The following is a 56,724-nucleotide window of genomic DNA, read 5'->3' as shown; positions in this document are numbered from 1 at the left end:
GCGGCATCTTGGGCGCAAGGCATCGCATTCGGCGGGGTGGCCTTTGCCGGACTCGCGGCTGCGGCATGGCAGGCCTGGCGCAGCCGGACGACAGCATGGACGATACTGCTGGCCTTCCAGCTCGTGGCGGTGCTGATCCTGCTGGTGCAGCTGCGCGGCGCCTATGTCGCGGCGATGCTGGGGGCGCCGGCGCTGGCCGCGATGGTCTCCGCAGCGCGGGGCCGTGGGCCGCTGTTGCTGGGCGCTACCTGGCTGGGGTCTGCCGGAATCGTCTACGGCATGGCGGGCGAGGCGCCGGCCGAGCGGGCAGTGCCTGCCGCCACCGATTGCACCGCGCCCGCCGCACTGGCGCGGGTTGCCGCCCTTCCGCCCGGCCTCGTTGTCGCGCCGATCGATTTCAGCGCGGATCTGCTGCCTGTCAGCCGCCACCGCGTTCTTGCCGGACCATATCACCGCAACACCCAAGGAAATCGCGCGATGCTCGACCTTTTCCAAAGTCCGCCCGTCCAGGCCGAAGCGGTCGCCCGCCGCTGGGGCGTCGACTATGTCGCGCTCTGCCCGGATGGGCTTGGCGAGCTCGGCGCGGCGGGGAGCGACCTGAATCGCCTGGCCGGGGCGCTGCGTGCCGGCCAAGTGCCCGGCTGGCTCGCCCCGGTTTCCAAGCCGGGCGAAGTGCCCAACGTCTATCGGCTTGTCGGACGCGGATCCGCGCATTGAGCGAGCGGCGTTGGTGGGAGACGCGGTGGTTCGCGCTGGCCGCCGTGCTGCTCGGCGCGCTGCCGTTGCTCTGGCCGGCCGTGCCGCCGCTGGTCGACCTGCCGGGCCATCTCGGCCGCTATCATGTCGCCGCAAGCCTCGCGACCTCGCCCGAGCTTCAGCGGCATTGGACCTATCAGTGGCGATGGATCGGCAATCTCGGCGTCGATCTGGCGGTGCTGCCGCTGGTGCCGTTGCTCGGTGTCGAGCTCGCGACCAAGCTGGTGGTGCTGGCGATCCCTGCGCTGACCATCGCCGGCCTTATCCTCGTATCGCGCGAAGGGGGCGGGGGGCGGCTCGCACCGGCGGCGCCCTTTGCCTTTCCCCTGGCCTATGGGTTTCCCTTCCAGTTCGGCTTCGTGAACTTCGCCCTGTCGGCCGCGCTGGCGCTGCTCGCGCTGGCACTGTGGATGCGATTGGCACGCGATGGCCGGCTGCGACTGCGCGCGCTGCTGTTCGTACCCATCGCGCTGTTGCTGTGGACTGCCCATTGCTTCGGCTGGGCGATGTTCGGCCTGTTCGCCTTCGGGAGCGAGCTGGCGACATTGCGTGCCGCCGGCGTGATCTGGACGCGCGCCATCCTCCGTGCAGGGCTGCGCTGCCTGCTCCTCACCGGCCCGGTGATCCCGATGCTGGCGGGCGGTGCTTCCGGGGACGGACATCTCAACGCCAGCTGGGAATGGCGCGCGAAGATCGGCTGGCTCGCCTCTCTCCTGCGCGAGCAATGGCCCACCTATGATTTCCTCGCCGTGCTGGTGCTGGCGCTGCTTTGCTGGGCGGGGTTGCGCAGCGCGTTGCTCCGGGTCGACCGGCCGCTGGCCTGGGCGGCGGCGGTCGGCGCGCTGGCCTGGCTGCTGCTCCCCTATCGGCTGCTGGGCGGGGCCTATGTCGACATGCGGATGGCCCCCTATGTCGTCGCGCTGCTGATCGTGGCGATCCGCCCGCGGGCGGCGCGGCACGGGGCAGCGCTCGCCACCGCGGCCACCGCCTTCTTCCTGCTGCGGGTCACGACCACCACCTGGGTGTTCGTTGGCGCCGCCGCCGCGCAGGAACAGGCTGCCGCGGTGGAGACGGCGCTGCCGCGCGGCGCCGCCGTGCTGGTTGCGGTGCGCACATCCTGTATCGAGTGGAGCGCGCAGCGGCTCGCCCATGTCGCCGGGTTCGCGCTTGCCCGCCGCGACGTCTTCGACAACAGCGAGTGGACGCTGGCCGGCCAGCAGCTCCTGCGGGATCGCCACCCGCACGCGGGCGTCTATCGGGCGGACCCGTCGCAATTGATCTATGATCCCAGCTGCGCCCTGTCCCCCGCCGGCCTGCCGAGGATGCTGCGCGATTTCGATCGTGGGACGTTCGACCATGTCTGGATCCTGGGCTTCCGCCCCACGCACCTGCCGGCCGATCTGATCGAAGTCGCCCGCTCCGGCCCGTCGATCCTGTACCGGGTGCGGCGACCCGCCGACAAGCGCTTGCCGTAGAGGCCGCCCGCGCACTAAAGCGGCGCGATGGATAATGGGGTTCGGCTGCACTGGTGGCAGACACGCTGGTTCGTGCTCTTCGCGACGCTGGTGGCGATGGTGCCGCTGCTATGGCCGGATATTCCGCCCTTGGTCGATCTGCCCGGCCATATGGGCCGCTATCGCGTGCAGTTCACCTACGACGCGGTGCCGTGGCTGCGCCAATGGTATGACTTTCGCTGGCAGCTGATGGGCAATCTGGGGGTCGATCTGGCGATCATCCCCATGTCGAAGCTCTTCGGCCTCGAACTGGGCGTGAAGCTGATCGTGATCAGCATCCCGGCGATGACCGTCGCTGGCTTCCTGATGATCGCGCGCGAGGTGCATGGTCGGATTCCTGCGACCGCGCTGTTCGCGCTGCCGCTCGCCTATGCCTTCCCCTTCCATTTCGGCTTCGTCAATTTCGCCTTCTCGATGGGACTGGCGATGCTGGCGTTCGGCTGGTGGTTGCGCCTCGGCCGGCTCGGCAGGTTCCGCTTCCGGTCGATCGTGTTCGTGCCGATCTCGGTGCTGATCTGGATCGCGCACACCTTTGGCTGGGGCGTGCTGGGCGTGCTCGCCTTCTCGGCTGAGCTGATCCGCCAGCACGACCAGCGCCGCAATCCCGATCTGCCCTGGTACAAGGATCTGATTGGCGGCTGGCTGGCACCCTGCTTCTTTGCGGGCATGCAGTGCCTGGTGCTGGCGCTGCCGGCGGTGCTGATGGTGATCTGGCGCGGCGGCGAGCATGTCTCCGGCCAGACCTTCGACTGGTTCAACTGGCGGGCCAAGACCTTGTGGGTGACGCAGGTGTTCCGCGATCGCTGGCAGCTGTTCGATCTCGCCAGCGTCGGCGTCATCTTCCTGCTGATGCTGAAGGCGGTGCGCGACCCGAACATCCAATATTCGCGCAATCTCGGCCTGTCGGCGCTGTTCCTGCTGCTGGTCTACATCTTCCTGCCACGCGTCGTGTTTGGCTCCGCCTATGCGGACATGCGGCTGGTGCCGTTCCTGATCGCCATCGCGATCCTGGCCATCCGGCCCAAGCCTGGCCTTTCGATGCGCGGCGCGAACACCGTGGCGGCCCTGGGCCTCGCCTTCTTCCTCGCCCGCATCGGCGCGACCACCGCCAGCTTCTACCTTTACGACCAGACCTATGATCGCGAGCTCAAGGCGCTCGATCACCTGCCGGTCGGCGCGCGACTCGTCAGCTTCGTGGGCGAGACCTGCTATAACGAATGGGCGATGACCCGGCTCCAGCACGTGCCCGGCCTCGCGCTTGAGCGGCGGCTGGCCTATACGAACGATCAATGGTCGATGGCCGGCGGGCAGCTGCTCACCGTCCGCTACCGTGCGGCCAAGCGCTTCGCCCATGATCCGTCCGAGCTGGTGACCAACGTCCAGTGCCCGCGCGAATGGTGGCGCCCGATCGCGCGCAGCCTGGCGCTGTTTCCGCGCGATGCGTTCGACTATGTCTGGCTGATCCGCCCGCCGAGGTTCGACCCGCGCTACGAGCAGGGGCTGATCCCGATCTGGCGCGACGGGCCGAGCGTCCTGTACCGCGTAGATCACAGCGTGCCGGGGCCGGGCCTCAATCCCGGCGACCTGCCGATCCCGCGTCCCGAGGCGGTATTGATCCGTGAGGCCGAGGCGGCGGGTGAGCTGCCCGGCAATGGCACCGCGCCGCCTTCCTGATACAGGGACGGCGGCCGGGGCTCAGGCCGCGGCCAGTTCCTCTGCGGCGGCATCGGCGAGGCTGGTGCCGTCCAGAATACGCGCCGTCTCGTCGCGCACCCGCGCCATTGCGCGGCGGATCGCGCAGGCCGCCTCGTCCTTGCAGTCGTTGCACGGCCGATAGGCAGTGCGGCTGACGCAGGGGACCAGCGCCAGCGGCCCTTCGATCACGCGGATGATTTCCCCGAGGGAGATCAGGTACGCCGGCCGCGCGAGGCGATAGCCACCCATCTTGCCGCGCGTCGACAGCAGGAACCCGGCTTCGCGCAGATCGGCGAGGATCAGTTCCAGGAATTTGCGGGGCACGTTCGCCTCCGCCGCGATCCGGTTCATCGGGACAGGGGCGCCAGCGATCGGCTGTTCGGCGAGGAAAAGCATTGCGCGGAGCGCGTAGCGGGAACGCTGCGTCAACATGATGCACTCTCCATGCCAACCGATTGGGGCAGTGTGAAGGCGCTTAATCCTTGCAACCTGACCTTTTCATTAAGCGCGAATGCCCTATATAGGGTTCTGCCGGGTTCGCCCGGCTATGGCGATAAACAATGGCGTATAATAGATGCAGCGGACCCGGGGGCAGTACCCGGCGGCTCCACCATAACCGGTGGTGTATCTGGACACCGTTTCTGACGGGGCCGAACCAGGATCGACGTGTATTGAAAAGCGCTGTCTTCGCTCGGAATGGGACCACCGCAACGGCCCATTACACAAGTGCCAACGATAACGAAGCACTCGCTATTGCGGCGTAACCTCACGGCTTAACGGCCTAAGGTTATTCTAAAATGCGCGGTTGGGCCACACCGGGCAACAGAAGTGGACTCCAGCGGCCGCCAGGGGGGCCGGGCAACAGAACCCCCTGGACCGTCTCCGGATCGGATACGGCGCCACGTCAGCCACATCAGATGCCGTGCTTCCGGTCAGAGGCTGGCGAGCCAGGGCGTGACGGCGGCGAAATGCGCCTCCCAGCTTGGCATCACAAAGCCCTGTACCCGGGCGAGCTGGTCTTTCCGGATCTCGCCTTCCTGTAGATGATGCGCGATGGCGGCGAGCCACGTCGCCCCGTCCAGCGGATCGCAATAGATCGGCATGTCGCCGGCCAGCTCCCGGAACACCGGCAAGTCGCTCGCGACGACCGGCGTGCCGACGCCGAGCGCCTCGACGACCGGCAGGCCATAGCCTTCGGCGAAACTCGGCATCAGCAGTGCCCGCGCGCCGCGCAGATAGCCGGCCAGCGCCGTGTCACCACAATCCTCGATCACGTCGACATGCCCCTGCAGCAGCGGCAGCCGATCGAGCATGGCCAGCGCCGTCTGCGCTTCCCAGCCCCGCTGCCCGATGATGACCAGCTTGGGGCAGGCCACGGGATTGTGGCTGATCAGTCTGCGCCAGAGCTGGAGCAGCAGGACATGGTTCTTGCGCCCCTCGATCGTGCCGAGCGTGACGAAATAGGGCCGGTCGAGCGCGATCGGCGGCGCATCCGCGGGCAGTGGGTGCCCGCCGAGCAACGCCGGCAGCATCGGCGGGCAGGGCTTGCCTTCGGCTTTCGCAAAGGCGGCGAATTCGTCGAGCGTCGCTTGCGAATTGCCGATGATGCCGGCGGCGCTGGCGAGCGCGTTGGCCATGCGGCGATGGTGGCGGATATCCTCGCCAACCCGGCAGAATTCGGGATGGGTGAGGGGGATCAGGTCGTGGATCAGATAGACGGGCCGCACCCGCGCCTTTTCGGTCCAGGCGACGAGGCCGGTGGCATCCAGCCCCGTATGGCCGACATTGAGATAGAGTCGGTCCTCTCCCAGTTGCCCCCCACGCTGTGCCACCAGCGCGCGCATCGCCAGCCGCGGCGCGCGCGTACGAAATTGCGGGCCGCCCTCGCGGATCAGCCGGAAGATGGCGTCGGACAGGGCCGGCGTCAGGATCTGGCGGAGGTTTCCACGCTGGATCACCGCCTGCGCGCGGCTTGCGAACCGATCGACATAGGCAAGGCAGACCCGGTCGATGCCGGTGGGAAGTCGTCCCGTCCAGGTGCGCCAGATCAGGCGGCTGATGTCGATGAGAAGGTCGCGCTGCATCGCTGTAGGATTCAGTTCGCCGAAGTCGATCGGAACGGGCAGGGCAGAGGATGGTGCACGATCCACGCCGCTTGCGCCCGCCCACCGCACAAATCAAGCCGTTGCTGCGCCAGCGTGCAGCGGTTAGGAGGCGGGCGGTGTACGCTGCCGCATGGGCGGTGCGATCTGGATCTTGCGATGGCGCGACGAATATTGATGCCGCTGTTCCTGCTTTCGCTGGCGGGCAATGTCTTGGCGGCGCTGCTCGATCTCAGCTGGTGGTCGCTGCCGGCGTTGCTGGCGGGCTGGTATGCCGCCGATCTCGCCTCCGGGTTGGTCCATATGTACATGGATTATCGCCCGACGCCGGCAGGCAAGGGCCTGGACCAGCTGTATTTTTATGCCGGTTCACGCGAATCGGACCATTACAAGGCACTGTGGCGCGAGCGCATGGCAAAGGTGGGTCCGCTCGACCGTCTGGTTTATGACTTCAAGAATCACCACCCGCGCCCGGACGCACTCGGCCGCCGCGATCTGTGGCGCCTGATCGGCAGCACGGTCATCCTTGCGGCGCTACCGATATCGGTGCTGCTCAACGTGCTGGCTTTTACCGGGCTGGTGCCGGGCTGGGTCGCAGCCGGGGGTATCGCGCTGATCGTCGGTGGGGCGTTCGCGCAATATTTCCACGGCTCGCTGCACCGAGCGCACAATCCGTGGATCGTGCGGGCGATGCGCCGCTGCGGCCTTCTGATGACCCCCGCCGCGCACCAGCTGCACCATGACACGCTGCAGCGGGATTTTTCGACCAATTGCGGCTGGTCCAACCCCTTGGTCAATCGGCTGTTCGTCGCCGGGCGGCGGCGGGGCTGGTTCGACGATGCCGGGCTGGAGCCTGCCGCCTGATCAGATGAACAGCGCGGTCTCGCTGCTGACCCGCGCCAGTTCTTCCGGCACGTCGCCCAGCAGTCGCTCGACGCTGTTGGCGACGAGCGTCTCGGTCGCCGACTCGCTGGCGAGCCCGCCACGGATCAGGCAGTGGTCGTGCAGCACGCGCCGGAAGGCATCGTACAGCTCCATGTCGGGCGCCTGCGGGGCTTCCCAGAAGCGGTCGAGATGGCCCTGATGGGTTACGCCGGGCACGTCATAGATGGCGTCGCCCAGCACGATCACCGGCTTGCCGGCCGACAGCGCGAGCGTGCCCGACGTGCTGTTGACACAGACCATGCCCTGCGCCTCGCGCGCCAGGCGGCTGAGGTCGCCGCCTTCGATATGGTGCACGCGATCCGCGATCCCCAGCGCCTTCGCCCGCTTATGCAGGAAGCTGCGCCAGTTGTGGAAGCCGCAGTCGAGCGGATGCTCCTTCACCAGAAGATGCGCATCGGCCGGCGCGCAATGGGCGAAGCTGTCCAGCACATAGTCGGCCGCCGTCATCATCGATCCGAACGGCGAATGCTCGCGGATCTGGTAGTCGCCGGTCAGCTGCAGCGGGAACAGGAAATAGGGGCGGTTCGCGACCGCGGTGAGCGTCGCCTGCGCCTGCGCGGCGCGACGGCGGCTGAGCGCGAACTTGCGGATCCAGCCCAGCCCCTCGACGATGATGATCCCCTTGCGATGCGAGCGATAGAAGGGAAAGCGGAAGCGGCCGGTGACGACACGATGATAATACCAGTATGAATCGCGTGCGCGGCGGCCGAAGCTGGCGGTGATCGGCGGCAGGTCTTGGAGTGGTGGCAGCGTGCGTGCGCGCGCGCGAATCGACGCCGGATCGCGATCAAGCGTCGAATGGCCGTTCACGCCGCCCGGCTCCAGTGTCATCCAGTCCGGGCGGATATAGCCTTCTTCATAGACGTGGATCGCCACGCCGCGCAGCTTGGCGAGCCGGTGTGCCGCGAGGTGCATCGGCCGGCAGTCGCCATAGAGCACCAGATCGGTAACGTCATGCTCGCGCACGAATCGATCGAAGAAGATCGGCCACGAATCGATCCGGCCACGATAGTCGACCGCGCCCTCTGGCCAGTCATAGCGGTCGCCGCCGTTCAGGTTGATGCGATGTACCGCGCAGCCGCGCTGCTCGAGCTGACGGCTCAACTGCCAGAAAAACGGGCCCGGGGGTCCCTGCAGGAAAAGAAAAGATCGCCGTAAAGGTCGCACATGTTTCATCGGCCGGTCCCCAAACGGGCGAGGCTGCGTCTAGCCTGACCTTGCAGAATACGCAATCGTTCCAGCAAAGATGGCGTGGTGGCCTGATCCGCGATCATGCGGTCGACCAGGACCTCGACCGGACAAGGCAGTCGGGTGACAGGATCAAGGTACCGTGGATACAGGATAAGTACTGCGGCGACGAGTTCGGCGAGCGTGCGGCGTGCGGTGCGCCGTGTCGGAACCGGGCCAAGATCCCGCGTCAGCCCCCAGCCAGCATAAAAAGGAACGCCGTGGGCGATGACTTGCTTGCCGCGCAGCAGCGCCTCGAATCCCGCGAGCGAGGTGAGCACGTGCAGCGCATCCACCATGTCGAGCAGTGCCGAGATAGGCGCATCACGCTCGATCCGATCGGCATGACGCAGCGCCACGACGTCCTCGATCGCGCCCTTGCGGTGTCCCGCCTCCACGTCCGGGTGCGGCTTGTAAAGGATATAGGCATCCGGCTCTGCGGCCCGTGCGGCGACCAGCAGGTCGAGGTTGGTGCGCCCGGCGCCGCCGCAGAGCACCGAGCGGTCGTCCTCTACCTGGCCGGTGACCAATACATGGCGACGTCCGCCCGCCGGGCGGGCCAGTGCGGCTGCACCGCGACCATATTTGCTGAGACCCGCCGCGACGATCCGCGCGACCAGTGTTTCGGCGCGCTGGATCAGAGCATCGGGAAACTGGCCCCGTTCCAGCATCGTTTCCAGGTCGCTCGGCCCGCTGGGATCGAAATGCACGCCGGTGCGGTCGACGGCGATCGAGAGCGGCGGCACGCAATTGGCGCCCAGCCCGGTGGAGCGAAGGAAGCCGTCCTCGATCTCGCCGATGGGCGCGCCGGATCCGTCGATCTCGCGCAGCATCGCCGGCGGCACGCGCGATCGCCACAACAGGGTCGTGCCGCCATACGCGTTCGATCCGCGATAGCGCGGGCCATTGCCACCACCCCAGAGCAGCGCCTCGACGGTCTCGCGTTTCCAGCCGGCGACGCCCAGGACGCGGGTCACGTCGCGATTCGCGTCGATCAGTGTGCGCCATTCGGCCAGTGTGGAAAGCAGGGCGTCGACGGTCGTCGCTTCGCCGGTGAACGGATCGCGATAGGCGCGGCCCGCCAGCAATTCGGTGTGGACGATCTTCACGAGCGCGGCCATATCGCTGCCGTCGCCCAGCCCGGCGAACCGGCCCTTCCCGAACAGATTCAGCCTGCGGCCCGATAGCGCCGCTATCAGCGCGAGTTCGTCGTCGGCATCGGCGAAGACCGTCGTGCTGCGGCCGATGAGCCACCATGGGTCTGCCGCCCCCGCCAAGGCGAGGCCGTGGCCGCCGCTGCCGGTCGCGATGCCCCGTTGCCGCGCGTAATCGGGTGCTGCCGCCAACATGTCGCGAAGCTGCGCGGCGGAACGCGCGGCGAAGAGCAGGTCGCGCACCCCGTCGAAGGTGGGTTGCGCCTGCCAGAATCCGCCGCCGACCCGCAGCGACCGCAGCCGCACGACCAGCGCCTCGGCATCGCCTGCCGCCGTCTCGCTTGCCGGTGCCGAAAGCGGCGCACGTCGCGCACGGGGGAAGGGCGGCATGCGGAGGAAGGCGGGGGCGGCGCCCGCCATCACGCGATCCCGCGGGCGGCCAGCGTCGCTTCGATGCTTTCGAGATCCGTCGGGTTGTTCAATTCGATCGGGTCCCAGCCCGGTGGATCGAGCGTGACCACGTCGATCGGAATGCCGTAATGCAGGAAACGCAGCTGCTCCAGACCCTCGACCTGCTCATAGGGCGAGGGGGGCAACGCGCGATAGCGTTGCAGCGCCGCCGGCCGATAGGCGTAGAGGCCAAGATGCAGCAGCACGTGTATGGCCCCATGCTGCGGCACCGTCGGCAGGAACGGCAGCACGCGCTTGGAGAAATAGAGGGCGCGGCTCGCGGCATCGGTGATCACCGTGGTGCCGCCGCTGCGGCCCGCGGCCTGGTCCTGCAGCAGATGCGCATAGACGGTCGGCGAGCAGTGCATCGCGACCGTCGCGACGTCGCAATCCGGATGCGTTTCCATCCAGTCGGCCAGCGCGGTCACGAAGGCGGGCGGCGTCAACAGCGCGTCGCCCTGGAAGTTGATCACATAGTCGGGCGCGATTCCCAGCGCCTCGATCGCGGCGGCGACGCGTTCCGTGCCGTTGACGCAGCTTTCCGGGGTCATCACCGGGGCCTCGCCCAGCGCCTGCACCGCGTCGGCGATACGGCGATCATCGGTGGCGACGTGCAGCGGCAGGTCGCGCCGTGCCGCCTGTGCCGCGGCGATAGTCCGTGCGATCAGCGGCTGCGCGACGCCGGTCGCGCCCACCACCGGCGCCAACGGCTTGCCGGGATAGCGCGACGACGCATAGCGCGCCGGAATCACGATCACGCCGCCGCGCATTGCGTTCTGCTCCATGGTGCCGCGCTCAGGCGCCGAGACGCAGATCGTGGATATGCAGCAGCCCCCAGGGGCGGCGCGATCCGGATCTTTCCATCACGAACAGCACGGTGATCTTGTTCTCCTGCATCCGCGCCACGGCCTCGTCGACGGTCGCGTCCTTGGTGATCGTCACCGGGTCGCGCGTCATCAGTTCGCCCGCGACGGCCAGCAGCATGTGATCGAACGCGCGGCGAAGGTCGCCGTCGGTGATCACGCCGATCAGGTCACCATGCATGTCGACCACGCCGGCGACGCCCTTGCCGCACGAGGTCATCTCCAGCACCACATCGCGCGCGCAGGTCTCGGCGCGGACCAGCGGCAGCGGCTCGGTGCGGCGGACCAGCGCCTCCAGCGTCTGCAGGCCCCAGCCGATCCGGCCGCCCGGGTGCCAATGGGCAAGATCGGTGCGCGACGTGCCGCGCTTGCGCATCGCCGCCACGGCCAGCGCGTCGCCAAGTGCCAGCATCATCGTGGTCGAGGTGGTGGGCGCCACGCCCTCGGGGCAGGCTTCGCCGCAATCCGGCAAAACAAGGGTGATCGAGGCGTTGCGCGCCAGCATCGACTTGGCACCGGCCGTCATCGCGATCACCGGGATGGCGAGCCGCTGTGCGTGCGTCAGCACCGCGACGACTTCGGGCGTCTCGCCCGAATTGGAAAGGATCAAAAGCACGTCGCCGCTGCGCATCATACCCAGATCGCCGTGCGACGCCTCCCCAGGGTGCAGATAATAGGCGGCACAGCCGGTGGCCGAGAGCGTCGCCGCGATCTTGCGCGCGATATGGCCGGACTTGCCCATGCCTGCCAGGATGATGCGCCCCCGCGCGCCGACCAGCAGGTCTACGGCTGCGGAGAAGTCCGTGTCCAGCACGCCGGCGAGCATCGTCAATGCCGCGGCCTCCGCGCGGATCACTTCCGCGCCATGGTCGATGGTGTTTCGTACGCTAACGACTGTCATATCTACCCCTGGATCCCCGATCGTCCCGAATGCGCACAACATCCCGGCCGCCGGTTCCAATCATGCCCCCAAATTTGTCTCGCACTGGTAAAGCGCCGATGCAAGACCAGTGCCGACGATCAATCGTCGAGAACCAGCTTGGTACCGCTGGGTTGCCACGGCTGTCCCGCCCATTTCTGGAAACGGTCGCGGATGCGCCACATCAGGTCTATCCGCCGTTCGGCGATGCCCGGCACGCTCAGCATATCCCCACCCGTCCAGGGAATGAACGGGTTCCGCCGGCTGAACGACCAGAGCTCCAGGCGGCGGCTCGGTCGGGTGGCACCGACGCGGGCATGGAAACCACAGGTGTCGGCGACGACCAGCGTGTTGGCCGGCACAGGAAAATGCTTGGCCTGGGGCAGTCCCAGGGCGTCGAGTTCCTGCGGCGCGATGCGGAGCGATCCGCGCGCGGAGAGAAAGTCGGTGCTGATGCCGGCGCCGAGGCTGCGGTCCCGCTCCCACGCCAGCCGCGCGGGCGTGAGCCGGTGCGAGCCGGGGACATAGGAAAAGGGACCGTCCTCCTCCTCGACGTCGTTGAGGAAGAACCAGGTCTTCAGCGTCGGGTGGAAGGTGTCCGCATGGAGTTCGGTCTGCGGATCGGGGTCAGGCACGCCGCTGTCGGTCAGGATCGTCTGGATATAGTGGAGCGGCTCGCTGCGGAAGCTGCCGACATAGCGGCACAGCGCGCGAAACCGCTGGTCCTGCAGCAAGGCGCGGGCTTCCGGTACCGCCTGAAGGAAATCCGGGCCGATCGCGACCCGGCGCGTGATGGTGTTGCCCTGACGCATCTCGCGGGTCGCGAACCGATGCGCGAGCACCGAATCCCGCAATGCTGCGAACACCGCAGGCGGCAGGAAGTCACGGACGATGACGAAGCCGTCGCGATCGAACGCCTCGCGGTCCGCAGCGGAAAGCCCGGCGGCCAGCCTTGCGCGCCGCGCCCAGGCGAGCCTGTGCGCCAGCTGGACGCGGCCGCGGTGAAGACCCAGTTCGTTGAGGCGTCGCGACCCTATCAGGGGATTGTCGCGGAACGACTTTGCGCCGGTAGCAAGTTGGGCAACCCACCAGGGGGCTGCCAGGATCGATGGCATGCGAGGTCTCACTCGGTACGCGATGGTCTGCGACCCATCCTGTTGCTGCAGCGCAATCTATCCGGCCCGTTCAGCCGAAAAGGTCAAACAGGTCAAGCTTAAGATCTGCGCGCGAGCGCAAATTCGCCACGAAAAAGCGCTTCGTCCGTAACTTAGGCCGCGAGCGCCGCGGCCCGTTCGGTTTCCGTGATCCAGCCGCCGCCCAGTACGCGCTCCCCCGCGTAGAGCACCGCCGCCTGACCCGGCGCCACACCATATTCGGGGGTCTCGAAGATGACGCGGTTGCCTTCCCGCCGTGCCGGCACCGGCTTGGCCAGGCTGCGCACCTTCGCAGTCATCGGTCCATCATAGTCGCCCGCGAGCCAGTTGATGCCTTCCAGTCGCGCTGCGCCGACCGCCAATGCACGCCGCGGGCCGACCACCACGCGCTTCGTCTCGGGCTCGAGTCGCAGGACGTAATAGGGTTCGGGCGCGCCGCCGATCTCCAGCCCCCGGCGCTGGCCGACGGTGAAATGGATAAGGCCGCGATGCTCGCCCAGTTTGGCGCCATGCTCGTCGACGATGTCGCCGCCCGTCTCGGCCTGCGGACGCAGCTTTTTCACCAGTGTCGCATAGTCGCCGTCGGGGACGAAGCAGATGTCCTGGCTGTCGGGCTTGCCGGCGACGCCCAGGCCCAACTCGGCGGCCAATGCCCGCACCTCGGGCTTGGGCAGCCCGCCCAGAGGAAAGCGCAGATAGTCGAGCTGCGCCGCGGTGGTCGCGAACAGGAAATAGCTTTGGTCGCGCGCCGGATCGGCGGCGCGGTGCAGTTCGGCACCATGTGCGCCCACCACCCGGCGGACATAATGGCCGGTGGCGAGGCAGTCGGCGCCCAGATCGCGGGCGAGCGCGAAGAGATCGGTGAATTTCGGCCCCATGTTGCACTTCACGCAGGGGATCGGCGTGCGGCCGGCCAGATATTCGTCGGCGAAGTCGTCGATCACCTGCGTCTGAAAGCTGCTGGCGTGGTCGAACACATAGTGGGCGATGCCCAGCCGATCGCATACCGCGCGCGCGTCGCGGATGTCGCGGCCGGCACAGCAGCTGCCCGCACGGCCCACCGCTTCACCATGGTCGTACAGCTGCAGGGTGATGCCGATTGTTTCCGCACCGCTACGGGCTGCGAGGGCTGCGACCACGGAAGAGTCGACGCCGCCGGACATGGCGACGACGATGCGCCGCCCCGAAAGCGGCTCGGAAAGCTGGAAATCGCCGGGAATCATGGCGTGCAGATAGGGCAGGCCCGCTCCGGATGCCACCCGGGAGCGCCGGAAACCTACCGGACATGGAAGTTAAGCCTCCGTTTTCGTCCCCTTTACGGCCCTTTCAGCACTGCGGGCCTATACTGTCCGCTCGAAGGACGACTGGAAACGCATTGGTGGACTTAAGTTTTGCCCGTTCGGACCGCGACTTGGCCGCCGCCATGCTCCCCACGGGGCTGGCAGTGCTGATGGCGATGGTGACGAGCCGGCAGGCGGCCAGCCCCACCGCGCGCATCCAGACCCGGCTTTCGATGCCACTCCCCGTGGCAGCGCTGCTCGCGCCGGCCGATGGCTGCTTCCATCGCGCCGCCGCAACCGCGCTTCACCGGTGGGGAGAGGCGTGAAGCGCGCGTTTACCTTGCCATTTTAGCCGATGTTCAAGGCAGGCGGGTAAAAGTCGTTTCACGGTTGCGTAACAGGGGCGACCAGGCCCCGAAGAGGTTGTAGATGATTGAGAACCAGAAGATCCGTCCTGCGAAGGTGATCGGTCCGCTCGGCGAGCCGCTGACCCTCGACACCCTGCCGCCGCCGAACACGACCCGATGGGTGGTCCGGCGAAAGGCCGAGGTTGTCGCGGCCGTCAACGGCGGGCTTCTGACCGTGGACGAGGTGTGCGATCGCTACGGCCTCACCATGGAGGAATTCGCCGGCTGGCAGCGCGCGATCGATCGCTCGGGCATGCCGGGACTGCGTGTTACGCGCATTCAGCATTATCGTTCGTTGTACGAGCGGCAGCAGAAGCTCTGATTCTTCGTTGCGGCCCTAATCGAAAGTTCCCTTGACAACGCAAAATATCGTGACGGAACCAAACTGAGTGCTTGCGGATTTTCCTTTGCGTGGCCCGGGTCGCCGGGCAAGTAAAGGAGGGACGAATGGTAGGCTTTATCGTTTGGCTCGTCATCGGCGGCGTCGTCGGTTGGCTCGCGAGCATCATCATGCGCACGGATGCCCAGCAGGGTATCTTTCTGAACATCGTCGTCGGCATCGTTGGCGCTTTCGTCGGAGGGCTGCTCTTCGGCGGCAACATCAATAGCGGCGTGATCACCCCGATGACCTTCCTGGTCTCGCTGGTGGGTGCGGTCATCCTGCTTGCGATCGTCAACCTGGTTCGTCGCGGCGCGGTGCGTTAAGCGCCCCGCACGACCGGAAATCAAAAAGGGCCGTCCTTCGGGACGGCCCTTTTTTCTTGGCGTCCTGCCATGCTCGGCAGGCCCGCGCGCCGTGCGCGGGCCTGTGTTGCTCATTTCAGCAGGAAGCGTACGGAAACGCTGGCGGTGATCTTCTGCTCGCCCGGAATGATTGCCGTATCCGCCTCGGCCATCATCGCCTTTCCGCGCATCAGCATCGGCATCGGCTGGACCATCTGCGGCGTGCCGGCTTCCGAGATCAGCAGGATCCGATCGACCTTGAGACCCGCCGCCTGCGCGTAGAGTGCGGCCCGCGCCTTGGCCTTGGCGATGGCGTCGCGCCGGGCCTCGTCCAGCGCGCCCGCTTCGTCGGCAAGCGTAAGGTTGGGGCCGGCGATATTGTTCGCGCCTTGTGCGACCAGCGCATCGAGGATCGTGCCGCTCTTGGCAACGTCCCGGAAGCGGACCGTCAGCTGGTTGGAGGCCTGATAGCCGGTGATGACCGGCGGCTTGTTCTCCTGATAGCGATATTGCGGCGACAGATTCACGGCGCTGGTCTGCAGGTCGCGCTCGGCGACGCCGGCCTTGCGCAGTGCCGCCAGCACCGCGCTCATGCGTGCGGCGTTCTGCTGCATCGCTTCGCCCGCGGTCGCGGCGTTGGTTACGACCCCTGCCTGGATCAGCGCGAGATCGGGAACGTGCGTGCTCGTGCCCTCGGCGACGATGTCGAGCACGGTGCCGTCGGCGGGGATCGGCTGGGCTACCGGCTGCACCTGGGCAAAGGCCTGGGGCGCAGCGGCGAGCATGAGCATCGCGGCAAGCGGCAGAGTGCGGATCATGGGACGTTCCTCCTGTGGTTTGTCGTCGGTATGCACCGGCTTGTCGACGCCTGCATACGAACGCAGGCTGAACGGCGCGGCTCCAACAAACGATTGGTGTTACTTGCAAGCACCCGCACAAGCCGGACTTTTTCTTTGCGGTCACTTGCGCAGATGCATGCAACCGGGCATTCCGCCGCGCGTTGCTACACCGGCCTTGTGGCGGGTGATATATTCCTATAATACAGTGCGACCCGGGACAGGCACGCGTCCCGAACGAGGTGGGCGCATGAATTACGAGGCAGGGATGTTGGATCGGCAGGAACGGCTCGGTTTCGAGGGGGAACCGGCGCGTCGCGGGCGCAAGTGGCTGTGGATCGGCCTCGGCGCCTTTCTGCTGGTCGTGATCGCCGGCTTTCTGATGATGGGCCGCCATTCGGGCGCGCCCGTCCCGGCAGCCAAGGGGGGCAAGGACCAGGCCCAGCTGCTCACCGTCACCGTCTCCGCCCCCGGTCAGCAGACGGTTTCGACGATCGTCACCGGCAATGGCAGCCTGGCAGCCAAGCGTGAGATGCCGGTGGGCGTCGCGGGCGAGGGCGGCATCGTTACCCGCGTGCTGGTCGATGCCGGCAGCTGGGTGCAGAAGGGCCAGGTGCTCGCCGTGGTCGACCGTTCGGTCCAGGCGCAGACCGCCGAGTCGCTCGCCGCGCAGATCCGCGTCGCCGAAGCCGATGCCAAGCTCGCCCAGTCGAATCTGGATCGCGCCGAGAAGCTGGTCGGAAACGGATTCATTTCCCGCGCGGATATCGATCAGAAGACCGCGGCACGGGATCAGGCGCTCGCCCGCGTCCGCGTCGCCAAGGCGCAGCTGGCGGAAACCCAGGCGCGCAACCGCCGGCTCGACATCCGCGCGCCGGAGGCCGGTCTCGTGCTCGCGCGCCAGATCGAGCCGGGGCAGATCGTCAGCTCGGGCTCGGGCACGCTGTTCCGCATGGCGATGGACGGCCAGCTCGAGCTGCGCACGCAGCTTTCCGAAGCCGACATCCAGAAGCTCCACGTCGGCGCGCCCGCCGAAGTGACGCCTGTCGGCACCCAGACCAGCTTCCAGGGCCAGGTCTGGCAGGTCTCGCCGGTGATCGACCCGACGAGCCGCCTCGGCATCGCACGCATCGCGCTGCCCTATAACCCTGCGCTGCGCCCCGGCGGCTTCGCCAGCGCGCGGATCGTCGCCGGTGCGGTCACCTCCGTGATCCTGCCGCAGTCGGCGGTGCAGAGCGACCAGCTGGGCACCTATGTCTACATCCTCAACGACAAGAACGAGGCGGTGCGCCGCGAAGTGAAGACCGGCGACGTATCGGACCAGGGCGTGCGCATCATCGGCGGCCTCACCGGCAACGAGCGCGTGGTGATGACGGCCGGCGCATTCCTGAATCCGGGCCAGAAGGTCATACCCCAGCTCCAGAAGAAGTAAGGGATCGGCGCGATGAGCTTTCGCAACATCTCGGCCTGGGCCATCCGCAACCCGGTCCCGCCGATCGTCCTCTTCCTGTTCCTCACCATCGCCGGGCTGGTCAGCTTCAGCCGGATGGACGTGAACAACAGCCCGGACATCGATTTCCCGATCGTCTGGATCTCGATCAGCCAGCCCGGCGCCGCGCCGAGCGAGCTGGAGACGCAGATCACCCAGAAGGTCGAGTCCGCGGTCCGCAGCCTGCAGGGCATCGACGAGATCAACTCTACGGTTTCCGAAGGCAACACCCAGACGGTGGTGCAGCTGGCGATCGGCACGCCGATCGACCGGGCGGTGGAGGACGTGCGCAGCGCGATCCAGCAGATCCGCGGCAACCTGCCCGATGGAATCCTGGAGCCGCAGGTCGGCCGGGTCGACAGCGCCAGCAACAACGATGTCGCCAGCTTCACCGCCACCGCGACCGACATGACCGTCGAGCAGCTGTCCTGGTACATCGACAACAGCGTCTCGAAGGAGCTGCTGTCGATCTCCGGCATGGCGGCGGTGCAGCGCAACGGCGGCGTCAACCGCGAAGTCAGCGTCGTGCTCGACCCGACCAAGCTCGCCAGCTTCGGCCTCACCGCGAGCCAGGTGAACCAGCAGCTGCGCCAGGTGAACCTGAACGCCGCGGGCGGCCGCGCGCAGATTTCCGGCTTCGAACAGTCGCTCCGCGTCGTCGGCAACGCCAAGGATGCCTATTCGCTGGGCCAGACCCAGATCGCGACCGGCACCGGCCGCACCGTGCGCCTTGCCGATATCGCGACGGTGAAGGACGGCTATGCCGAGCTCCGCAACTTCGCGCGCTATGACGGGCATCCGGTGATCTCGTTCGACATCCAGCGCGCCAAGGGCGCCTCGGACGTCACCATCTACGACGAAGCGCAGAAGAAGCTGCAGGCGCTCGAAAAGGCCAACCCCAAGGTCCATTTCGAGCTGCTCGACAACTACAGCAAATATGCCAAGGAGCAGTTCAACACCGCGATGGAGGCGATGATCGAAGGCGCGGTGCTCGCCGTCATCGTCGTGTTCCTCTTCCTGCGCGACTGGCGCGCGACGGTGATCTCGGCGCTGGCGATCCCGCTTTCGGCGATCCCCAGCTTCTGGTTCATGGACATGATGGGCTTCACGCTCAACCAGATGACGCTGCTCGCACTCAGCCTGGTGGCGGGCGTGCTGGTCGACGATGCGATCGTGGAGATCGAGAACATCGTCCGCCACATGCGGATGGGCAAGTCTGCCTATCAGGCCTCGATCGACGCGGCGGACGAAATCGGCATCGCCGTGCTCGCCACCACCATGTCGATCGTCGCGGTGTTCCTGCCAGTAGGCCTGATGCCGGGCATCTCCGGCCAGTTCTTCAAGAATTTCGGCCTCACCGTGGTCGCCGCGGTGCTGATGTCGCTAGCCGTCGCCCGCATGCTCACGCCGATGATCGCGGCCTATTTCCTCAAGGCGCACGGCCATGTCGAACATGGCGGCGGCCCGGTAATGCGCGGCTATGTCCGGCTGCTCGAATGGACGCTGATGCATCGGTGGGTGGCGATCCTCGCTTATGTGCTGTCGCTCGGCGCCACGATCGGTCTGCTCGTCGGCATGCCCCAGACCTTCCAGCCGGCGCAGGACGAGGATACGGTGACCGCGACGGTGGAGATGGTGCCGGGCACCACGCTGGAGCAGACCGATCGCGTCGTCCAGCAGGTGGCGGGCATCCTGCGCGCCGAGCCGGCGGTGCAGCATACCTATGCCCGCACCCAGGTGGGCAATGGCCGTGTGACCGCCACGCTCGCCGAGAAGCACTCGCCCGCCCGTACCGAGACCAGCACCGAATTCGAGAAGCGGGTGGCGCCCAAGCTGCTCGCCATCCCCGATGCGCGGGTGAACTTCCGCTCGCAGTTCGGCTGGGGCTCGTCGGGCCGTGACCTGACAATCACGCTGGGCGGCGAGGATCCCGAGCTGCTCAACAAGACCGCGCTCACCCTGATGAAGCAGATGGAGGGCCTCAAGTCCGTCGTTGCGCCGCGCATCTCGGGCGATCTGCAGCGGCCGGAGATCGTCATCTCGCCGCGGCTCGACCTGGCTGCCGATCTGGGCGTGACCACGGCGGCGCTGTCCAACGCGATCCGCGTCGCGACGCTGGGCGACATCGAGCAGAACAGCGCCAAATTCTCGCTGTCCGATCGCCAGATCCCGATCCGCGTCGCGCTGGATCAGGATTCGCGTACCAAGCTCGATACGCTGCGCAACATGCGCGTGCAGACCCAGACCGGCGGTTCGGTGCCGCTGTCGGCGGTGGCGGACATCCGCTTCGCCGCGGGGCCGACCAAGGTCGAGCGCCTCAACCTCCAGCGCCGCCTGGTAGTGGGTGCCGACCTCGCGATGAACCCGTCGACGGGCAAGCCCTATGTCTCGGGTGATGTGATGAAGGAGATTCACAATCTCCCCGTCATGAAGCAGCTGCCGGTGGGCGTGGCGGAGATGACGGTGGGCCAGGCCAAGTGGCAGGGCGAGATGATCCAGAACTTCATCGTCGCGCTGGCCTCGGGCATCTTCCTGGTCTTCGCGGTGATGGTGCTGCTGTACCGCCGTTTCGTGTCGCCGATCGTCAACATGGGCTCGCTGCTCAACGCGCCGCTGGGTGGACTGATCATGCTGGCGATCCTGGGCATGCCGGTAAGCTTGCCCGTCTATATCGGCATGCTGATGCTGTTCGGCATCGTCGCCAAGAACTCGATCCTGCTCGTCGATTTCGCGCTGGAGGAGATGGAGAAGGGCGTTTCCAAGATGGAGGCGATCGTCGATGCGGGCCGCAAGCGTGCCCAGCCGATCGTGATGACCACCATCGCGATGGTGGCGGGCATGGTGCCGACCGCGCTGTCGCTCAACGGCGACTCGTCCTTCCGCGCGCCGATGGGCGTGGTGGTGATCGGCGGCCTCATCGTCTCGACCTTGCTGACGCTGGTGATCGTGCCTGCGCTGTTCAGCCTGGCGGTGGGGCTCGAAGGCTGGCTCGGCCCGCGGCTTTCGCGGCGGCTGCTTACCTATCGTCCGGGCGACGACGGCAGCCGCGTGCTGGGGCCGGTCGGTGCGCCGGGCGCGATCGATCACAAGCCCGGCGACGACGGCGTCCAGCCGGCGGAGTGAGAGTCAACTGCTCCCCCAACCCCTCCCGCTTGCGGTGGGGGTTGGGGGAGGGCGCGAGAGGGTAGCGGGCGGCGCGGCGCAAAAGATGGTCCTCGGCCGCAGCTTCTTCTTCGACGCTCGCCCTTGCTGCCGGCCCGCACCCTTTTCCTGCCCACCCCAGAGGAGTTAACCCTCTGGCAACGCTGCCCCGGCGTCCCCACATCCTCTCCATGACTGCATATTCCCTGCTCGATCTGGTGCCCGTCGTCCAAGGCGGCACCGTGGGCCAGGCGCTCGCCAACGCCGCCGACCTTGCCGCCCATGCCGAGGCGCTCGGCTTCCAGCGCTACTGGATGGCCGAGCATCACGGCATGGAAGGCATCGCCAGCGCCGCCACCGCCGTGGTGATCGCGCATGTCGGCCAGGCGACCAGCAGGATCCGCATCGGTGCGGGCGGGATCATGCTGCCCAACCACTCGCCGCTGCAGGTGGCGGAGGCGTTCGGCACGCTCGACGCGCTGTTCCCGGGCCGCATCGACCTGGGCCTTGGCCGCGCGCCGGGATCCGACCAGCGCGTGTCCGCCGCGATCCGCCGCAACCTCACGAGCGACGGCAACGACTTCCCGCAGGACGTGATGGAACTGCAGAGCTATTTCGCCGATGACGGCCGCACCGGCATCCGCGCGACGCCGGGGGCGGGAGCGGACGTCAAGCTGTGGATCCTGGGGTCGAGCACCTTCGGCGCCCAGCTCGCCGCCGCGCTGGGACTGCCCTACGCCTTCGCCTCGCACTTCGCACCGGGGCTGCTCGACGAGGCGATCGCGGTTTATCGTCGCAACTTCCGCCCCTCCGCGGCACTGGACAAGCCGCACGTCATGCTCGGCTTCAACGTGTTCGGCGCGGACAGCGACGAGGAGGCGGAGTATCTCGCCAGCTCGCAGCAACAGGCGTTCGTCGCGATCCGCACCACCGGGCGCGGCATCCAGCTACCGCCGCCGGTGCGGGGCTATCGCGAGAGCCTGGGCACGCAGGGCAATGCGGTGCTCGACCATGTGCTCTCGGCCTCGGCAGTCGGCGGCCCGGAAAAGGTGCGCCGCGAGATCGAGGCGTTTATCGCGCGCACCCAGGCCGACGAGCTGATGCTGACCAGCGCGATGTTCGACCATCAAGCCCGCAAGCGCAGCCTGGAAATAGCGGCGGAGGCAATGCGCGCGGTCGAGCCGGCCTGACCCTCAGCCGGCGGCGGGCAGGCGGAGGCGGACGAGCAGGCCGCCCAGGTCTTCGCTTTCCTCCAGGCTGACGGTGCCGCCATAGATTTCGGCCACGTCGCGCACGATCGCGAGGCCGAGGCCGGTGCCGGGCTTGCCGGTATCGAGCCGCACGCCGCGGTCGAAGATGCGGATCCGGTCCGCCTCGGGGATGCCGACGCCGTCATCCTCGACCATGATCTCGACGAATCCCGAATCGAGGCGCGCGGTGACGAACACGCTGCCGCCGCCATATTTCGCGGCGTTCTCGACGAGATTGCCGAGGATCTCGTCGAGATCCTGCCGCTCGATATGCGCGACCGCGTCCTTCACCCCGTCCACGTCGATGCGGACATTGGGATAGAGCCGCGCCACCGCACGCTCCACCGCCTCGATCGACGGCCACACCTCGGCGCGGCTGTGTGCGCTGCCGCGCCGGCCGACGGCGCGGGCGCGGGCGAGATGGTGGTCGATCTGCCGCCGCATCGTCCGCGCCTCGCGGATCACCGTATCTGGCAGGTCTTCCTGGCCGGCGGCGGCGGCGTTCATGATCACGCTGAGCGGGGTCTTGAGCGCATGGGCGAGGTTGCCGGCATGGCGCCGTGCCTCCTCTGCCTGGCGATCGTTATGCTCGACCAGCGCGTTGAGCTCGTCGACCATCGGCCCGACCTCGGCCGGCATCGGCCCGCCGACGCGCTGGGTCCGACCCGCGCGCAGGCTGGCGATCTCGCGGCGCACCTTGCGCAGCGGTCGCAGACCATACCAGGTCTGCAGCGCCGCCATCGCCACCAGCCCCAGCCCGAGCAGCGCGAAGCTGCGCACCAGCGTGCGGCGGACGGTGGCGATCTGCGCGTCGAGCACGTCGCGGCTCTCCGCCACCTGGAAGCGCCAGCGCACCGGTGAGCCGGGGAGCTTGAGGTCGCGCTCGGCAATGCGCAATTTCTGGTCGGGGAACTGGTTGCTGTCGTAGAAATGCATCTCGCGATCATTGTGGATCTGGTCAACCTTGAGGCGCCGGTCCCAGAGCGAGCGCGAATAGAAGGGTTCGAAGCCCTGGCCGCTGATCTGCCAATAGGCGCCCGAATTGGGCTCGAGGAATCGCTGGTCGGCAAGTTCGCGGTTGAGCACCACCTCGCCGTTCGAGCCCAGTTCGGCCGAGACGATCATCGACGAGACAAGATAGTCGAGCTGGTCGTCGAAATTGCGGGTGATCGCGGAGGTCAGCACCCGGTCGAGCGCATAGCCGCCGCCGACGAGCAGCAGCAGGATCCACGCGGTGGCGACCAGCAGCATGCGCCGGCTGACCGAGCCGGTGACGCGCACCGGCCGGCGTTCGCGCGGATCGGCCTCGCTGGGCGCGGCGTCTTGTTCCTCGCCGGAGATCAGCGTCGCGTCCACCCGCCCGGCCTCAGGTGAAGCTGGCTTCGTCGAGGCTGTAGCCGAGACCGCGGATGGTGGTGATCACATCGGCACCCAGCTTCTTGCGGATGCGGGTCACGAACACTTCGATCGTGTTCGAATCGCGATCGAAATCCTGGTCGTAGATATGCTCGATCAGCTCGGTGCGGCTGACCACCTTGCCCTTATGGTGGAGCAGGTAGCTGAGCAGCTTATATTCCTGCGCGGTAAGCTTCACCGGCTCGCCCGCCTTGGTGACCTTGCCCGAGCGCGTGTCGAGCCGGATGTCGCCCGCGGTCAGCTCGGCCGAGGCGTTGCCCGAGGCGCGGCGGATCAGCGCACGCAGCCGGGCGATCAGCTCCTCGGTCTGGAACGGCTTGGCGACATAGTCGTCGGCGCCGGCATCGAGCCCGGCCACCTTGTCCGACCAGCTGTCGCGTGCGGTGAGCACCAGCACCGGCATGGTGCGGCCTTCCTTGCGCCAGCGATCGAGCACGGTCAGCCCGTCGATCTCGGGCAGGCCGAGGTCGAGGATGATCGCGTCATATTGCTCGGTCGAGCCGAGGAAATGGCCCTCCTCGCCATCGGTCGCGAGGTCGACGGCATAGCCTGCGCCCTCGAGCGCGGTGCGCAGCTGGATCCCGAGATTGGGTTCGTCCTCGACGATCAGAAGTCGCATTCGCTGTCCCGTCCTTTTCTATGTGCTCAGCTGCCCATGCGGCGGAGGATCTGGCCGGTATGGCCGTCCACCTCCACCCAGATCACCGATCCATTGCGCAGGAATTTGAGCGTGTAAACGTCATGCTCGGGATCATAGTCGAACCCGAGATATTGCGCGCCCGGCATCTTCGGGATCACCCGCCGCTCGATCTCGCGCGCAGGCAGATTCTGGCCGCGAAGCCGCCGCTCGCGCGCCGCACGCTGGCCGTCATCCTGTTCGGCGCCGATCGGGCGCGCGAGGACCGGGCTCGTGAGCGCAAGGCTCGCAAGACACGCGATCAGAACGGGTTTGACCAACATCGGCATCGGAATGGCATAGGGTCCGGGCATTGAATAGCCCCTGAACATGAACGACCGCGGCGGGTCGGCAATTGTGGCATTGGTGCATCGCTCGGCCCGGCACCTGGCCGCTTGCGGGCCGGCCCGCCGCCTCCTAGGTGCTGCACCATGGCTGCTCCGGTGCTTTCCTATGAAGGGCTGGGTCTCGTTCAGGGATCCGGCTGGCTCTTCCGCAATCTCGACCTGCATGTCGGCGAACGCGATCGGCTCGCGCTGATCGGTCGCAACGGCGCGGGCAAGACGACCTTGCTCAAGCTGATCGCGGGCGTGATCGACAGCGACGAGGGCCGCCGCACCATCGTGCCCGGCACCCGGGTGATCCTGCTGGAACAGGAGCCGCGGATGCTCGGCTGCACCACGCTGATGGACTATGTCCTCTCCGGCGACGACGCCCCCGCCCAGCACGAGGCCGAGGCGATCGCCGACCAGCTCGGCATCGACCTGTCGCGCGAGGCGGCCACGGCCTCGGGCGGCGAGCGGCGCCGTGCCGCGATCGCCCGCGCGCTGGCGCAGGATCCGGACGTGCTGCTGCTCGACGAGCCGACCAACCATCTCGATCTCGGCGCGATCGAATGGCTGGAAGACTGGCTGACGCGCTACAAGGGCGCCTTTGTCGTCATCAGCCACGATCGTACCTTCCTCACCCGCCTCACGCGCCAGACGCTGTGGCTCGATCGCGGTTCCATCCGCCGCGCCGAGATCGGCTTTGGCGGGTTCGAGGCGTGGACCGAGCAGGTCTATGCCGAGGAGGAGCGCAACGCCCAGCGGCTCGATGCCAAGCTCAAGATCGAGGAGCATTGGCTCCAGCGCGGCGTCACCGGCCGCCGCCGCCGCAACCAGGGCCGCCTCGCCAAGCTCAAGGAGATGCGGGCCGAGCGCGCGAACATGGTGGGCCCGCAGGGCACCGCCGCGCTCGCCACCGCCTCGGACGGCAACCAGACCAAGGTGGTGATCGACGCCAAGCACGTCACCAAGCGCTTCGGTGAGCGCACGATCATCAAGGACCTGACCTTCCGCGTCACCAAGGGCGACCGGATCGGCATCGTCGGATCGAACGGCGCGGGCAAGTCGACGCTGCTCAAGATGTTGACCGGCGAGCTCCAGCCCGACGAGGGCAGCGTGAAGCTCTCGCAGACGCTGGATGCGATCATCATCGACCAGCAGCGCAGCCTGATGGCGCCCGACAAGCGGGTGCGCGACGTGCTGGCCGACGGCGGCGACTGGATCGACGTGCAGGGCGCGCGCAAGCACGTCCATGGCTATCTCAAGGAATTCCTGTTCGATCCGAGCATCGCCGAGGCGCGGATCGGCACGCTGTCGGGCGGCGAACGCTCGCGCCTGCTGCTCGCGCGCGAATTCGCCCGGCCGTCCAACCTGCTGGTGCTCGACGAGCCGACCAACGATCTCGACCTCGAGACGCTCGACCTGCTCCAGGAAGTGATCGCCGACTACGCCGGCACCGTGCTGATCGTCAGCCACGACCGCGACTTTCTCGACCGCACCGTCACCGTGACGCTGGGGCTCGACGGCAGCGGCACGGTGGATGTGGTGGTGGGCGGCTATGCCGACTGGGAGGCCAAGCGCCGCCCCCGGATCGAGTCGAAGAAGACAGGCAAGCCCGCCGCCCCCGCGCCGGCGCCCGAGGCCCCCAGGGCGCGCACCAAGCTGAGCTACAAGGACCAGCGCGACTACGAACTGCTGCCCAAGCGGATCGAGGAGATCGATCAGATTATCGCCCGTGACGAAGCGGTGCTGGCGGATCCGGCGCTGTACACCAAGGATCCGGCGAAGTTTGCCAAGCTGAGCGAGGGCATCGCCAAGCTGCGCGAGGAAAAGGACGCCGCCGAGATGCGCTGGCTGGAACTGGCGGAGATGGTCGAAGGGCTCGGCTGAGGGGCCGGGCCCGACTACAGCCGCTTCCCCTGCCGTCCGGCCAGCTCCACGACATATTGCCACGCAACGCGGCCCGACCGGCTGCCGCGCCGGGTTGCCCATTGGATCGCATCCTGGGGGTCGAACACCAGGCCATGCGCCTCGGCATAGCCGTGCACGATCGCGACATAGGTGTCCTGGTCGACGACATGGAAGCCGAGCGACAGGCCGAACCGGTCCGCCAGGGCGAGATCGTCGTCGATCGAATCGCGCGGATTGATCGCGCTGGACTGGGCCTCGATGTCGCGCGGGAGGAGATGGCGGCGGTTGGAGGTTACCAGCAGGCGGCAGTTCGCCGGACGCGCCTCTGCCCCGCCTTCGAGCAGCGAGCGTAGCGCCCGCGCATCGGCAGCGGCGTCGAAGCCGAGATCGTCGAGGAAGATCGCGAAGGGGCGATCCGTCGTGGCGAGCAGGGCGAACAGATCGGGCAGGGTGTCGAGATGGGTGGTCGCGGCCTCCACCAGCGCCAGGCGGCCCCCTTGCGCCTGCACCTCGGCCACCGCGCCCTTGACCAGCGCCGACTTGCCGGTGCCGCGCGCGCCCCACAGCAGCGCGTCCTGCGCGGCATGGCCGGCGGCGAGGCGTTCCAGATTGGCGAGCAACGCCGCCCGCTGTTTCTCCACCCCCTGCAGCAGCGCCAGCGGCGTGGAGGCGAAGGCGCGAGCGGGCACGAGATCGCGGCCGCGCCACACATAGGCGGGGTGGGCTTCGAGGTCGGCGGGCGGGGCCGGGGGCGGCGCCAGCCGTTCGAGCGCCTCGGCGATGCGGATCATCGGATCGGTCATGCCCGCGCTATAGCGCGATGCGGCGCCAGCGCGAGCCTCCCGACGGCGATCAGCCCTGCGCCGTTTCCTTGTTCCGCCAGAAGTCCTGGACGATTTCCCAGCCTTCCTCGGCGGTTTCGCAGAAGCGGAACAGGTTCAGGTCGCGCGGCGAGATCACGCCTTCGTCGCACAGCGCCTCGAAATTGACGACGCGGTTCCAGAATTCCTTGCCGTAGAACAGCACCGGGATCGGATCGACCTTGCCGGTCTGGATCAGCGTCAGCAGCTCGAAGCTTTCGTCGAACGTGCCGAAGCCGCCCGGGAACACGGCAACGGCGCGCGCGTGCAGCAGGAAGTGCATCTTGCGCAACGCGAAATAGTGGAACTGCATGCTCAGCCCCGGCGTGACGTACGGGTTCGGCGCCTGCTCGTGCGGCAGCACGATGTTGAGGCCGATCGTCTCCGCACCCACGTCGCGCGCGCCGCGGTTCGCCGCTTCCATGATCGAGGGCCCCCCGCCCGACGTGACGACGAAGTGGCGCTTGCCGGCCGTGTCCACGGGAAAGTTGCTCGCCAGCCGGCCCAGCTCGCGGGCGACGTCATAATATTTGGACTTGGCGACCAGGCTCTCGGCAATCCGCTTCTGCTGCTCGGTCTCGGCCAGCGCCAGCACCGCTTCGGCCTTGGCAGGCTCCGGAATGCGCGCGGATCCGTAGATGACGAAGGTGGAGGCGATGTTCGCCTCGTCCAGCAGCAGCTGCGGCTTGAGCAGCTCCAGCTGGAAGCGCACCGGCCGCAGGTCCTCGCGCAGCAGGAAATCCATGTCCTGGAAGGCGAGCCGGTAGGCGGGGTGTTCGGTCTGCGGGGTGCCGGTGGCGGTATTGGCGGCTTCGGCTTCCTGCTGGGCAGGGCGGAAGACGCGCGACGGGACTCTCGTATCGCTCATTACCGGCGGATTAGGCGCATCCGTGCGGCTTGGAAAGCCTCAGGCGCAGAACGGGCCCCGCCCCATATCGAGATGGAAATGGTCGCGATGGACGTAATTATAGTTGGGGCTCAATACGGTAGCGAAACGTCTGCAGGCGGAACCATGGATCGTCTCGAGGAAGCGGCGGATCGCCGGATCGGGGTTCTGCCAGTCCTTGAGGATGGTGATCCGCCGGCCGTCCTTCAGCACGAAGCCCGATACGTCGACGGCATTGGCGCGGCCATGTTCGGAAAGCTTGGTGCCCGCCTGGGTGCCGCCGACGATCGCCCGGCACACATAGGTGCCGAACGTATCGACCCGGACTAGGTCGCTCCCCAGAATCTGCCGGGCGGCGGGCGCGACGGCATATTGCACCCAACCGGTAAAGGCGCGGGCGAGCGGGCAGCGCATCCCCTTGATGCCGCCCACCGGCACGCCGATGTCGATCAGCTGCACCGCGCCCTCGACGATGCAGCCGCCGCCATAGTCGCGATCCGGCATGGCGCTGAACCGCACCCCGGCGCGCGAGAGATCTTTAAAGCATTGCTGCGTATCGCGCGGGGTAGGGCGGTTGAGCGTGATCGGCGGACTGCCCCGCGGGCGCGTCGGCGCTGGGGCCGGTCGCTTCTCGCCGCCGCCGCCGCCGAAAATGCAGGCCGAAAGCAGCAGGGGTAGCAACAACGCCACCGGCGAAAACGCGCGAACCGAACTCATATCGCTACGATACGTCAGTTCCGGCGCACCGCGAACCACGGTTCGTCGCGTCAGCGACTCGCTTCGTCAGCGCCACCTTCCAGGAACCGCGCGCCGAGTGCGGCCGGCACCCGCAGCAATCGCCCGGAGGCGCGGTCGAGCAGCGCCCAGGTGGTCACCGCCTCCACCCGCACCCTGCCATCCCCGCCGAGGAAGCGGACGTGGCGGTTGAACCGCGCGCCCCGCGGCGGCTCGGGTACCCAGGTTTCTCCCGTCACCGTCTCGCCGGCGCGGACATTGCCGCGATAGTCGATCTCGTGCCGGGTCACGACCCAGACGAGGGACTCCTGCTCGTCCTTGGTGGCCAGCGCTTCCCAATGCGCCACGGCGATGTCCTGGATCCAGGACACCCAGACCGCATTGTTGACATGGCCCAGTATGTCGATGTCGTCCGGGGTTGCGGTGATCGAGCGGGAAAAACGGGGCATGTCGAATCCTTGGGCGGTAACCATGGAGCGTAGCGCGGCATTCATCCCGGGGGGAGCAGGGTCCGCGCCATGCTGCCGTCCCGCCCCGCCGCCCTTTTCCGCAGCCGCTGGGCGGCCCTGCTCTGGGCTGCGGGGGTGGTGTGGACCGCGATCAGCGTCGCCGGCATGGGCGATGCCGCCAAGTCGCCGGCCCCGGTGAAACATGCGACCGATGCGCTGGGGCAGCCGATCGACAATGCCGATCTGGACGCGCTTCGCAACGCCCTTAGCGGCTGATCACTGCCCCGGCTTGCCCGGATCGTTCCCGAACTTGATGGCACGGATGTGCCAGCTGCGCTGCTCGGGCGTGGCACCGTCGATGTCGCCGGCGCGGTGGAGCGTGACTTCGCCGAGCTGGTAGAACGGCTTGCCCGTCGCCTTGACGCGCGCATAGACCTGCACCGGCACGGTGACGTAGCGCTGCCCCGCCCCGGCTTCGATCTGGCCGGGTGCGCCGATATTGGCGTGATATTCGGAATAGGGTGCAAAACGGGCTGCGAAGGCCTGTGCGTCTCCGCCCGAGGCCTTGCCGCCATCGCTCCACAGCGCCCATGCCTGGTCGTAGCGGCCGCTTTCGATCAGCGCATAATAGGTTTGCACGACATTGGCCGCGCCCTGGGCGCTGTCAGGTGTGAACTTACCTTCGCTCACCGGGGTGCGGTCGTCCGGCAGGCCGCCGGGCTGGCCGGGCGCGGGCGGGTTCAGCGGCTCGAACTGCACGTTGGCGGCCGGTTCTTCGGTGGCGGCGGGCGCGGTCTGGTTGACCGCTGCCAGATCATTGCCCGGCGCAGTGCCGTTGTCGGCGGCCGGGGGCAGGCCCGAGGAACAGGCGGCGAGCGAGCAGGCGGTAAGCAGGACAGGTATCAGGCGCATCCGAGTCTCTTCCAGTTCAGGAATGTGCGAACGAAACACCGGATGCGCCGGTTCCTCAATCGGAAAGCGGCTGGTTACCGGCCAGGCGACAGGACGGATGCATATTGCCAGTTCCGGCGCTTGCCTTCGCGCAGCCATAGGATGGCCTGGCCAACGCGGCGTGCCCGCGTCTCCGGGCGTTTCGCCTCGCCGATCCATTCGCAATAGTCGCGGCGGCAGCTCGGTGGGAAACCCTCAAAAACAGCACGCGCAGCGCTGTCCTCGGCCAGCGCCGCAGCGAGTTCGGCGGGGACGGGCAAGGGAGCGCGGGGCTTGCCGGGCGGGCGCCTGGGCTGCTCGCCCGACACCAGTCGCAGGGCTGCTGCGCGCACCATCGCTTCGAACGTGGCGGTGTCCGGCAGGTCGGCGAAGCTGGTGATCCGGCGGAACTGTTCGACCGCACCGCCCTGGCCGTTCTGGTCCCATGCGCCGGCGCCATGCTCCCAGAAGCCGAAGCCGGCATGCGCCTTGAACGCCACCATCATCGCGAACGGGCGACCGCCGGACAGGAAGGCCGGCCGCGCCCATTTGATCGATTCCTCCACCGTCGGCATGGCGGCGTGCACCCGTTCCCGCATCCACAGCAGCAGCGGCCGCGCAAAATCGGCGCTCGCGTCGATATAGGCGTCGACTCGGGGATCGATGGGCATGGCGCGGCGAGCCTCCGCCCGCCGCGCCATGCCGTCAAGAGTCAGGGACGCAGCGCGACGTCGTCGGGATCGTCGAGTTCCTCGTCCAGATCGTCCTCGTCGACCTCTTCGTCGTCGAAATCATCCTGGATGTCGTCCTCGTCGAGGTCGTCCTCATCCTCGTCGGCGTCGTCGTCTTCCTCGCCATATTCGTCGTCGGTCATGGAGAGTTCGTCGAGATCGTCGTCGTCATCCTCGCTGCCGCCGAGATCCGGATTCAGATCGGTCAGCAGGGCGCCGTCGTCCGGGCCGTCGCCGGTCACTTCGAGGATTTCGGCGCGCTGGCTCTCGTCATAGCCTTCCGCGTCAAACACGTCGTCGCCGGGACCCTGGGTGCCGCTCATCGCCAAACCTCATTGCTTGCCCGGCGGGGATCGCCGGGATTCGTAGGTGCAACGGCGCGGCCCCCGGCTGCGTTCCGACTCAGCTGGGGCGGAACATCCGTCCGCGCTCCGTCACCGCTACTACCACGAGCGAGAGCCCACCCATCAGCAGAAAACCACTATACAGGGGGATGGTGGTGCCATCGAACGCCTGACCGATCGCCGCGCCGATCAGCGCGCCGGCCAACGTCGTCACGAAGCCTTGCAGGCTGGAGGCGGTGCCGGCGATCGCGCCCATCTTTTCCATCGCCATGGCCGAGAAGTTCGAGGTGGCGAGGCCGAAGCATGCCATCATCAGCGCCTGCAGCGCGGCGAAGCTCCACAGCGTCTCCCAACCCAGCAGCGTGACGGCAAGATGCACGGCGGCCACCAGCGTGAGCAGGCTCAGCGCGGTGTGCGAAATGACGCGTGTACCCAGCCGCATCACGATGCGCGAATTGAGGAACGAGCCCACCGCCATCGTGCTGGCGACCGCGGCGAACACCACCGTCAGCAGTTCCGGCCGGTGGAAGACGTCGGTCATCACCTGCTGCACCGATCCGATGAAGCCGAACAGCGCGCCCGAGAGCAACGCGATCGCAATGGTGTAGCCGACTGCCGCCCGATCGCGCAGCATCAGTCCGTAATCGGCCAGAACGCGCGCCGGATGCAGCGATTGTCGCGAATCGGTGCCGAGCGTTTCGGGCATGCGCAGCGCAAACCAGAGCAGGACGAGTCCGGCGATGCCGCCGATGCCCCAAAAGATCGTCCGCCACGATCCGCCCGCACTGAGGATTACCTGCCCGACCGCCGGTGCGAAGATCGGCGCCGCCATGAACACGATGAACACCAGGCTCATCACCCGCGCCATCGCGCGTCCGGCATAGCAATCGCGCACCAGCGCGACGGTGACGACTCGCGCGCCCGCCGCCGCGGTACCCATGGCGACGCGGGCCACCAGCAGCAGCACGAAGCTGCCCGAGATGGCCGCGATCGCGCAGGTCACCACATAGCAGCCGAGCGCGACCAGCAGCACCGGCCGCCGCCCGAAGCGATCGGAAAGCGGCCCATAGGCAAGCTGGGCCACGGCGAACCCGATCAGGAAGGCCGTGATCACGAACTGGCGATGGTTGGCGGAGTCGATGCCAAGGCTGGCGCCGATCGCCGGCAGGGCCGGCAGCATCGAATCGATACCGAGTGCGGTGAGCGCCATCAGCGCCGCGGCCAGCGGCACGAACTCGCCGAAGCGCAACGGAGCCTGACCCGCCGATGCGGTGCTAAGATGCGGCGTCTGCATGGCCCGCCAATGGCCCAAGCCTTTCGCTACGTCACCCTTTTTCAGGTTGACGTGGGTGCCCGCGCACCAACATTGCGGGGTGGAACCGCCGCAGGAGCCGCCCCGATGAATCGCCTTTTCCTACCGCTGTTGCTGCCGATTGCCCTTGCCGGGTGCCATGGCAGCGCGAACATCAACTTCGACGGCAACGATACCGACGGCAACAGCGTCATCTCCACCGACGCCAATGGCCGCATCCAGATCAAGGCGCCGGGCATCCAGGGGTCGATCACGCTGCCCAAGATGCCGCTCGACGCCAAGAATTTCGATATCGACGGCGTGACCCTCTATCCGGGATCGACGCTGAAGAACCTCAAGGTCAACGACAAGGGCGGAGACAAGAGCGGCGAGAAGGATGGCGAGGTGATCGTCGAGTTCGAGAGCCCGGCTGCGCCGACCGTCGTTCGCGACTGGTTCCGCGACAACATGACCAAGCAGGGCTTCAAGGTGACCACCAAGGACGATAACCTGATCGGCACCACCGATGACGGCCAGCCCTTCGCGCTGCAGCTGAGCGCAGCCGGGGACGGCAAGACCAAGGGGCTGATGCAGGTCGGCCGCTGATCCCGGTATCGGCACAGACGGCCGGGCCATTGGGAATCTTCCCAGGCTTGTGAAGTCGGCGGGGGCACGACTAACGGCCCGCTTTTGCGTTCGGAGACTATCATGTTGGACACTCTCACCGAAATCCCGGTGCTGTCGCTGAAGGCGCAGGCAGACGATCCCGAGGGCTTCGCCCAGGCGTTCGGCCAGTCGTTCCAGCGCTTCGGCTTTGCGGTGGTGCGCGATCACGGCGTGCCGCAGGAACTGATTGACCGCGCCTGGACGCTCACCAAGGCGTTCTTCGACCTGCCGGAAGCGGAAAAGCGCGGCTATTTCCTCGCCGGCGGCGGCGGTGCGCGTGGCTATACCCCGTTCAAGACCGAGATCGCCAAGGGCGCAACCCATGTCGACCTCAAGGAATTCTGGCACATCGGTCGCGAACTGGCTGCCGGGCACCGCTATGGCGACGTCATGGCGCCGAATATCTGGCCGACCCAGCCCGAGGGCTTTCGCGAGACATTCGTCGAGCTGTTCACCGCCTTCGACACCGCGGGGGACCAGCTGCTCTCGGCGGTCGCGCGCTATCTCGGCCTCGCACCCGACTGGTTCGACACGGCAGTGAAGGACGGCAACTCCGTGCTGCGCCTGCTCCATTATCCGCCGGTCGATGCCGATGCGCCCGAAGTGCGCGCGGGCGCGCATGAGGACATCAACCTCATCACCCTGTTGCTCGGCGCCGAGGAAGCGGGTCTGGAGCTGCTCGATCGCGACGGAAAGTGGCTGGCGGTAAAGCCGCCCGAAGGCGCGATGGTGATCAATGTCGGCGACATGCTGCAACGCCTGACCAACCACGTCCTGCCCTCGACCACGCACCGCGTCGTCAATCCGCCGGCGGAGCGCCGCGGCCATTCGCGCTACTCGATGCCGTTCTTCCTGCACCCGGCACCCGATTTCCTGATCGAGACGCTGCCCGGCTGCATCAGCGCCGAGAACCCGAACCGCTATCCCGAGCCGATCACCGCCCATGGCTACCTGCACGAGCGGTTGGTCGAAATCGGCCTGATCAAGAAATAATCAGCGCGTGGCGGCATGTCGCCGCGACAAAATCTGTCTTTCCTTCTGTGAAGGGAAGGCGCTAGGGACGGACAGGCGGCGGCAGGGCGAGAAGCGCTCGGCCGCCGCCTTGTCATATGAATTCAAGAGGAACGAGGAATGGCGGAAGCGTTGCGCGTGGCACTGGCGGGGCTCGGAACCGTGGGCGGCGGCGTGATTCGCCTGCTCGACGCCAATGCCGAGCTGATCAGCCGCCGCGCGGGCCGCCCGATCGAGGTCGTCGCCGTCTCCGCCCGGGATCGCAGCAAGGATCGCGGCATCGATCTTTCCCGCTTCGACTGGGTCGACGATCCCGTCGAGCTCGCCCGCCATGCCAATGCGGACGTGGTGGTGGAGCTGGTCGGCGGATCGGATGGTCCGGCGCTGGCGCTGGCGCGCGCGGCCCTCGGTGCCAAGAAGAGCTTCGTCACTGCCAACAAGGCGATGATCGCGCACCACGGCCTTGAACTTGCCGAAGCCGCGGAAGGCGCGAAGGTCGCGCTGAAGTTTGAAGCGGCGGTGGCCGGCGGCGTGCCGGTGATCAAGGGCCTTCGGGAAGGCGCGGCGGCCAACGCGATCGGTCGTGTCTATGGCATCCTCAACGGCACCTGCAATTTCATCCTGTCCAAGATGGAAGCCGAGGGTCGCGACTTCGCCGAGATCCTCGCCGAGGCGCAGGCGCTGGGCTATGCCGAGGCCGATCCCACCTTCGACATCGACGGCATCGACGCGGCGCACAAGCTGTCGATCCTTGCCAGCCTCGCCTTCGGCACCCAGCCGGCATTTGGCGATCTCAAGGCAAGCGGCATCCGCCACATCCTCGCGGCCGACATCGCGGAGGCGGCGACGCTCGGCTACCGCGTGCGTCTGCTCGGTATCGCCGATGCGGGGCCGCACGGGCTGTTCCAGCGCGTCCATGCGCATCTCGTGCCGCTCAGCCACCCGCTGGCGCACGTCACCGGGTCGACCAACGCGGTGGTGGCGGAAGGCAATTTCGTCGGCCGGCTGCTGTTCCAGGGGGCGGGCGCCGGCGATGGGCCTACCGCCAGCGCGGTGGTCGCGGACCTGATCGATATCGCGCGTGGCGAGTTCGGCCCGCCTTATGCCATGCCGGCGACCGCGCTCGTCGCGCAGACCGCAGCGGACAGCGGGGAGCGCCGTGGCCGCTCCTATGTGCGCTTCACCGTTGCCGATCGGGTCGGCGTGCTGGCCGAGATCGCGGCGGCGATGCGCGATGCCGGGGTCTCGATCGAAAGCCTGATCCAGCGCGGCGTGAGCCCGGACGGCAGCGCGCTGGTCGCCATCGTCACGCACGAGGCGCCGGAACGGAGTATCGCCCAGGCGCTGGAAAAGCTGCGGGGGTCGCAGAGCCTCACCAGCGAGCCGATGTGGATGCACATTCTCGACGCGTGAGCCGCGCGCGCGGCGGTCAGTAGGCCAACTTGAGCAGGCGTCGGCCGCTGCCCGGGCAGACCGGCATGCCGGTGCGGTTGCAGCTCGGGCCTTCGGCCGCCCGGATCATCTCCAGCCGGCGATCGATCACCGGCTCGCGTGCGTCGGTCAGGCGAAAGCGATTGCGGGCGGCGCGCGTGCCGCAGTCGCGCTCCACATCGCAGGTGCTGATCAGCGGGGACGCCTCGGGTCGCGGGCGCGCCGAGCGCTTGAGCGTCGCGCGGACGATCCGCGACCGCGTCGCTTCCGCAGCGCTGATGGCGCCGGCCATGGTAGCGCTCTGGAGCGCCAATGCGATCAACAACATATGCCCTCCTGTTGTGTCCCGGCCAAGCAACGCGCCGAAACGCAGCTGGTTGCGCAGGCGTGCAGGCATTTGGTGCAGGTCATGGCGCGAGCTCGCGCTGCTGCATCTTCACCTTGCCGTCGAAGCCGACGGTGGCGGTGACGCCGACCTTGCCGCACCGCACCGTAAACGCGCCTTCGCCGCAGGGGGTGAAACCCTGCTGCACGGGATCGCCGATCAGCCGGTTGAGGCGCGCGGCATCCGAGTCGCGGCTGAGATCCGGCGAGACAAAGGGGACGCGATACCGATCGGCCTCGCGCCGCGAGCAGACGACGATCTCGCCCTGATCGTTCGGCGCGCGGCACGGAATTTCCGCCTGGGTGCGCGAATGATAGTCGGCCAATATGGTCGACACGGCACTTTGTTGAGCAATCAGCATCAAAGGCAGCAACATCGTGTCGGCCCCCCACGATTTCACGCAACTCTAGCGCAAACTTCTCCGCAAATCACTAAAGTCCTTTTGCAAGATTTGCTGACAACGCTAGCACTGCTCGACAGGGGGAGATGGGCCCCCTATCGCAACGCACAAATCGAAAAGGGAATCCCCAAGCGATGCCGAACGCAAGCCATGTCCTCGACCGTGTCCTCGTGCTCGAAATGGTGCGCGTCACCGAAGCCGCGGCGATTGCAGCCTCCAGCCTGATCGGCCGGGGCGACGAGAAGGCCGCCGATGCCGCCGCCGTCGAGGCGATGCGCGAGGCGCTGAACCAGCTCTACATGGACGGCACCGTGGTCATCGGGGAGGGCGAGCGCGACGAGGCGCCGATGCTCTATATCGGCGAGAAGGTGGGATCCGCGATCGGCAAGGGCCCGAAGATCGACATCGCGCTCGATCCGCTCGAAGGCACCACGATCACGGCCAAGGCCGGCCCGAACGCGCTGGCGGTGCTGGCGGTGGCGGAAGAGGGCAACCTGCTCAACGCCCCCGACGTGTACATGGACAAGATCGCGGTCGGCCCCGGCTATCCGCAGGGCGTGATCGATCTCAACAAGACGCCGACCGAGAATGTGGAGGCGATCGCCGCCGCCAAGGGCGTGAAGCCCAGCGAGATCATCGCCTGCGTGCTCGATCGCCCGCGTCACGAAAAGCTGATCGCCGAACTGCGCGGCATCGGCTGCGGCATCATGCTGATTCCGGACGGCGACGTCGCCGGCGTGATCGCGACCAGCGATCCCGACACCACCATCGACGTCTATATGGGCCAGGGCGGCGCGCCCGAGGGCGTGCTCGCCTGTGCGGCGCTGCGCTGCGTCGGCGGGCAGTTCCAGGGCCGCCTCGTGTTCCGCAACGAGGACGAGCGTGCGCGTGCAGCCAAGTGGGGCATCGAGGATCTGGACAAGATCTACTCGCTGGACGAACTCGCCAAGGGCGACTGCATCTTCGCGGCAACCGGCGTGACCGACGGCTCGCTGCTCGCGGGCGTGAAGCGGGTGCGCGGCAAGATGACCACCGAGAGCGTGGTGATGCGCGCCAGCTCGGGCACGGTGCGCTGGGTGAAGGGCGAACACCGCGTCGACTGACGCAGGACCAAGACGCCGCCGCTTGATCCCGGCGGCGTCTTGTCGCACTAAGTCACCCTCGCTTTTCGGGGGGGATGGACGAACATGCGGCATTGGCTGGTTACCGTAGCACTCGCGGCGCTTGCCGCGCCTCTCGCGGCCGCCGCGCCGCCCCAGCAGTCTCCGGCCGTCGGCGAGGCGCCCTTCACCTTCGAGGAGGCGATGGTCCCGATGCGCGACGGGGTGAAGCTCCACACCGTCATCCTGCGGCCCAAGGGCGCCACGGGCCCGCTGCCGATCCTGTTCCAGCGCAGCCCCTATGGCTCGCCCGACGCCGCGCCGGGGCGCGTGCCGAACAGCTGGGCGCCGCTGGTGCGCGACGGCTATATCTTCGTATTTCAGGACATGCGCGGCCGCTTCAAGTCCGAAGGCGGACCGTTCACCCTCTCCACCGAGGTGAAGACCGGCAAGGGCGCGGTCGATGAGGCCACCGATGCCTATGATTCGATCGACTGGCTGGTGAAGAACGTGAAACCCAACAACGGCAAGGTCGGCATGTGGGGCGTCTCCTATCCCGGCTTCACCGCGGCGATCGCGCTCGCCAAGCCGCACCCGGCGCTGAAGGCGACCAGCCCGCAGGCCGCGTGGATCGATTACTGGAAGAACGACGATCTCCACCGCTGGGGCGCGATGCGGCTGACCTATGCCAGCGACTGGGTGAACGGGTTGCAGGCCGACAAGACGACGAACGAGGGCATCAGCCTCTACGATCGCTACGACACGTATGACTGGTTCCTGCACGCCGGCTCGCCCGACGAGATCGAGAAGAAATACTTCAAGGGCCGGGCGCCCCGCTACCGCGAGATGATCGAGCATCCCGACTATGACGATCATTGGAAGAAGCAGGTCTGGTCGAACGCGCTCGGCAAGACGACCGTGCCGACGCTCAACGTCGCGGGCTATTGGGACCAGGAGGATCCCTGGGGCAGCTGGAAGATCTGGGAAAAGCAGCGCGCCAACGATCCGAACACGCTTGCCCTGATGGTCGCCGGGCCCTGGGCGCACGGCACTTGGCATACCCCCGCGAACAGCCTGGGGCGGATTTCGTTCGGCGTCGACAGCGGCACCCAGTTCATCGAGCAGATCGAAGCGCCCTTCTTCGCCTATTGGCTGCACGGCACCGGCACCAAGCCCGACTTTGCGCTGAAGAGCTTCCAGTCGGGTTCCTGGCAGTGGAAGACCTACCAGAAATACCCGCTCGCCAACGCACAGGCGACCAACCTCTATCTGCATGCGGATGGCGCGCTCAGCTTCACCGCACCCGCGCAAGGGGAGGGCTGCCGCGACTATGTGAGCGACCCCGCCCGCCCGGTGCCGTTCCGCCCGCGACCGATGTCCGCCACCTATGCCACGCCCGACTGGCGCTGGTGGGAGGCGGAAGACCAGCGCTTCGTCGACGACCGGCCGGACGTGCTCAGCTACGTCTCCGCGCCGCTGGAGAACGACCTGACCGTCACTGGCCAGGTCACCGCCAAGCTGATGGCCTCGACCAGCGGCACCGACAGCGACTTCGTGGTCAAGCTGATCGACGTGTTCCCGGAGGACTATGAGAAGGCGCCGACGGCGCTGGGCGCGTACGCCAAGGGCCTCAACGGCTATGAGCTGCCGATTGCGATGGAGGTCCGTCGGGGCCGGTACCTGAAGAGCTTCGAGCAGGCGACGCCGCTGGTACCGGACCAGGTGACCGCCTGGGACTTCCCGCTGCGCGACCACGATCATGTGTTCAAGAAGGGCCACCGGATCATGGTGCAGGTCCAGTCGAGCTGGTTCCCGGTGATCGACCGCAACCCCCAGACCTTTGTGCCGAACATCTACAAGGCAAAACCCGAGGATTACCGCAAGGCGACGCAGCGGGTGTGCGGCGGCTCTGCGGTGACGTTGCCGGTGGTGCGCTGAGGTCGGGCCGCTAGCCCCGCGGGTGCGCGCAGCGCCGGCGGGGCCATGATGCTCAGGCGGCGAGCGCGACCGGGCGCGCGCGGTTGCCGCGCGTCGGGCGGAGCACCGGCGGCCGTGCCGCAACGTCCGGCTCGGCGACGGTGAACTTCGCGGCGTTTTCCGCCAGCATCGCCACTTCCGAACTCAGGTTGCGCGCCGCCGCCGAGGTCTGCTCGACCATCGCGGCGTTCTGCTGGGTGCTGCGATCCATCGACGCGACCGCGGCGCTGATCTCGGTGATCGCGGACGACTGCGCCTGGTTGTCGGTCGCCATGCGCTCGACCAGGGCATGCACCGTCTGGACGTTGCCCGCGATATCGGCGAGCGCCCCATCGACGCGGCGGACGACCTGGACGGCGGACACGATGCCGGTCTGGGTGACGGTGAGCTGCTCCTGAGCGCGCTTCGCCTCTTCCTCGGCGCGCATCGCCAGCGCCGAGACCAGATCGGCGACTACCGCGAAGCCGCGGCCCGCCTCGCCGGCGCGGCCTGCTTCGACCGCGGCGTTCATCGCTAGCACGCGCGTCTGGAACGCGATCTTGTCGAGGCCCTCGATCACGCTGTCGATTCCCGTCGCGCTTTCGCTCACCAGGGTCATCGCGGCAACGGCCTCTTCCGCCATGCCGCGCCCGGCCGCGACGGTGGCGATCGCCTGGCCGGCGCTCTGGACGGTCTGGAGCGACGCCGAGGCGCTGGCCCGCAGGCGCTCCGCCATCTCGCTGGTCGCGGCGGACGTCTCTTCCAGGCTCGCGGCGTTGCCTTCGGTGCGACGCGCCAGATCTTCGGACGCGGCCGCGATCTCGAACGAGCCGGTACGGATCGATTGGGTGCTGAGGGAGACGGCACCGATCACCGCGCCCAATGCGTCCAGCGTCTCGTTGTAGCTCAGTCGTAGCGCCTCATAGGCGGCGGGGAACGGATCGGTGATCGGGCGGGTCAGGTCGCCGGCCGCCAGCGCGCCGAGATGCTCGCCGACGATGCGGACGATCTCGGTCTGCTGCGCGGCCATCTGCTGCTGGGTCACGGCGGCATCGCGGAAGGTGAACATTGCCTTGGTTAGCCGGCCGACACAGTCCTTATAGTCGGTGAAGCGGATCTCGCTGTCGAGATCGCCGGCGGCCAGCGCCTCCATGCGGACGACGGTGGTCACATAGGGATCGCAGATCGCCTTGCGGAAGCGCATCCCCAGCAGCAGCGCGCCGCCGGCACCGAGAAAGGCTGTGGCGATGCCCCACCAGGCCGGCAACAGCGCGGCGGCGAGCGCCGTCGCCAGGACGATGGCGGCGACAGATCCGAAAGCGACCAGCGTCTTCTGCCGGATGGGGGCAACAGCTTCAAACCACAGCATCAGTTCATTCCCGAAAATTGGTGCGTCCAGGGCGACCCTGGCAAAGACGCATGCGCCCCTGGCTGTTCCAGGTGGTCATGCACGGCACAAAACTTCCGGTTTGTTTCCAGGTTCCGCGAATTTGTGTTGCTGGAAACAGAATTGCAGTTGAAAAATGAGGTTAAAATCTTAATCGCACTTGTTCATCGAAGTAATATGCAGAGGTTATTCTTGATTAGTTCTTTAGGCGATAGCCGGTGCGGAAGATCCACACGATCAACCCCAGGCACAGCAGCAGGAAGATGCCGGTAAAGCCGAGGCTCCAGGCGATGCCGACATCGCCATGCCCGAAGAAGCTCCAGCGGAAGCCGCTGACCAGATAGACCACCGGGTTGAACAGGCTCACCGTGTGCCAGGGCTCGGGCAGCATGTCGATCGAGTAGAAGGCACCTCCCAGAAAGGTCAGCGGCGTCACCAGCAGCGAGGGCACGATGTTGAGCTGCTCGAAGCTCTTCGCCCAGATGCCGATGATGAAGCCGAACATGCTGAACGTCACCGCGGTCAGCACCAGGAAGGCGAGCATCGCGCCGGGATGGTCGACCCGCAGCGGCACGAACAGCGCCGAGGTGGCGAGAATGATCAGCCCGATCACCACTGACTTGGTCGCCGCCGCGCCGACGAACCCCACCACCAGCTCGGTCGCCGAGATCGGCGCCGAGAGCAGCTCGAACACCGTGCCGGTGAATTTGGGGAAGTAGATGCCGATCGAGGCATTGGCGATGCTCTGCATCAGCAGCGACAGCATGATCAGGCCTGGCACCAGAAAGCTGCCGTAATTCACGCCGTGAATCGCATCGATCCGGCTGCCGATCGCCCCGCCGAACACGACGAAATAGAGCGAGGTGGTGATCACCGGCGTCGCGATCGACTGCCAGAGCGTGCGGATCGTGCGGGCCATCTCGAACTTGTAGATCGCCCAGATGCCGGGAAAGTTGATGCCGTTCATGCCTGTGCCCCCACCAGGTCGACGAAGATGTCCTCCAGGCTCGACTTGGACGTGTCGAGATCCTTGAAGGCGATGTTCAGGTCGTGCAGCTTGCGGAGCAGCGACGGGATGCCGGTGCGTTCGGCCTGCGCGTCGAAGGTGTAGCGCAGTTTGTGGCCTTCGTCGGCGAGGCTCAGCTGCCATTCGCCGAGCTCGGCGGGGATGGCGGCGAGCGGCTCGATCAGGCTGAGATCCAGCTCGCGCTTGCCCAGCTTCTTCATCAGCGCGGTCTTCTCCTCGACCAGCAGCAGCTTGCCCTTGTTGATCACGCCCACCCGGTCGGCCATTTCCTCGGCCTCCTCGATATAGTGGGTGGTCAGGATGATCGTGGTGCCGCGGTCGCGCAGGCGGCCGATCAGCTTCCACATGTCGCGGCGCAGCTCGACGTCGACGCCCGCGGTCGGCTCGTCGAGGAACAGGATGTCTGGCTCGTGGCTGAGCGCCTTGGCGATCATCACCCGGCGCTTCATCCCGCCCGAGAGCTCCATGATCTTGGCGTCGCGCTTGTCCCACAGCGACAGGTCCTTGAGGAGCTGGTCGCAATAGGCATGGTCGGGCGCCTTGCCGAACAGCCCGCGCGAATAGCGGGCGGCGGAGCCGACGCGCGAGAACATGTCGACTGCGATTTCCTGCGGTACCAGCCCGATCTTCGAACGCGCCGCGCGCGGCTGGCGGATCGCGTCGTGCCCGTCGACCAGGATCGTGCCGGTGCTGGGGGTGACGATGCCGCAGATGATCGAAATGAGCGTGGTCTTGCCCGCGCCGTTCGGCCCGAGCAGGGCGAAGATTTCGCCCCGGTGGATGTCGAGATCGACATGGTCGAGCGCGGTATGGCCCGACGCGTAGGTCTTGGAGACCTGGCGTAGCGACAGGATGGGTTGCATGGATGTGGCCCCGGCCGGAAGGAGCCCGTTAGCTAGGGTGGCGTTCATCCTGGGGCAAGGTGTGCGGCCAAGTCCTTCGACGATAGGCCATTTGCGTTGAAGCCCTATCCTCCCTCGCCAGGGGGAGGTGGCGCCGAAGGCGACGGAGGGGGAGGAAGCACGATGGCTGTCGTTCTGGCATCCTCCCCTTCCGACCCGCTGGCGCGGGCCACCTCCCCCTGGCGGGGGAGGATACGCTTTTGTCAGGGGTCGGACCCTTACTTCGTCTTGCGTGCGATCGCGACCGCGTCCACCAGCGCCTGATAGTCGCGCGCGCCGTACAGGATCTGCTTGCCGACCACCCAGGCGGGCGTGCCGTTCATCGCCAGCCTGGCGCCGAGCTGGTGGTTCGCGTCGATTTCCTTGGCTACGCTCTCGCTGTTCGCGAGCTTCTGCGTCGCGGCCGGGTCGAGCCCGGCCTTGGCGAGCGCGTCGCTGATCGTCGCGTTGCTGGGACCACCGCTGGCGAACAGCGCATCGTGGAAGGCGCGGAACTTGCCCTGCTGCGCGGCGGCCAGCGCAAAGCGTGCGGCGACGACGCTGGCTTCGCCGAGCACCGGATATTCGCGGTAGACGACGCGCACGTTCGGATCCTTGGCGATCAGCTCGGCGAGGCCCGGCAGGCTCGCGCGGCAATAGCCGCAGGCATAGTCCATGAACACGGTGACGGTGACGTCGCCGTTCGGATTGCCCGCCCAGGCGCTGGCGAAGGGCTTGGTCAGCGCCGGCAGCGCGGCGGGAACGGCGGCCTGCGCACTATCCTGCGCCTTTGCCGCCTCGGCATTTTCCTGCTGCTGGAGCTTCTCCATCATGTCGCGCAGAATCGCCGGATTTTCGAGCAGATAGGCGTGGACGATCCGCTCGACCTGCGCCCTGTTGCCGCCGATCCCCGGCAGCATCGCCTGCAGTCCCAGCACGACCAGGCCACCGAGTACCGCGGCGAGCAGCAGCGCGCTGCCGAAGAACAGCTTCGACTGATTCATTATTGCCCGCCGCGTCCCTTGTTGCGCTTGTCGTCTTTCATCGCCTGTTCGGAGACCATCGCGATGTCCTGCGCGCGGATCCATTCGGGCGAGCCTTGCGGCAAGCCGCCCATCGCCCGCCGCGCGCTGACCATCGCGGTGCGCGCATCGCCGATCAGATTGGCGCGCTCGGCGGTGGCGAGCGCGGTGCGCGGCTCGTCGCCCTCGCGATCATAGACCGTGCCAAGATTGACCCAGGCAAAGGGGTTGTCGCGGTCGCGGGTAAGCGAGTCGCGCAGCACCTGCTCGGCTTCCTTCAGGTTGGCCTTGTCTTCGGTCGCGACCAGCGCGTGGCCGAAGGTGCTCGCGATCAGCGGCGCGTTGTTGGACAGCTGGGTCGCCTTGCGCAGCGGATCGAGCGAGGCCTGGGGCTGGCCCGATTCGAGCAGGATCTGCCCCTGCAGCTCGAGGAAATAGGGGTCGTTGGGCGCCAGCTTCACGAGTGCCGCGGTTTCCTCGGCGGCCTGCTCGGGATAGCCCGACTGGTGATAGGCATAGGCGCGCGCATAATGCGCCGGGATCGAGTTGTCGGTCTTGGGATAGATCCGCAGCGTCTTCTTGGGATCGTTGGTATAGCCGCGCAGCTTGGCCTGGACGCGCTTGAAACGGCGTTCGAGATCGGGGTCTAGCGGCTTGTTCCAGTTGGGCGACGTTTCGAGATCGGCCTTGAGCGTCTGCACGCGATCCTGCGACATCGGGTGGGTCTGCGCGAAGGGGTCGACCTCGGGATCGGTGCTGTAATAGCCGTAGCGGTGCATCTCCTGGGTCAGCTTGTCGAAGAAGCCGAGCATGCCCTTGCCGGTGATTCCGGCGGTGTTGAGGAAACGCACGCCGGCCGCGTCGGCCGAGGATTCCTGCACCCGGCTATAGGCCAGATATTTGCCGATCGCGGCGCGCTGGCCGGCCATCAGGATGCCGGTGCCGGCCTCGGCCGAACCCGCCGCCATCGCCGCGGCGCCGAGCAGCAGGCTGAGAATGGAGATATTGCCATAGCCGCCGTCACGCTGGAACACCGCGTGCCCGCCGACGATATGGCCGATTTCGTGGGCGACGACGCCCTGGACCTGGTTGGCGGAATCCGCCGCGTCGATCAGGCCCGCATTGACATAGACGATCTGCCCGCCCGCGACGAAGGCGTTGATCGAGGGATCGGCGATCAGCACCACCCTGCCGTTGGCGGGGTTGAGCCCGGCGGCGGTGAACAGCGGCTTGGCCATGTCGGCCAGCAGCGCCTCGGTTTCGGCATCGCGGAGCACCGATTGCGCCATCGCCGGGCGCGACGCGAACGACGCGAGGCACAGCATCGCGAGCAGCGTGGCCAATCGGTGGATGCGCGCCATGATCGATACTCCCGGGACTCGTTTAAAGGGCGCCCTGGCAATAAGGCCCTGAACCTACACTGAAAGCCCCGGCGCGGCAGGCGTGCCGCGCCGGGGATCTCGCTCAGGCGCCGAAGGTCCGCTGCCACCAGCCGCGGCGCGGCTGGCCTTCCTCGGTCGATGCTTCCTCGGCGGCCGGTTCTTCGGCTGCCGGGGTCACGTCCTGCGCGACCGGCGCTTCGACGGCGGGCGCCTCGGGGGCCGCTTCTGCAACGGTGTCCGCCTTCTTGCGACGCGTCCGCTTGGGCTTGGCCGGGGCCTCCTCGGCGGGCGCCTCGACGGCTGCCGGAGCGGCTTCCGCCTCGACATCCGCCTTCTTGCGACGGGTGCGCTTCGGCTTGGCGGGTGCCTCCTCGGCGGGCGTCTCGACGGCGGCCGGGGCGGCTTCCGCCTCGACGTCCGCCTTCTTGCGACGCGTGCGCTTGGGCTTGGCCGGAGCTTCCGCCTCGGCCTCTACCGCCGCGGGCGCGGGTGCTGCTTCGGCGACGGGCTCGGGAGCGGCGACCGGTGCATCCGCCTCGGCTTCCGTCTGCTCGCCGGCGTCGTCGGCTGCCTGCTCGGCACCCTCTTCACCCGCACCGCGACGGCCACCGCGACGACCGCGGCGACGGCGCTTGCGGTTGCGCTCGCCTTCCTCGCGCTGGGCTGCGGTTTCCTCGGTCTCGGCAATGGCCTCGACGTCGGCCGGCTCGGCCTCCTCGGCGTCGACATCCGAATCGCCCTCGGCGCCCTCGGTCTCGGCCTGCTCGTCCTGGCTGCCTTCGCCTTCCTCGCGACCACGGCGGCCCCGACCGCGACGACGACGACGGCGCTTGCCGCGGCCTTCGCCGTCCCGCTCGCCGCGCTCCGGCCGCTCGCCACGCTCGCGCGGCTCCGCGGCTTCGGCTTCCGCCTCGGCCTTGAGCTCTTCTTCCTCTTCCTCGATCTCCTCGACGAAGTCCTCTTCCGGCTCCTCGATCAGCGGCTCGATCTTGGGCGCATAGGCCGGCGGCGGGCCCGAGGCCTCCACCGTCATGCGTGCGCCTTCCAGCTCGCCGTCCGCCTCGACCTCGACCAGCACGCCGTAGCGATCCTCGATCTCGGCCAGCTCGCCGCGCTTCTTGTTGAGCACGTAGAAGGCCGCTTCCTGGCTGGCGCGCAGCAGGATCTGCGAGCCGCGGCCGCGGGCGGCCTCGTCCTCGATCATGCGCAGCGCCGACAGGCCCGCCGACGACGCGGTACGGACCAGACCGGTGCCCTCGCAATGCGGGCAGGTGCGGGTGGAGGCTTCGAGCACGCCGGTGCGCAGGCGCTGGCGGCTCATCTCCATCAGGCCGAAAGGCGAGATGCGGCCGACCTGGATGCGGGCGCGATCGTTCTTCAGCGCCTCCTTCATCGCCTTCTCGACCTTACGGACGTTGGACGAATGATCCATGTCGATGAAGTCGATGACGACCAGGCCCGCCATGTCGCGCAGGCGGAGCTGGCGGGCGATTTCCTGGGCGGCCTCGAGGTTGGTCGCGGTCGCGGTCTGTTCGATATTGTGCTCGCGCGTCGAACGGCCCGAGTTGATGTCGATCGAGACCAAAGCTTCGGTCGGATTGATTACCAGATAGCCGCCGGACTTCAGCTGCACCACCGGGTGGTACATCGCCGACAGCTGCTCCTCGACGCCGGCGCGCTGGAACAGCGGCACCGCATCGGCATATTGCTTCACCTTGCGGGCATGGCTCGGCATCAGGAGCTTCATGAAGTCCTTGGCCTGGCGATAGCCTTCCTCGCCCTCGACGATCACCTCGTCGATGTCACGATTATAGATGTCGCGGATCGCGCGCTTCATCAGGTCGCTGTCGCCATAGACGAGCGCGGGGGCCGACGAGGTCAGCGTGCGTTCGCGAATCTCATCCCACAGGCGCGCCAGATAGTCGAAGTCGCGCTTGATCTCGGTCTTGGTGCGCTGGAGGCCGGCGGTGCGGACGATGCAGCCCATCGAGGCGGGCAGCTTGAGGTCCGCCATGATGCCCTTGAGGCGCTTGCGATCGGCGGCCGAGTTGATCTTGCGCGAGATGCCGCCGCCATGCGCGGTGTTGGGCATCAGCACGCAGTAACGGCCGGCGAGGCTGAGATAGGTGGTCAGCGCCGCACCCTTGTTGCCGCGCTCTTCCTTGACGACCTGGACCAGCAGCACCTGACGGCGGCGGATCACGTCCTGGATCTTGTAGCGGCGGCGCAGATTCATGCGGCGCTGGCGCAGCGCCTCCGCCTCGTCGCCATTGCCGCCACGACCGCGACGGCGGCGGCCGCCCTGCGGCGCGTCTTCGCCTTCCGGGCTTTCCTCGTCGTCATGCGCACGCTCGACCATCTCGACGCCATCTTCATGGTCGTCGTGATCGTGATCGTGGTGATCGTCGTCGTCATCCCCATCGGCTTCGCGCAGCGCGGCTTCCTGCGCGGCGTGCTCGGCCTCTTCGCGCAACAGGGCTTCGCGGTCTTCCTTGGGGATCTGGTAATAGTCGGGGTGGATTTCCGAGAAGGCGAGGAAGCCGTGACGGTTGCCGCCGTAATCCACGAAGGCCGCCTGCAGCGACGGCTCGACGCGCGTCACCTTCGCCAGATAGATATTGCCCTTGAGCTGCTTGCGCTCAGCGGACTCGAAGTCAAATTCCTCGATTCGATTCCCTTTGACGACGGCCACGCGGGTTTCCTCCCGGTGGCGTGCGTCGATCAGCATACGCATGGTCATTTATGATTCTCCGGGCGCGCCGGCACAGTTCCTCGAAGGAATGGGGCGCGAGCGCGCGATACAAGAAGCGCACCCGGCGGCCGGCTAGGCCGAATCGGGTGGCGCGGGTTTCAAAAACTGCTGTTGCTGCACGGGCACGAGCGGACCAGCGGTCCCCTTGCTCCACCATCGCCACGCTGCCGGCCGCGAAGGCCTGGCGATGCGGACGGTGGGGAAATTGCCTCATGCGAACGTCAACCTGAACTGTCGCGACAAAGAAGCGTCGCGTGCCTGATCCGGCGCAGTGCCGGAAGCATATCCTGCCTAGCACCGCTATGTCGTTGCGGCAACTGGGACGACTTTGGAAGATTTCGATCCTCGGGCGCCACAAAGCTTTTGCGGGGATTTGGATCCTTGCTCGTACCAAATGGGGGTTAGGATCGGGTTAACCAAGCATTTCGGGGCGATTTCGAGGCTGGACCGGCCGCAGGGCGACGCGGCATAGCGGCCCCGTGTCGTGGATCCTCTTTCTGCTCGCCGGCTGGCTGACCGGTCTGCCCGGCTGGACCGGTGGGGTGGAGAGCATCCGCGTCGAGGCGGATGCCGTGTCCGTTCCGCTCGCAGGCGATGACAGGATCCGCTTTTCCTGGCGGATGCCGGATTACAGCGTCAGCCTCGCGATGCCCGCGCCGGTTGCCGCGGGCGGCGGTCCGCTGCCGCCGGTGCAGGGCGCGGCAGGGTTGCCGCTGGTCGTGCTCGATCCCGGTCATGGCGGGCGCGATCCGGGGGCGATCGGCGTGAACGGCCTGGCGGAGAAGACGCTCACGCTTGAAGCGGCACGCGCGATCCGCAGCGCGCTGCTTGCCTCCGGGCGGGTGCGGGTGGCCATGACGCGGGATGGGGATTCCTATGTTCCCCTCCAGCAGCGGACCGACATGGCGCGGCGCCTGGGCGCGACGCTGTTCCTGTCGCTGCATTGCGACAGCGCGGCGGACCCGCTTGCCTCGGGCGGCACGCTCTACACGCTGTCGGAGGTCGCTTCGGACAAGGAAGCGGCGCGCATGGCGGCACGGGAGAATCGCTTGGACCTGCTTTCGGGCGTCGATCTGGGCAGCGAGCGCGCCGATGTCGCTTCCTTGCTGATCGATCTCGCCCAGCGCCGTACCATGGCGGTCTCCGCCCGCTATGCCGATCTGCTCGCACGGGAGGTCGCGCCGGCGATGCACTTGCATGCGCGGCCGCGGCGGATGGCGGCGCTGATGGTGCTGAAGGCCCCCGACATGCCGTCGGTGCTGTTCGAGCTTGGCTATGTCTCGAACGACGCCGATGCGCAGTCGCTGGAATCGGCGGAGGGGCGCGAACGGCTCGCCGCTGCGGTGCGCCGGGCGACCGAAATCTACCTCGCCACCCGCTGAGGTGGGACAAGCGCCGGGCGCGGCTCCCTTTCTTCCGCCCGAAAAGGTGCTACACCGCGCGCCGCATGGCCGACGGCGACACTCCCCAAACCATCCGTATCGAACGCGCGCCCGGGCGCTGGGCGCGGCTGCGGCGGCGCTGGTGGTTCCGCGCGCTCGCGATCCTGGCGCTGCTCGCCGGGCTGCTGGTGTTCGCGGTCTGGCTGCTCGTCGCGCGCGACCTGCCGTCGGTGAACAAGCTGCGCAGCTATGAGCCCCAGCTGCCGAGCTATGTCCGCTCCGCCGATGGCACGCCGATCCATGCCTATGCCCAGATGCGGCGCGTGCAGCTCAGCTATACCGAATTTCCGCCGTTGCTGGTCCGCGCCTTCATGGCCGCCGAGGACCGCACCTTCTTCTCGCACCACGGGCTCGATTTCCCCGGCCTGGTGCGCGCGGCGGGCGAGGGAATTATTCGTGGCAAGACGCCGCGCGGCACCTCCACCATCACCCAGCAGGTCGCCAAGAATCTCGCGGTGGGCAACGAGGCGAGCTATACCCGCAAGCTGAAGGAAGCGATCCTCGCCTGGCGGATCGAGGACACGCTCAGCAAGCCGCAGATCATGGAATTGTACCTCAATGCCATCGAGCTGGGGCGCAATTCGGGCGGCGTGGCGGCGGCGAGCGACGCCTATTTCGGCAAGCCGCTCGACAAGCTGAGTCTGGCCCAGATGGCCTATCTGGCGATCCTGCCCAAGGGCCCGGCCAATTACGACCCCGACCGCAACACCCAGCGCGCGCTCGATCGCCGCAACTGGGTACTCGGCGAGATGCTGCGCAACGGCTTCATCAACCAGGCGCAGCACGACCAGGCGGTCGCCTCGCCGCTCGGCACCGTGCCGCGCCAGACCCCGCGCTTCGAGCGGGTGGGGGGCTATTTCGTCGAGGAAGTCCGCCGCCAGCTCGCCCGCCAGTTCGGCGAGAAGCGCGAGGACGGGCCATACAGCGTTTATGACGGCGGCCTGTGGGTGCGCAGTTCGCTCGATCCGAAGCTCCAGGCCTATGCCCAGCGCGCGCTGCGCGATGGCCTGCTGCGCTTCGATCGCGGGCGCGGATGGTCGGGGCCGATCGGCAAGGTGCCGTTCGAGGGCGATGGCTGGTATTCGGCCTTCGCCTCCAAGAATATCGGTGTCGATTACGACAATTGGCGCGCGGCGGTGGTGATCGCCCGCGATTCGCGCAGCGCCCGGCTCGGCTTCGACGATGGCGACACCGGCACGCTGCCGGAGAGCGCCGCGCAGATGCCGATCCGCGGCAAGGGCGGCCACGCCTTCGACGCGATCAAGGTCGGCGACATCCTCGCCGTCGCGCCCGAGGGCGGCCAATGGGCCCTGCGCAGCGTGCCCAAGGTCTCCGGCGGCATGGTCGTCGAGGATCCCTCGACCGGCCGCATCCTCGCCATGCAGGGCGGCTTCGATTCGCGCCTCCAGGCGTTCAACCGCGCGACCCAGGCGACGCGCCAGCCGGGATCGACGATCAAGCCGATCGTCTATGCCGCAGCACTCGAGAACGGGATGACGCCCGCCTCGATCGTGGTCGACGGCCCGTTCTGCGTCTGGCAGGGCGCGGGGCTCGGCCAGAAGTGCTTCCGCAACTTCGGCAATGCCCGCGGCGCCGGCCCGCACACGCTGCGCTGGGGCATCGAGCAATCGCGCAACCTGATGACCGTGCAGATCGCCAACGCCACCGGCATGGACAAGGTGGTCGACACGATCCAGCGCCTCGGCGTCTCGAAGAACCGGCTGCCGCCGTACCTCTCCTATGCGCTGGGCGCGGGCGAGACGACGGTGCTGCGCATGGTCAACGCCTATTCGATCCTGGTGAACCAGGGCCGCGCGCTCAACCCGACGCTGATCGACTTCGTCCAGGATCGTCGCGGCAAGGTGATCTTCCCCGCCGGCTGGCGTGCGTGCCCGGGCTGCAACGCGCGCGACTGGGACGGCAAGGCCATGCCGCGCCCGATCGTCCGCGCCCGGCAGGTGATCGACCCGATGGTCGCGTACCAGATGGTCCACATCACCGAAGGCGTGATCCAGCGCGGCACCGCGACCGTGCTGCGCGACCTCAACCGCCCAATGATGGGCAAGACCGGTACGACGACGGGCCCGACCGACGTGTGGTTCGTCGGCGGCACCCCGCAAATGATCGGCGGGCTCTATCTCGGCTATGACACGCCCTCGAACCTCGGCGGCTATGCGCAGGGCGGTTCGATCGCCGCGCCGATCTTCAAGGAATTCGCGGTGCCCGCCTATGACGGCATGGAGGCGTTGCCGTTCACCGCGCCCCCGGGCATCCGCATGGTCCGCATCGATCGCGGCAGCGGGCGGCCGGTGCAATTTGGCTGGCCGACCGACGATCCGCTCTCCTCGATCATCTGGGAAGCCTTCCGTCCGGACAGCGATCCGCGCCGCACCCGCCGCACCGCCAATACCGAAGCGGCACCCGTCGCGGCGGCCCCGGTGCAGCGCAAGGCCGATCGCCAGGGCGATAGCGACTTCTTGCAACAACAGGGCGGAATCTACTAGCGAGGCCGCCGCACCCTATATGGCATGACATCGCCGCATCGTCTGGGATGCGGCCGGCGGATACTTCGGAAGGTTTGGAACATGCGCGCTGAAGCGCAGGCATATGTCGACAAGATCAACGCGGCCCTCGCGCTGCTGCGCCGCTCGCTCGACTGGGACCGCGCGCTGCGCCGCCTCGACGAGCTGAACGCGCGCGTCGAGGATCCGACGCTGTGGAACGACGCCAAGAAGGCGCAGGACGTGATGCGCGAGCGTCGCCGCCTCGACGAATCGATCAGCGCCACCCGCGCGATCGAGAGCGAGCTGAGCGACACGGTCGAGCTGATCGAGATGGCCGAGGCCGAGGGCGACGAGGAAATGGCGGTCGACGGCACCGAGAGCCTGCGTGCACTCGCCGAGCGTTCCGATGCCGACAAGGTCAAGGCGCTGCTGTCGGGCGAGGCCGATCCCAACGACACCTATGTCGAGATCAACGCAGGCGCCGGCGGCACCGAATCGAACGACTGGGCCGAAATGCTCCAGCGCATGTACACGCGCTGGGCCGAGCGCCACGGCTACAAGGTCGAGCTGGTCGACTATCACGCCGGCGAACAGGCGGGCATCAAGTCCGCGACCCTGCTGTTCAAGGGCGAGAACGCGTACGGCTATGCCAAGACCGAGAGCGGCGTGCACCGCCTCGTCCGCATCAGCCCGTTCGATTCGAACGCGCGCCGACAGACCAGCTTCGCCTCGGTCTGGGTCTATCCGGTGATCGACGACAATATCGAGATCGAGATCAACGAAAGCGAGCTGCGCATCGACACCTATCGCGCCTCGGGCGCGGGCGGGCAGCACATCAACACCACCGATTCGGCGGTGCGCATCACCCACTTGCCGACCGGCATCGTCGTGCAGTGCCAGAACCAGCGTTCGCAGCACAAGAACCGCGCCGAGGCCTTCAACCAGCTCCGCGCCCGCCTCTACGAGCGCGAGCTGGCCGAGCGCGAAGCGGTGGCCGACGCGCAGAACGCGACCAAGACCGATATCGGCTGGGGCCACCAGATCCGCTCCTATGTCCTCCAGCCGTACCAGCTGGTGAAGGACCTGCGTACCGGCGTCACCTCCACCGCGCCGAGCGACGTGCTCGACGGCGACCTCGACAGCTTCATGGCCGCCGCGCTAGCACAGCGCGTGACGGGCGAGGCCGTCGCGGTGGAGGATGTCGATTGAGCTTGCGCGCGCGGCCCCTGCTGCTCGGCGTGACGCTGCTGCTGGCGGCGTGCGACGGCAGTCCGCGGGCGGTGCGCAACGAGCGCCATGATCCGGCCAATTCTGGCTTCCCGGCGGCGGACCGGCCGGTGGCGACGATCGTCTCGTCGCGCTGGTCGAGCGAGGAAGAGCGCGATCGGCTGAACGAGGCCGGCAAGGTGATGGACCTGGCGGGCATCAAGCCTGGCATGACCGTCGCCGATATCGGCGCGGGCGAGGGCTATTACACGATCCGCCTCGGCCAGCGCGTCGGCGCCAAGGGGCGGGTGGTCGCCGAGGACATCGTCCCCGATTATATCAGCGCGCTCGCCACCCGCGTGGTGCGCGAGAAGCTCGACAATGTCAGCGTGCGCCTCGGCCTGCCCGCCGATCCGCGGCTGCCGGAGAACAGCTTCGATCGCGTGCTGATGGTGCACATGTACCACGAGATCGAATCGCCCTACGAATTCCTGTGGCGGCTGCGGCCGTCGCTGGCGCCGGGCGGGCAGGTGGTGGTGGTCGACGCCGATCGCGCCACCGAGAATCACGGCACCCCGCCCGCGCTGCTCAAATGCGAGTTCGCGGCGGTGGGCTATGCCCAGGTCTCGATGCTGCCGATGCCCTCGGCGGGCGGATACATGGCGGTGTTCGAGGCGCGCGGCGAGCGGCCCGAGCCGGAGACGATCCGCGCCTGCAAGTCCGGCGCGCACGCCAGGGCGGTGACACCCAAGCCGAACGGGGCGCACGAATAGCGCACTCTTAAGCCCCTCCCCTTCAGGGGAGGGGTTGGGGTGGGGCAGTGTCTCACCGAGACCAACCGATGTTCTGGAATCCCTCCACCCCCAACCCCTCCTCCCAGGAGGAGGGGCTTAAGTGCACAAGCAGGTGATGACTTCCCCGCGCACACCGGCTAATCCCGCGCGACCCATGACTGACGCAACCGACACCCAGCGCGACTGGCGCGACACCGTCTTCCTGCCGAAGACCGATTTTCCGATGAAGGCCGGCCTTGCTGCCAAGGAGCCCGCCATTCTCGAGCGCTGGGCGAAGATCAGGCTCTATCAGAAGCTTCGCGAGGCCCGCGCCGGCCGCGAGCGCTTCCTGCTGCACGACGGCCCGCCCTACGCCAATGGCGACATCCATATGGGCCATGCGCTCAACAAGATCCTGAAGGACATCGTCGTCCGCTCGCAGAGCCTGATGGGCAAGGACGCGCCCTACGTCCCCGGCTGGGACTGCCACGGCCTGCCGATCGAGTGGAAGGTCGAGGAAGCGTACCGCGCCAAGAAGCTCAACAAGGACGAAGTCGACCCCGTCGCCTTCCGCGCCGAATGCCGCGCCTATGCGGAAAAGTGGGTGGCGGTGCAGCGCGGCCAGTTCGAGCGGCTCGGCATCCTGGGCGACTGGGACGATCCCTATCTCACCATGAAGTTCGACGCCGAGGCGCGGATCGCCGGCGAGCTCTTGAAGTTCGCCGAGAGCGGCCAGCTCTATCGCGGCGCCAAGCCGGTGATGTGGTCCCCGGTCGAAAAGACCGCGCTGGCCGAGGCCGAGGTCGAATATGAGGACATCGTGTCGACGCAGATCGACGTGGCGTTCGAGATTGTCGAGGCGCCCAACGCCCCCGAGCTGGTCGGCGCGCATGCGGTGATCTGGACGACGACGCCGTGGACGATCCCGGTGAACCAAGCTTTGGCGTATGGGCCGGAGATCGCTTATCGGGCTTACAAGATCACTGCCTCGGTCGATGCAAACCCTGGCGTAGACGTTTTCGCGCATCCGAGTGTGGCCGCATTCAACAATCGCGACTTTGTCGTGGTAATAGCGGATGATCCCGTCTTGAAGGCGGAATTTAATCGGCGGTTGAACGCCTATTGGCCTGGCGCTCAAGCGGTCGATGTCGGACTTTGGAGTGGCAAGGGCTCCGACCTCGCCGGTGCCGTCGCGCGTCACCCGATGCATGCGCTCGGCGGGTTCTTCGCCAAGCCGCGGCCGTTCCTGCCCGGCGACTTCGTCACCACCGATGCGGGTACCGGCCTCGTCCATATGGCACCCGACCACGGCGAGGACGACTTCCTGCTGTGCAAGGCACACGGCATCGATCCGGTGTTCGCGGTCGACGGCGCGGGCATGTACCGCGCCGACTGGCTGTGGCTGGGCGGCCAGGGATCGGTGATCAACAAGAAGTTCGTGAGCGCCGAAGGGCCGATCTGTTCGGACCTGCGCGCCGCAGGGGCCCTGCTCGCCGCTTCGGACGACTTCCAGCACAGCTATCCGCACAGCTGGCGGAGCAAGGCGAAGATCATCTTCCGGGCGACCCCGCAGTGGTTCATCCCGATGGATAAGCCTGCACTAAGCCCCTCCCCTTCAGGGGAGGGGTTTGGGGTGGGGCAGAGTCTCACCGAGACCAACGAACGTTCTGGCATCCCCCACCCCAACCCCTCCCCTGAAGGGGAGGGGCTTAAGAGTGGTGGCAACGCCCCAACCCTCCGCGCCATCGCGCTCGATTCCATCGAACGCACCCGCTGGGTGCCCGAGCGCTCGATCAACCGCATCCGCGCGATGGTGGAGGGGCGCCCGGACTGGGTGATCAGCCGCCAGCGCGCTTGGGGCGTGCCGATCGCGCTCTACGTCAACCGCGCGACCGGCGACTATCTCCGCGACGGGCAAGTCAACGCCCGCATCCTCGACGCCTTCCGCGCCGGCGGGGCCGATGCCTGGTACCAGGCCGACCACCAGGCGCTGCTCGGCCCCGACTATCGGGCCGAGGACTATGAGGTCGTCACCGACATTCTCGACGTGTGGTTCGACAGCGGCTCGACCCACAGCTTCGTGATCGAGGCGCGCTATGGCGAGGGCGTGCGCGCCAACCTCTATCTCGAAGGCTCGGACCAGCATCGCGGCTGGTTCCAGTCGTCGCTGCTGGAGTCCGCCGGCACGCGCGGCCGGGCGCCCTATGACGCGGTGCTCACCCATGGCTTCGCGCTCGACGGGCAGGGCAAGAAGATGTCCAAGTCGCTCGGCAACGTCGTCGATCCGCTGAAGATCATCGGCGAGAGCGGCGCGGACATCCTGCGCCTCTGGGTCGCGCAGACCGACTATTTCGACGACGTCCGCATCGGCAAGGAAGTGCTGGCCGGCACCGGCGACGCCTATCGCAAGATCCGCAACACCTTCCGCTATCTGCTCGGCGCGCTCGACGGGTTCGGCGAGGCCGAGAAGGTCGCGGTCGCCGACATGCCCGAGCTGGAGCGCTATGTGCTCCACAAGCTGGCGGCGCTCGACGCGGAGCTGCGCTCGGCGGCGGAGGCGTTCGAGTTCAACCGCTATGCGCGCGCGCTCGGCGATTTCATGAACGAGGACCTCTCGGCCTTCTTCTTCGATATCCGTAAGGACTGCCTCTATTGCGACGCGGAGCGCGATCCCAAGCGCCGCGCCTATCGCACCGTGCTGGACCTGCTGTTCCACGCGCTGGTCCGCTATGCCGCGCCGATCCTTGCCTTCACCGCCGAGGAGGTGTGGCAGAGCCGCTATCCGAGCGAGGACGGATCGGTCCACGAGCTCGAATGGCCGGTGCTGCCGGAAGGCGCCACGGTCGAGCATGACTGGACCGCGATTCGCGCACTGCGCCAGACGGTGACCGAGGCGATCGAGCCCTATCGCCGCGAGAAGAAGGTCCGCTCCAGCCTCG

General features: G+C 67.3%; 50 protein-coding genes and 1 other RNA gene (2 of these 51 only partly in view). 23 read left to right on the top strand and 28 right to left on the bottom strand.

The features are described 5' to 3' along the window. The 3 genes in view from A7X12_RS04840 to A7X12_RS04830 are tightly spaced (at most 27 nt apart) and all read left to right on the top strand, a layout consistent with a single transcriptional unit that may run on beyond the window. A protein-coding gene (locus tag A7X12_RS04840) for a hypothetical protein (RefSeq protein ID WP_064310499.1) crosses the window boundary here: on the top strand, positions 1-717 show its 3' end. Its footprint begins 1,005 nt before the window's first position; the window shows 717 of its 1,722 coding nt (coding positions 1,006-1,722); its start codon lies off the left edge, out of view; its stop codon occupies positions 715-717. After that, the gene (locus A7X12_RS04835) at positions 714-2,231 is read left to right on the top strand and encodes a hypothetical protein (protein WP_084445086.1); all 1,518 of its coding nucleotides are present in this window, start codon (positions 714-716) and stop codon (positions 2,229-2,231) included. The genes A7X12_RS04840 and A7X12_RS04835 overlap by 4 nt, the downstream gene beginning before the upstream one ends. Before the next feature lie 27 nt (positions 2,232-2,258). After that, positions 2,259-3,944 carry a hypothetical protein gene (locus A7X12_RS04830; RefSeq protein WP_064310498.1) on the top strand — a complete coding sequence of 562 codons (1,686 nt, stop codon included), beginning with the start codon at positions 2,259-2,261 and terminating at the stop codon, positions 3,942-3,944. Positions 3,945-3,965: 21 nt separating this feature from the next. On the opposite strand, the gene A7X12_RS04825 is transcribed toward A7X12_RS04830, so the two are convergent. Next, positions 3,966-4,397: an RrF2 family transcriptional regulator gene (locus A7X12_RS04825; protein WP_064310497.1), complete on the bottom strand. Its 432-nt coding sequence runs from the start codon at positions 4,395-4,397 to the stop codon at positions 3,966-3,968. A 59-nt stretch (positions 4,398-4,456) separates the two neighbouring features. Here A7X12_RS04825 and ssrA point away from each other — a divergent pair. Further along, positions 4,457-4,802, top strand: a transfer-messenger RNA (tmRNA) gene (gene ssrA / locus A7X12_RS04820). Positions 4,803-4,897: 95 nt separating this feature from the next. On the opposite strand, the gene A7X12_RS04815 is transcribed toward ssrA, so the two are convergent. After that, complete coding sequence (locus A7X12_RS04815; protein WP_064310496.1) at positions 4,898-6,049, bottom strand: glycosyltransferase family 4 protein; 1,152 nt, start codon at positions 6,047-6,049, stop codon at positions 4,898-4,900. A 177-nt stretch (positions 6,050-6,226) separates the two neighbouring features. Here A7X12_RS04815 and A7X12_RS04810 point away from each other — a divergent pair, with 177 nt between their 5' ends. Next, entirely contained in the window at positions 6,227-6,931 is a 705-nt protein-coding gene (locus tag A7X12_RS04810) for a fatty acid desaturase CarF family protein (RefSeq protein WP_064310495.1), read from the top strand. Here A7X12_RS04810 and A7X12_RS04805 read toward each other — a convergent pair whose 3' ends face one another. From A7X12_RS04805 to mnmA, 6 genes are all read right to left on the bottom strand, one after another. After that, positions 6,932-8,188, bottom strand: coding sequence for a capsule biosynthesis protein (locus tag A7X12_RS04805; RefSeq protein ID WP_064310494.1), 1,257 nt, complete (start codon positions 8,186-8,188; stop codon positions 6,932-6,934). Then, positions 8,185-9,813, bottom strand: coding sequence for a capsular polysaccharide export protein, LipB/KpsS family (locus A7X12_RS04800; protein WP_232318363.1), 1,629 nt, complete (start codon positions 9,811-9,813; stop codon positions 8,185-8,187). The genes A7X12_RS04805 and A7X12_RS04800 overlap by 4 nt, the downstream gene beginning before the upstream one ends. Beyond that, on the bottom strand, positions 9,813-10,628 hold the full coding sequence (locus A7X12_RS04795) for a 3-deoxy-manno-octulosonate cytidylyltransferase (RefSeq protein ID WP_084445084.1): 816 nt from the start codon (positions 10,626-10,628) through the stop codon (positions 9,813-9,815). Before A7X12_RS04795 ends, A7X12_RS04800 begins: the two co-directional genes overlap by 1 nt. Before the next feature lie 10 nt (positions 10,629-10,638). Next, a complete protein-coding gene (locus A7X12_RS04790; protein ID WP_064310493.1) occupies positions 10,639-11,607 on the bottom strand; it encodes a KpsF/GutQ family sugar-phosphate isomerase in 969 nt (322 codons plus the stop codon). A 119-nt stretch (positions 11,608-11,726) separates the two neighbouring features. Then, positions 11,727-12,740 (bottom strand): phytanoyl-CoA dioxygenase family protein, encoded by a 1,014-nt coding sequence (locus tag A7X12_RS04785; RefSeq protein WP_064310492.1) that lies wholly within the window; start codon positions 12,738-12,740, stop codon positions 11,727-11,729. Between the two features lie 152 nt (positions 12,741-12,892). After that, entirely contained in the window at positions 12,893-14,002 is a 1,110-nt protein-coding gene (gene mnmA, locus A7X12_RS04780) for a tRNA 2-thiouridine(34) synthase MnmA (protein WP_064310679.1), read from the bottom strand. Positions 14,003-14,157: 155 nt separating this feature from the next. Here mnmA and A7X12_RS04775 point away from each other — a divergent pair, with 155 nt between their 5' ends. The 3 genes from A7X12_RS04775 (at position 14,158) to A7X12_RS04765 (ending at position 15,171) form a co-directional block, all read left to right on the top strand. Further along, positions 14,158-14,385 (top strand): hypothetical protein, encoded by a 228-nt coding sequence (locus A7X12_RS04775; RefSeq protein WP_064310491.1) that lies wholly within the window; start codon positions 14,158-14,160, stop codon positions 14,383-14,385. A 103-nt stretch (positions 14,386-14,488) separates the two neighbouring features. After that, the gene (sciP, locus tag A7X12_RS04770) at positions 14,489-14,788 is read left to right on the top strand and encodes a CtrA inhibitor SciP (RefSeq protein WP_064310490.1); all 300 of its coding nucleotides are present in this window, start codon (positions 14,489-14,491) and stop codon (positions 14,786-14,788) included. 125 nt (positions 14,789-14,913) lie between these two features. After that, entirely contained in the window at positions 14,914-15,171 is a 258-nt protein-coding gene (locus tag A7X12_RS04765) for a GlsB/YeaQ/YmgE family stress response membrane protein (protein WP_064310489.1), read from the top strand. A gap of 110 nt (positions 15,172-15,281) precedes the next feature. On the opposite strand, the gene A7X12_RS04760 is transcribed toward A7X12_RS04765, so the two are convergent. After that, positions 15,282-16,007, bottom strand: coding sequence for an SIMPL domain-containing protein (locus tag A7X12_RS04760; RefSeq protein ID WP_064310488.1), 726 nt, complete (start codon positions 16,005-16,007; stop codon positions 15,282-15,284). Between the two features lie 268 nt (positions 16,008-16,275). Here A7X12_RS04760 and A7X12_RS04755 point away from each other — a divergent pair, with 268 nt between their 5' ends. From A7X12_RS04755 to A7X12_RS04745, 3 genes are all read left to right on the top strand, one after another. After that, a complete protein-coding gene (locus A7X12_RS04755) occupies positions 16,276-17,457 on the top strand; it encodes an efflux RND transporter periplasmic adaptor subunit (protein ID WP_064310487.1) in 1,182 nt (393 codons plus the stop codon). Positions 17,458-17,469: 12 nt separating this feature from the next. After that, positions 17,470-20,637, top strand: a complete 3,168-nt coding sequence (locus A7X12_RS04750; protein ID WP_064310486.1) for an efflux RND transporter permease subunit — start codon at positions 17,470-17,472, stop codon at positions 20,635-20,637. Positions 20,638-20,846: 209 nt separating this feature from the next. Further along, the gene (locus A7X12_RS04745; protein WP_064310485.1) at positions 20,847-21,845 is read left to right on the top strand and encodes an LLM class flavin-dependent oxidoreductase; all 999 of its coding nucleotides are present in this window, start codon (positions 20,847-20,849) and stop codon (positions 21,843-21,845) included. A 3-nt stretch (positions 21,846-21,848) separates the two neighbouring features. Here the strand turns inward: A7X12_RS04745 and A7X12_RS04740 are convergent, their stop codons facing one another. From A7X12_RS04740 to A7X12_RS04730, 3 genes are all read right to left on the bottom strand, one after another. Next, a complete protein-coding gene (locus tag A7X12_RS04740) occupies positions 21,849-23,156 on the bottom strand; it encodes a sensor histidine kinase (protein WP_157105502.1) in 1,308 nt (435 codons plus the stop codon). Positions 23,157-23,271: 115 nt separating this feature from the next. Further along, on the bottom strand, positions 23,272-23,940 hold the full coding sequence (locus tag A7X12_RS04735; RefSeq protein ID WP_064310484.1) for a response regulator transcription factor: 669 nt from the start codon (positions 23,938-23,940) through the stop codon (positions 23,272-23,274). 26 nt (positions 23,941-23,966) lie between these two features. Then, positions 23,967-24,311: a hypothetical protein gene (locus tag A7X12_RS04730; RefSeq protein WP_198161882.1), complete on the bottom strand. Its 345-nt coding sequence runs from the start codon at positions 24,309-24,311 to the stop codon at positions 23,967-23,969. A gap of 117 nt (positions 24,312-24,428) precedes the next feature. On the opposite strand from A7X12_RS04730, the gene A7X12_RS04725 reads away from it, so the two are divergent. Further along, entirely contained in the window at positions 24,429-26,213 is a 1,785-nt protein-coding gene (locus A7X12_RS04725; protein WP_064310483.1) for an ABC-F family ATP-binding cassette domain-containing protein, read from the top strand. A 14-nt stretch (positions 26,214-26,227) separates the two neighbouring features. On the opposite strand, the gene A7X12_RS04720 is transcribed toward A7X12_RS04725, so the two are convergent. Genes A7X12_RS04720 through A7X12_RS04705 form a run of 4 tightly spaced genes read right to left on the bottom strand, consistent with a single transcriptional unit; the run spans position 26,228 to position 29,164 of the window. Then, the gene (locus tag A7X12_RS04720; protein WP_064310482.1) at positions 26,228-27,037 is read right to left on the bottom strand and encodes an ATP-binding protein; all 810 of its coding nucleotides are present in this window, start codon (positions 27,035-27,037) and stop codon (positions 26,228-26,230) included. Positions 27,038-27,086: 49 nt separating this feature from the next. Beyond that, positions 27,087-27,962 carry an LOG family protein gene (locus A7X12_RS04715; protein ID WP_064310481.1) on the bottom strand — a complete coding sequence of 292 codons (876 nt, stop codon included), beginning with the start codon at positions 27,960-27,962 and terminating at the stop codon, positions 27,087-27,089. A gap of 39 nt (positions 27,963-28,001) precedes the next feature. Then, positions 28,002-28,697, bottom strand: a complete 696-nt coding sequence (locus A7X12_RS04710; RefSeq protein ID WP_064310480.1) for an extensin family protein — start codon at positions 28,695-28,697, stop codon at positions 28,002-28,004. Positions 28,698-28,747: 50 nt separating this feature from the next. Continuing rightward, positions 28,748-29,164, bottom strand: coding sequence for an acyl-CoA thioesterase (locus A7X12_RS04705; protein ID WP_064310676.1), 417 nt, complete (start codon positions 29,162-29,164; stop codon positions 28,748-28,750). Positions 29,165-29,233: 69 nt separating this feature from the next. Between A7X12_RS04705 and A7X12_RS04700 the strand changes: the two genes are divergently transcribed. Beyond that, entirely contained in the window at positions 29,234-29,440 is a 207-nt protein-coding gene (locus A7X12_RS04700) for a hypothetical protein (protein WP_064310479.1), read from the top strand. Here A7X12_RS04700 and A7X12_RS04695 read toward each other — a convergent pair whose 3' ends face one another. From A7X12_RS04695 to A7X12_RS04680, 4 genes are all read right to left on the bottom strand, one after another. Further along, a complete protein-coding gene (locus A7X12_RS04695; protein WP_064310478.1) occupies positions 29,441-30,076 on the bottom strand; it encodes a hypothetical protein in 636 nt (211 codons plus the stop codon). A gap of 74 nt (positions 30,077-30,150) precedes the next feature. After that, on the bottom strand, positions 30,151-30,765 hold the full coding sequence (locus tag A7X12_RS04690) for a YdeI/OmpD-associated family protein (RefSeq protein ID WP_064310477.1): 615 nt from the start codon (positions 30,763-30,765) through the stop codon (positions 30,151-30,153). Between the two features lie 41 nt (positions 30,766-30,806). Further along, on the bottom strand, positions 30,807-31,148 hold the full coding sequence (locus A7X12_RS04685) for a hypothetical protein (RefSeq protein ID WP_064310476.1): 342 nt from the start codon (positions 31,146-31,148) through the stop codon (positions 30,807-30,809). Positions 31,149-31,227: 79 nt separating this feature from the next. Continuing rightward, positions 31,228-32,463, bottom strand: coding sequence for a multidrug effflux MFS transporter (locus A7X12_RS04680; RefSeq protein ID WP_064310475.1), 1,236 nt, complete (start codon positions 32,461-32,463; stop codon positions 31,228-31,230). A gap of 105 nt (positions 32,464-32,568) precedes the next feature. Here A7X12_RS04680 and A7X12_RS04675 point away from each other — a divergent pair, with 105 nt between their 5' ends. The 3 genes from A7X12_RS04675 to A7X12_RS04665 all read left to right on the top strand — a co-directional run bounded on the left by A7X12_RS04675 (position 32,569) and on the right by A7X12_RS04665 (position 35,550). Further along, on the top strand, positions 32,569-33,066 hold the full coding sequence (locus A7X12_RS04675) for a hypothetical protein (RefSeq protein ID WP_064310474.1): 498 nt from the start codon (positions 32,569-32,571) through the stop codon (positions 33,064-33,066). Positions 33,067-33,168: 102 nt separating this feature from the next. Next, positions 33,169-34,119: an isopenicillin N synthase family dioxygenase gene (locus tag A7X12_RS04670; protein WP_064310473.1), complete on the top strand. Its 951-nt coding sequence runs from the start codon at positions 33,169-33,171 to the stop codon at positions 34,117-34,119. Between the two features lie 138 nt (positions 34,120-34,257). Further along, positions 34,258-35,550 carry a homoserine dehydrogenase gene (locus A7X12_RS04665; RefSeq protein ID WP_064310472.1) on the top strand — a complete coding sequence of 431 codons (1,293 nt, stop codon included), beginning with the start codon at positions 34,258-34,260 and terminating at the stop codon, positions 35,548-35,550. A 16-nt stretch (positions 35,551-35,566) separates the two neighbouring features. Here the strand turns inward: A7X12_RS04665 and A7X12_RS04660 are convergent, their stop codons facing one another. Both A7X12_RS04660 and A7X12_RS04655 read right to left on the bottom strand, forming a co-directional pair. After that, complete coding sequence (locus A7X12_RS04660) at positions 35,567-35,896, bottom strand: hypothetical protein (RefSeq protein WP_064310471.1); 330 nt, start codon at positions 35,894-35,896, stop codon at positions 35,567-35,569. Between the two features lie 79 nt (positions 35,897-35,975). Further along, entirely contained in the window at positions 35,976-36,290 is a 315-nt protein-coding gene (locus tag A7X12_RS04655) for a hypothetical protein (RefSeq protein WP_232318362.1), read from the bottom strand. Positions 36,291-36,487: 197 nt separating this feature from the next. Between A7X12_RS04655 and glpX the strand changes: the two genes are divergently transcribed. Both glpX and A7X12_RS04645 read left to right on the top strand, forming a co-directional pair. Beyond that, positions 36,488-37,456 carry a class II fructose-bisphosphatase gene (glpX, locus tag A7X12_RS04650; RefSeq protein ID WP_064310469.1) on the top strand — a complete coding sequence of 323 codons (969 nt, stop codon included), beginning with the start codon at positions 36,488-36,490 and terminating at the stop codon, positions 37,454-37,456. An 84-nt stretch (positions 37,457-37,540) separates the two neighbouring features. Then, positions 37,541-39,391 (top strand): CocE/NonD family hydrolase, encoded by a 1,851-nt coding sequence (locus A7X12_RS04645; RefSeq protein WP_064310468.1) that lies wholly within the window; start codon positions 37,541-37,543, stop codon positions 39,389-39,391. Positions 39,392-39,443: 52 nt separating this feature from the next. Here the strand turns inward: A7X12_RS04645 and A7X12_RS04640 are convergent, their stop codons facing one another. From A7X12_RS04640 to A7X12_RS04615, 6 genes are all read right to left on the bottom strand, one after another. Then, positions 39,444-40,778: a methyl-accepting chemotaxis protein gene (locus tag A7X12_RS04640; protein WP_064310467.1), complete on the bottom strand. Its 1,335-nt coding sequence runs from the start codon at positions 40,776-40,778 to the stop codon at positions 39,444-39,446. 214 nt (positions 40,779-40,992) lie between these two features. Then, positions 40,993-41,763 (bottom strand): ABC transporter permease, encoded by a 771-nt coding sequence (locus tag A7X12_RS04635; RefSeq protein WP_064310466.1) that lies wholly within the window; start codon positions 41,761-41,763, stop codon positions 40,993-40,995. Then, positions 41,760-42,686, bottom strand: a complete 927-nt coding sequence (locus A7X12_RS04630) for an ABC transporter ATP-binding protein (RefSeq protein WP_064310465.1) — start codon at positions 42,684-42,686, stop codon at positions 41,760-41,762. Before A7X12_RS04630 ends, A7X12_RS04635 begins: the two co-directional genes overlap by 4 nt. A gap of 257 nt (positions 42,687-42,943) precedes the next feature. After that, positions 42,944-43,708 (bottom strand): DsbA family protein, encoded by a 765-nt coding sequence (locus A7X12_RS04625; RefSeq protein WP_064310464.1) that lies wholly within the window; start codon positions 43,706-43,708, stop codon positions 42,944-42,946. After that, on the bottom strand, positions 43,708-45,087 hold the full coding sequence (locus A7X12_RS04620; RefSeq protein WP_064310463.1) for a M48 family metalloprotease: 1,380 nt from the start codon (positions 45,085-45,087) through the stop codon (positions 43,708-43,710). Before A7X12_RS04620 ends, A7X12_RS04625 begins: the two co-directional genes overlap by 1 nt. A gap of 103 nt (positions 45,088-45,190) precedes the next feature. Next, a complete protein-coding gene (locus A7X12_RS04615; protein ID WP_232318361.1) occupies positions 45,191-47,848 on the bottom strand; it encodes an Rne/Rng family ribonuclease in 2,658 nt (885 codons plus the stop codon). A gap of 491 nt (positions 47,849-48,339) precedes the next feature. Here A7X12_RS04615 and A7X12_RS04610 point away from each other — a divergent pair, with 491 nt between their 5' ends. The 5 genes from A7X12_RS04610 to ileS form a co-directional block, all read left to right on the top strand. Continuing rightward, a complete protein-coding gene (locus A7X12_RS04610; protein WP_232318360.1) occupies positions 48,340-49,242 on the top strand; it encodes an N-acetylmuramoyl-L-alanine amidase family protein in 903 nt (300 codons plus the stop codon). A gap of 65 nt (positions 49,243-49,307) precedes the next feature. Continuing rightward, positions 49,308-51,806 carry a penicillin-binding protein 1A gene (locus tag A7X12_RS04605; RefSeq protein ID WP_064310462.1) on the top strand — a complete coding sequence of 833 codons (2,499 nt, stop codon included), beginning with the start codon at positions 49,308-49,310 and terminating at the stop codon, positions 51,804-51,806. An 81-nt stretch (positions 51,807-51,887) separates the two neighbouring features. Beyond that, positions 51,888-53,015, top strand: coding sequence for a peptide chain release factor 2 (prfB, locus tag A7X12_RS04600; protein ID WP_064310461.1), 1,128 nt, complete (start codon positions 51,888-51,890; stop codon positions 53,013-53,015). Positions 53,016-53,017: 2 nt separating this feature from the next. Next, the gene (locus tag A7X12_RS04595) at positions 53,018-53,785 is read left to right on the top strand and encodes a class I SAM-dependent methyltransferase (RefSeq protein WP_064310460.1); all 768 of its coding nucleotides are present in this window, start codon (positions 53,018-53,020) and stop codon (positions 53,783-53,785) included. 175 nt (positions 53,786-53,960) lie between these two features. Continuing rightward, positions 53,961-56,724, top strand: the 5' portion of a protein-coding gene (gene ileS / locus A7X12_RS04590) for an isoleucine--tRNA ligase (protein WP_064310459.1). It continues 200 nt past the right edge of the window; 2,764 of the gene's 2,964 nt are visible here — the first part of the coding sequence; it begins with the start codon at positions 53,961-53,963; the stop codon falls past the right edge of the window.

The organism is Sphingomonas sp. TDK1, assembly GCF_001650735.1.
Taxonomy (GTDB): Bacteria; Pseudomonadota; Alphaproteobacteria; order Sphingomonadales; family Sphingomonadaceae; genus Sphingomonas.
This window is presented reverse-complemented; position numbering and strand designations above follow the sequence as displayed.

Bases quoted from the DNA above. Each gene is read 5' to 3' on its own strand.
- A7X12_RS04830 (WP_064310498.1), top strand. From the start codon at position 2,259: ATGGATAATGGGGTTCGGCTGCACTGGTGGCAGACACGCTGGTTCGTG.
- A7X12_RS04825 (WP_064310497.1), bottom strand. From the start codon at position 4,397: ATGTTGACGCAGCGTTCCCGCTACGCGCTCCGCGCAATGCTTTTCCTC.
- A7X12_RS04815 (WP_064310496.1), bottom strand. From the start codon at position 6,049: ATGCAGCGCGACCTTCTCATCGACATCAGCCGCCTGATCTGGCGCACC.
- A7X12_RS04810 (WP_064310495.1), top strand. From the start codon at position 6,227: ATGGCGCGACGAATATTGATGCCGCTGTTCCTGCTTTCGCTGGCGGGC.
- A7X12_RS04805 (WP_064310494.1), bottom strand. From the start codon at position 8,188: ATGAAACATGTGCGACCTTTACGGCGATCTTTTCTTTTCCTGCAGGGA.
- A7X12_RS04800 (WP_232318363.1), bottom strand. From the start codon at position 9,813: ATGGCGGGCGCCGCCCCCGCCTTCCTCCGCATGCCGCCCTTCCCCCGT.
- A7X12_RS04795 (WP_084445084.1), bottom strand. From the start codon at position 10,628: ATGGAGCAGAACGCAATGCGCGGCGGCGTGATCGTGATTCCGGCGCGC.
- A7X12_RS04790 (WP_064310493.1), bottom strand. From the start codon at position 11,607: ATGACAGTCGTTAGCGTACGAAACACCATCGACCATGGCGCGGAAGTG.
- A7X12_RS04785 (WP_064310492.1), bottom strand. From the start codon at position 12,740: ATGCCATCGATCCTGGCAGCCCCCTGGTGGGTTGCCCAACTTGCTACC.
- mnmA (WP_064310679.1), bottom strand. From the start codon at position 14,002: ATGATTCCCGGCGATTTCCAGCTTTCCGAGCCGCTTTCGGGGCGGCGC.
- sciP (WP_064310490.1), top strand. From the start codon at position 14,489: ATGATTGAGAACCAGAAGATCCGTCCTGCGAAGGTGATCGGTCCGCTC.
- A7X12_RS04765 (WP_064310489.1), top strand. From the start codon at position 14,914: ATGGTAGGCTTTATCGTTTGGCTCGTCATCGGCGGCGTCGTCGGTTGG.
- A7X12_RS04760 (WP_064310488.1), bottom strand. From the start codon at position 16,007: ATGATCCGCACTCTGCCGCTTGCCGCGATGCTCATGCTCGCCGCTGCG.
- A7X12_RS04755 (WP_064310487.1), top strand. From the start codon at position 16,276: ATGAATTACGAGGCAGGGATGTTGGATCGGCAGGAACGGCTCGGTTTC.
- A7X12_RS04750 (WP_064310486.1), top strand. From the start codon at position 17,470: ATGAGCTTTCGCAACATCTCGGCCTGGGCCATCCGCAACCCGGTCCCG.
- A7X12_RS04745 (WP_064310485.1), top strand. From the start codon at position 20,847: ATGACTGCATATTCCCTGCTCGATCTGGTGCCCGTCGTCCAAGGCGGC.
- A7X12_RS04740 (WP_157105502.1), bottom strand. From the start codon at position 23,156: ATGCTGCTGGTCGCCACCGCGTGGATCCTGCTGCTGCTCGTCGGCGGC.
- A7X12_RS04735 (WP_064310484.1), bottom strand. From the start codon at position 23,940: ATGCGACTTCTGATCGTCGAGGACGAACCCAATCTCGGGATCCAGCTG.
- A7X12_RS04730 (WP_198161882.1), bottom strand. From the start codon at position 24,311: ATGCCCGGACCCTATGCCATTCCGATGCCGATGTTGGTCAAACCCGTT.
- A7X12_RS04725 (WP_064310483.1), top strand. From the start codon at position 24,429: ATGGCTGCTCCGGTGCTTTCCTATGAAGGGCTGGGTCTCGTTCAGGGA.
- A7X12_RS04720 (WP_064310482.1), bottom strand. From the start codon at position 27,037: ATGACCGATCCGATGATCCGCATCGCCGAGGCGCTCGAACGGCTGGCG.
- A7X12_RS04715 (WP_064310481.1), bottom strand. From the start codon at position 27,962: ATGAGCGATACGAGAGTCCCGTCGCGCGTCTTCCGCCCTGCCCAGCAG.
- A7X12_RS04710 (WP_064310480.1), bottom strand. From the start codon at position 28,697: ATGAGTTCGGTTCGCGCGTTTTCGCCGGTGGCGTTGTTGCTACCCCTG.
- A7X12_RS04705 (WP_064310676.1), bottom strand. From the start codon at position 29,164: ATGCCCCGTTTTTCCCGCTCGATCACCGCAACCCCGGACGACATCGAC.
- A7X12_RS04700 (WP_064310479.1), top strand. From the start codon at position 29,234: ATGCTGCCGTCCCGCCCCGCCGCCCTTTTCCGCAGCCGCTGGGCGGCC.
- A7X12_RS04695 (WP_064310478.1), bottom strand. From the start codon at position 30,076: ATGCGCCTGATACCTGTCCTGCTTACCGCCTGCTCGCTCGCCGCCTGT.
- A7X12_RS04690 (WP_064310477.1), bottom strand. From the start codon at position 30,765: ATGCCCATCGATCCCCGAGTCGACGCCTATATCGACGCGAGCGCCGAT.
- A7X12_RS04685 (WP_064310476.1), bottom strand. From the start codon at position 31,148: ATGAGCGGCACCCAGGGTCCCGGCGACGACGTGTTTGACGCGGAAGGC.
- A7X12_RS04680 (WP_064310475.1), bottom strand. From the start codon at position 32,463: ATGCAGACGCCGCATCTTAGCACCGCATCGGCGGGTCAGGCTCCGTTG.
- A7X12_RS04675 (WP_064310474.1), top strand. From the start codon at position 32,569: ATGAATCGCCTTTTCCTACCGCTGTTGCTGCCGATTGCCCTTGCCGGG.
- A7X12_RS04670 (WP_064310473.1), top strand. From the start codon at position 33,169: ATGTTGGACACTCTCACCGAAATCCCGGTGCTGTCGCTGAAGGCGCAG.
- A7X12_RS04665 (WP_064310472.1), top strand. From the start codon at position 34,258: ATGGCGGAAGCGTTGCGCGTGGCACTGGCGGGGCTCGGAACCGTGGGC.
- A7X12_RS04660 (WP_064310471.1), bottom strand. From the start codon at position 35,896: ATGTTGTTGATCGCATTGGCGCTCCAGAGCGCTACCATGGCCGGCGCC.
- glpX (WP_064310469.1), top strand. From the start codon at position 36,488: ATGCCGAACGCAAGCCATGTCCTCGACCGTGTCCTCGTGCTCGAAATG.
- A7X12_RS04645 (WP_064310468.1), top strand. From the start codon at position 37,541: ATGCGGCATTGGCTGGTTACCGTAGCACTCGCGGCGCTTGCCGCGCCT.
- A7X12_RS04640 (WP_064310467.1), bottom strand. From the start codon at position 40,778: ATGCTGTGGTTTGAAGCTGTTGCCCCCATCCGGCAGAAGACGCTGGTC.
- A7X12_RS04635 (WP_064310466.1), bottom strand. From the start codon at position 41,763: ATGAACGGCATCAACTTTCCCGGCATCTGGGCGATCTACAAGTTCGAG.
- A7X12_RS04630 (WP_064310465.1), bottom strand. From the start codon at position 42,686: ATGCAACCCATCCTGTCGCTACGCCAGGTCTCCAAGACCTACGCGTCG.
- A7X12_RS04625 (WP_064310464.1), bottom strand. From the start codon at position 43,708: ATGAATCAGTCGAAGCTGTTCTTCGGCAGCGCGCTGCTGCTCGCCGCG.
- A7X12_RS04620 (WP_064310463.1), bottom strand. From the start codon at position 45,087: ATGGCGCGCATCCACCGATTGGCCACGCTGCTCGCGATGCTGTGCCTC.
- A7X12_RS04615 (WP_232318361.1), bottom strand. From the start codon at position 47,848: ATGACCATGCGTATGCTGATCGACGCACGCCACCGGGAGGAAACCCGC.
- A7X12_RS04605 (WP_064310462.1), top strand. From the start codon at position 49,308: ATGGCCGACGGCGACACTCCCCAAACCATCCGTATCGAACGCGCGCCC.
- prfB (WP_064310461.1), top strand. From the start codon at position 51,888: ATGCGCGCTGAAGCGCAGGCATATGTCGACAAGATCAACGCGGCCCTC.